The sequence below is a fragment of the Rhodococcus sp. 21391 genome (assembly GCF_016772255.1).
In the GTDB taxonomy this organism is placed as follows: domain Bacteria; phylum Actinomycetota; class Actinomycetes; order Mycobacteriales; family Mycobacteriaceae; genus Rhodococcus_F; species Rhodococcus_F opacus.
The window spans coordinates 5,970,929-6,028,034 of record NZ_CP063781.1; the positions used below are offsets into that span (position 1 = coordinate 5,970,929).

The following is a 57,106-nucleotide window of genomic DNA, read 5'->3' on the forward strand; positions in this document are numbered from 1 at the left end:
CAGTGGAACGAATCGCCGGTGCATTCTGTTCCGCCGGGTTCGACACGGTGTTTGTCTTGGTTCGCCGCGCTGCATTTCCGCACGCCGGATTCGACCGAACGGTACGGTGATGGAATCGACGCGGCGAGAGTAACGTCGTATCGATCGTGCCGCTGAGCAAGGGGCGCTCGTCGCGATGCCCGGACAATCGACGGCCGACAGTTGCGGAACCCGAACTCCTCCAGGAGTAGCCATGGTTTACGTCTCTTCACCGAGCAAGTCCGTCGAGTCACTCGGAATCGTGTTGATCGCCGTCGGAGTCGTCCTGCTCGCCCTGCTCACCCTCTACCTGGTCGGATTCGACCAGGGTGCGATCTCCCGAAGTGGCATGTACCTGCACGAATTGATGCACGACGGCCGCCATCTCCTGGGAGTTCCCTGTCACTAGTTCCACCACCACCGGAGCACGCGATGAACTCTCCAGCAGATTTCGAAGCACAGGCGAACAGGGTCGCGGAGTACGGCCCGATCCATCACGCAGAGATGGATTCGCCGTATTACCTGTCCAATTCCGCGTTCGACGCGTTGCGACACGTTCTCCACGACGTCGGCGGCCAGGCCGCCCTTCCCGTCAAGTACGAGGAGAAGGTCGAAGAGGACTGGGAGATGAGTACATACGTGACGTGCGAATGCCTCGGATGGCGCGGTGTGTGGAACTCCGAGGAGCGCCGCCGCGCCGAGAACGATCTGGGCGCAACGCTGTACTTCGGGTTGCCGTACTACGCGCGGTGGATCACGGTGGCCGCCAAGACGCTCATCAACAAGGGCCTGATCACGCCCGACGAACTCTCCGCCAAGATCGACGAGGTCCGGGCTCGGTCGGGTGGCGGGAACGCGACCGGAGGCCAGTCATGACGAAGTTCGAGATCGGCGACCGGGTCACCGTCAAGGACGCGACCTCGATGTTCCACACCCGAACCCAGGCATTCATCCGCGGGCGCACCGGAGTCGTCGTCGAGCACCGCCCGGAGTGGGTGATCCCCGAGGACGAGGCGTGGGGTCGCGTGGAAGACGGCCGGACCGAGCCGTTCTACGTCGTCCGCTTCCGGCAGACCGACCTCTGGCCCCGCTACACCGGATTCGAGATCGACACGTTGGAAACCGAGTGCTCCGAGCGCTGGCTCGAGCCGGCAGGAGAGGCGGACACATGACGCATTCGCACGACGATCACGCCCCGATCCAGGCCTCGGAGGAGGTCAGCGAGTTCGAGATCCTGGAGACCGCCATTCGGGAACTGTCCATCGAACACGGACTGTTCTCCCGGGAGGATCACCGCCGCTTCTCCGAATGGGCCGAATCGGTAGGGCCCTCGGGTGGTTCGAAATTGGTCGCGAAAGCGTGGGTCGACCCGGAATTCAAGAAGCGGCTGCTGGCCGACGGCACCGAAACCTGCAAAGAAGTGGGGATCGACTGGCGCGACCCGACCGGATCGGGCACGCCGAGCGACTACACGTACTTCTACGTGCTGGAGAACACCCCGAAGGTCCACAACGTCATCGTCTGCACGTTGTGTTCGTGCTATCCGCGGCCCGTTCTCGGTATGTCTCCGGACTGGTACCGCACCCCCAACTATCGCCGCCGGTTGGTGCGCTGGCCCCGCGAGGTAATCGCGGAGTTCGGCTTGCACTTCCCGTCGGATGTCGAAGTGCGCGTGCATGATTCGAACCAGAAATCACGGTTCATGGTGATGCCGATGCGCCCCGAGGGCACCGAGGGGTGGAGCGAGGAACAACTGGCGTCGATCGTCACCCGCGACACCATGATCGGTGTTGCCGTCCCACAGGTCGATTGGACCGCGACCACACCACCCTCGGACAACGGAGGAACCGCGCGATGATGACGGACAAGGCATACGACGTCATCCTGAACACGCTGACGCCGGAGACGACCCGCGACGACGTGACGCTGCCGGACCTCGACCGCAAGCCCGACCCGTGGGAATCGAGCATGCAGGCCACCGCGGAATGCCTGTCCTGGCGTGGCGCCTGGGACAATCTCGACAGGCGCCACACCGAGGACCAGCTGGGCGAAACCGTCTACCGCGACTTCCCCGTCCGCTCCCGGTCCGTCGTCGCCACCGCTCACGCGTTGATGGACAAGGGCGTCATCAGCCCGGACGAACTCCAGGCGAAGATGGAGGAAGTGCGGGCACGGTTCAACCGTCAGTAGCCGGCCGCACTCAGGACTCGAGTGCCGCGTCCAGCGTGATCTCGACTCCGGTGAGCGCCTTGCTCACGGGGCACGACTCCTTGGCGGCCTGAGCGGCCTTCGCGAAGCCGTCGGCGTCGAGACCGTCCACCTCGCCGCGGACCGTCAGCTTGATGCCGGTGAGCTTGAAACCCGGGTTGTCCGGTCCGAGTGAGACATCCGCCTTCACCTCGAGGCTCTGCGGGGTGCCGCCTGCCTCTGCGATGAGTGCGGACAGCTGCATCGCGTAGCAGGAGGAATGCGCCGCGGCGATCAGCTCCTCCGGGCTGGTGGTTCCCCCCGCCTCTTCGGCCGCCCGCTTGGGGAACGAGACGTCGAACGTCGCGACACCGGAACTGGTGAGTTCCACCTGGCCGCTTCCCTGTTCGAGCGATCCGTTCCAAGCGGTCCGTGCGGTACGTGTCGGCATGCCACATCCTCTCGTGGTTCTTCGGTTTACGTGTCGAACCTACTCGTACCGGGCGGCCATCCGCAGCGCGCGGGAACGCAGGGCGGCCCGCAGAGCGTCCGGTGCCAGCACTTCCGCGTCCTCCCCGAACGCCCACAGAACCCCGCGTGCGTGGGAGTCGTCGCCGAACACCACTTCCAGGCGCAGTCGATCGCCGTCGACCGACTGCTCGGATCGGACGGCATAGGCACGCTCCACCAGGTCGTCGCGACGCTCACGGTGCACGAGAACATCGGCGACCACCGGTGTCCCGCGCGCCCGGAACGCCGAACGGCGACGCTCCCAGATCGCGGCGAGGTCGATGTCGGCCGATCTCTGCGCCGGCTCGTCGAGTTCGCGGACGTCCTCGATCCGCTCGAGCCGGTACGTCCGGTCGCGGCCGGCGTCCGTCGCCACCAGATACCACCGTCCCGCCGCATGGATGAGGCCCTGCGGGTCGATGACGCGCCACACCGCATCGATGCCCCGCGACGGGTAGAGGATGCTCAGCCGCCGGCCCACGAAAACCGCCTGCTGGATCAGCCCGAGGTGATCGTCGACCGGTTCCGGATCGGACAGCCACGTTCCCTGGGTGACGAACACCCGCTCCGCCACCTTCGTCGCCGCGGCCCGGTGCGCGTCCGGCATCGCCGCCACCACCTTGCGCATCGCCGACGCGAACGCCGGCGCCATGCCCAGTGATTCCGACGTCACCGCCGAGCCGGCCGCCAGCAGGGCCTTGGCCTCGTCGACAGTCAGGCCTGTGAGGTCGGTGGTGAATCCCGGCAGCAACTCGAAGCCGCCGTCACGGCCGCGTTCGGCGTACACCGGTATCCCCGCCGTCGACAATGCGTCGATGTCCCGCAGCACGGTGCGCGGGGACACCTCGAGTTCGCGGGCCAGCGCCGACGCCGACATTCGCCCGCGGTTGCGGAGCAGGAGGACGAGCGAAAGCAGGCGGTCGGCGCGCATGGGAAAAGTCTGTCAGAAATACATGACAGAAGATGTCATGTTTTGCGGCAATAGTTGCCTCATGACGAACACGACAGATCCCCGGCCCCTGTACCGCGAAGCCCTTACCTGGACGACCGGCCTCATCGAGAAAGTCCGCGAGGACCAGCTGACGGCATCCACTCCGTGCGCCGACTTCGACGTCCGCACCCTGCTCGGCCACCTGGTCGCCACCGTGGAGCGTGCGCGCGTGATCGGTGAGGGCGGTGACCCGAGCACCGTTCCGCTCGTCGTCACCGACTACCCCGGCGACGGCTACGCGGACGCCTACCGGTCCGCCACGGATCGCATGTGGCCCGTCTGGACCGACGACAGCCGGCTCGACGCGACGGTGACGGCGCCGTGGGGCACGGTCCCCGGCCGTGCCGCCATCTGGGGCTACATCAACGAGACCCTCGTGCACGGATGGGACCTGGCCGTCGCCACCAGCCAACCCTCCGAAACCCGCCCGGAACTCGCCGAGGCCATGCTCGCCGTCGCACGGCACGCGATCCCGGCGGAGACGCGCGGCGGGCACGTGCCGTTCGCGGACGTGGTCGAGCCGCACCCCACCGCCGGTCCCACCGAGCGCCTCGCCAACTGGTCGGGACGCAAGAGCATCTGACCCCGCGCACACGAACGGGCCGCCGGTGGAAAACCACCGGCGGCCCGTTGTCGTTCGACTACTGCCTGTCTACTCCGAGTCGGCTGCGCCCGACTTGGCCAGGTCGACCGGAACCTCGTCGGGGACCGTGACCGGCTTCGTCTCGCCGCGGAACGTGAACTTCGCATCCTCGCCCGCGCCTTCGCCGTCCCAGTTCTCGACGTCGACGTACACGATCTGACCGGGGCCGACCTCGCCGAAGAGAATCTTCTCCGACAGCTGGTCCTCGATCTCGCGCTGGATGGTGCGACGCAGCGGCCGCGCACCCAGGACCGGATCGAAGCCACGCTTGGCCAGCAGCGACTTGGCCTTGTCGGTGACCTCCATCGTCATGTCCTTGTTCTTCAAGGCCACCTCGACGCGTGCCACCATCAGGTCCACCATCTGAACGATCTGCTCGGTGGTGAGCTGGTGGAAGACGACGATGTCGTCGATGCGGTTGAGGAACTCGGGACGGAAGTGCTTCTTCAGCTCGTCGTGGACCTTGAGCTTCATCCGCTCGTAGTTCGACTCGTCGCCCTTACCGGACGTGAAGCCGAGACCCACAGCCTTGGAGATGTCCGAGGTACCGAGGTTCGAGGTGAAGATGAGCACCGTGTTCTTGAAGTCCACGGTCCGGCCCTGACCGTCGGTGAGACGGCCGTCTTCGAGCACCTGCAGGAGCGTGTTGTAGATCTCCTGGTGTGCCTTCTCGATCTCGTCGAACAGCACCACGCTGAACGGCTTGCGGCGCACCTTCTCGGTGAGCTGGCCGCCCTCTTCGTAGCCGACGTAGCCGGGAGGGGCACCGAACAGCCGCGACGCGGTGAAGCGGTCGTGGAACTCACCCATGTCGATCTGGATGAGAGCGTCGTCCTCACCGAACAGGAAGTTGGCGAGCGACTTGGCCAGCTCGGTCTTACCGACACCGGACGGGCCGGCGAAGATGAACGAACCGGACGGACGCTTCGGGTCCTTCAGGCCGGCACGGGTACGACGGATGGCCTTGGCGACAGCCTTGACCGCGTCTTCCTGACCGATGATCCGCTTGTGCAGCTCCTCCTCCATGCGGAGCAGACGCGTGGTCTCCTCCTCGGTGAGCTTGAACACGGGGATACCGGTCCAGTTACCCAGGACCTCGGCGATCTGCTCGTCGTCGACCTCGGCGATGACGTCCAGGTCACCGGAACGCCACTGCTTCTCCCGCTCCGCACGCTGAGCGACGAGGGTCTTCTCCTTGTCGCGCAGGTTCGCGGCCTTCTCGAAGTCCTGCGCATCGATCGCGGACTCCTTCTCACGGCGGGCGTCGGCGATCTTGTCGTCGAACTCGCGGAGGTCCGGCGGTGCGGTCATCCGGCGGATGCGCATCCGGGCTCCGGCCTCGTCGATGAGGTCGATGGCCTTGTCCGGCAGGAAGCGGTCGTTGATGTAGCGATCGGCCAGGGTGGCCGCGGCGACGAGTGCACCGTCCGTGATGGACACGCGGTGGTGCGCCTCGTAACGGTCGCGAAGACCCTTGAGGATCTCGATGGTGTGTTCCACCGTCGGCTCGCCGACCTGCACCGGCTGGAAGCGGCGCTCGAGTGCGGCATCCTTCTCGATGTACTTGCGGTACTCGTCGAGGGTGGTGGCACCGATGGTCTGCAGCTCACCGCGGGCGAGCTTCGGCTTGAGGATCGAGGCCGCGTCGATGGCGCCCTCGGCCGCGCCTGCACCCACGAGGGTGTGCAGCTCGTCGATGAACAGGATGATGTCGCCGCGGGTGTTGATCTCCTTGAGGACCTTCTTCAGGCGCTCTTCGAAGTCACCGCGGTAACGGCTGCCGGCCACGAGCGACCCGAGGTCGAGCGTGTACAGCTGCTTGTCCTTGAGCGTCTCGGGGACCTCGCCGTTGACGATGGCCTGAGCGAGACCCTCGACGACGGCGGTCTTACCGACACCGGGCTCGCCGATCAGCACCGGGTTGTTCTTGGTACGGCGCGACAGCACCTGCATGACGCGCTCGATTTCCTTCGAGCGGCCGATGACGGGGTCGAGCTTGCCTTCGAGGGCGGCCTGGGTGAGGTTGCGACCGAACTGGTCGAGCACCAGCGACGTGGACGGGGTGCCCGCCTCGCCGCGAGTGCCGCCGGCCTCGGCCGGCTCCTTGCCCTGGTAGCCGGAGAGCAGCTGGATCACCTGCTGACGCACCCGGTTGAGGTCGGCACCGAGCTTGACCAGCACCTGCGCTGCGACGCCTTCACCCTCGCGGATGAGGCCGAGCAGGATGTGCTCCGTACCGATGTAGTTGTGTCCGAGCTGCAGTGCCTCGCGCAGGCTGAGCTCCAGGACTTTTTTGGCACGCGGGGTGAAGGGGATGTGGCCGGACGGGGCCTGCTGGCCCTGGCCGATGATCTCCTCGACCTGGCTGCGCACTCCTTCGAGGGAGATGCCCAACGACTCCAGCGACTTGGCAGCGACACCTTCGCCCTCGTGAATGAGGCCGAGCAGGATGTGCTCCGTACCGATGTAGTTGTGGTTGAGCATCCTGGCTTCTTCTTGAGCCAGGACAACAACGCGCCGTGCGCGATCGGTGAACCTCTCGAACATCGCTCTCCCTCACACTTTCCGACGTGCAGTCACGAGACCGGGTGTCTCGTCCCTGTTCGCCGCGTTTCGCTCCGGCACTACAAGCAGATCGCCAGCGCCTGCTCCGAGGGCCGAAGCCCCGAACCGACGAAGGTTCCACGACCCCAGCTATTACTCTAGTTGGCTGCCGATCGACCTGCTGCCCCTCCACCCCTTTAGATGGACGAGCAGGCCTGCTTACCCGTATTTAACGCCCCAGCTCCGGCAATAGTTTCCCGTTCGCTGTACGCCTGGAGCGAACAGGCTCCGCGATGCCGATGTGGACCACCATTTCGTAGCCGCCGGGACTGGCTCGAATGGACACTTCTTTCCAGTTGTTCACCATCCAGACGTACCTGGACGGGACCCTGCGGGTACGTCGTGACCGTGGTGTCGCAGAAATGCGACAACCTCTTGCCCGCGAAGTTCGCGACCCGTTCCCCGAAGGAAGCGAGACCTGCGTGTCCGGACAGGGTATGTCGATGAGCTGTGAGTTCGCCACCCATACCTTTCCTCCGGCGTCGGCCGCGATACCCAGCGGGTTGCTCAAGACCCCCCGGTAACCGGCGACGAGGCGGGAAAGGGCTACCCCGCGACCGGGGTGACGAAACGGCACGGCACGTCGCGCGGGTGGGCGGGATCCAGCGCGTTCAGCACGAATCCGGCGGCCCGTGCCGAACCGGCGACGGCGACGTGGTCGGAGTAGTCCTGCTCGCAACCGTCCTGGACGACGATGTTCGTGGTGTTCGGGCCCGCCTCGATGCCGCTCGTGTACGGGACGACCAGTTCGTCGTAGCGGGTGGCGATGTTCGTGTACTCGATGCCGGGGACGTAGACCCCGTCCGCCCGCATGCGGTCGATGAACGCGGACCCCTGGAACATCTCGAGGCAGGCCCCACAGACGGGGAAACCCGCCGCCACCTCGTCGTCGATGCCGAGCGCCCGCATGGACCGCCCGACGCTGATCTGATCGTTGCCGTACGTTCCGTGCCACGGCGGTGCCAGTGACACGATCTTCGAGACCTTGTCTGCGCCGCCGAAGAACTTCACGTAGTTGTTCGCCTGCAGGGTGCCCTGTGAATGTCCGACGAGATCGACTTTCGAGGCCCCCGTGCTCGACAGCACCTGATCGACGAACGTGGCGATCTGAGCGGTACCGGTGTCGATGGGAGTCATCCCGCCGATCGCATCGAGCGGCCACGGCAGTTCGGGGAAGTTGCCGTAGGTGAGGGAATACACGCAGTAGCCCTCGTTGGCGAGAAGCGGTGCGTACACCGCCCAGTTGGTCTGGCGCGCGCCTCCCGTCCCGTGGACGAGGACCACCGGTTCGGGATGCGCGTCACTCGGCACGCAGGACCAGTCGTTCGAACCCGGGGCCGAACCGCCCGGATTTCCCAATTCGAGGGGCACTCCGGCGAGGAAGGAATCCGGCACCGGATAGGTCGGCGCTGCGGACGCCACCCCGGACCACATCACGAACGCCAGGAACAGAATCCCTGAAACGGTCACGCAGCGCCGCACAGCTACCCCCCGAACTTCCCGATTAACGGATCAGTGCGGGACGGTAACAGTCCAGGTCACGTCGCGGAGCGAATCAGCGAATTCGGTCCCCAGCTAACTTTCAGTTCGCCTTGTTGTAGGCGTCGATAATTTCCGCGGAGATACGCCCGCGCGCAGAAACCTTTTTGTTGTTCTTGCGCGCCCATTCCCGGATAGCGGCGCTCTGTTCCCGATCGACCGAAACTCGGGACTTGGTGGCGGCCGGAGCCGCCACGGTCTTGCCGCGCTTGCGCGAGCTCACCTTGCGCGCGTGGGAAACCCACACGTCGAGCTGCTCGCGCAATTTCGCCGCATTCTCCGAGGAAAGGTCGATCTCGTACTGAACACCGTCGAGTCCGAACTCGACCGTCTCGTCGGCAGACGCCTCCTGATCGACATCGTCGATCAGGGTGACAGTGACCTTCTTAGCCATGGGATGAAATTCCTCTCGAATGAAGCGACGTCTCATCGTCAACGTGAGCTACGACCCGGAGGTAACCATACCCCTGTTCTTCCGATTCGGAATACGAGGAATGGATCGAATTTATCCGCGCGAATTCACCCTGGTGAATCAGCGAGTAGAAGGACGAACAATGGGAAAGAGGATTGTTTCGCGGATTCCCAATCCCGTCAAAGCCATGAGCAGACGGTCGATTCCCATTCCGGTACCGGTAGTCGGCGGCATTCCCTGCTCCATTGCGGCGAGGAATTCTTCGTCGAGGGCCATCGCCTCGTCGTCGCCGGCCGACGCGAGACGCGCCTGATCGACGAACCGCTCACGCTGGATGACCGGATCGACCAATTCCGAATAGCCCGTGGCCAACTCGAACCCGCGGATGTAGAGGTCCCACTTCTCGGTCACCCCGGCCTTGCTGCGGTGGTCACGAGTCAGCGGCGACGTCTCGACCGGGAAATCACGGACGAACGTCGGCTCGAACAACTGGTCGCCACACTGGTGCTCCCACAGTTCCTCGACGAGCTTTCCGTGCCCGTACCCCTTGTCCTTGGGGACCTCCAGGCCTACCTTCTCGGCGAGCGCCAGTAATTCCTCGACGGTGCTATACGGAGTGACCTCGACACCGATCGCCTGCGACAGCGACGGGTACATCTCGAGGGTCTTCCATTCACCACTGAAGTCGTATTCGGTGCCGTCGGCGAGAGTGACGACCTGCGAACCGAAAGCGGCCTGCGCCACTTCCTGGACGAGTTCGCGGATCATGACGGCGGAATCGTCGTACGTGCCGTACGCCTCGTACGTCTCGAGCATCGCGAATTCCGGCGAGTGCGTCGAGTCGACACCCTCGTTGCGGAAATTCCGGTTGATCTCGAAGACCTTCTCGATACCGCCGACGACGCACCGCTTCAGGAACAGTTCGGGCGCGATACGGAGGTAGAGATCGATATCGAGGGCATTGGAACGCGTGATGAAGGGACGGGCCGCCGCGCCACCCGCCACCGTCTGCAGCATCGGCGTCTCGACCTCGAGGAACCCGCGACGCTCGAGCGCGTTCCGGAGCTCACGGACGACAGCCACCCGCTTACGCGCATTCTCCCGCGCCTCGGAGCGCACGATCAGATCGGCGTAGCGCTGCCGGACCCGCGACTCCTCGTTCATCTCCTTGTGCGCTACCGGCAGCGGCCGGAGCGACTTGGACGCGATCTGCCACGAATCGGCCATGACGCTCAGCTCACCGCGACGCGAACTGATCACCTCACCGTGCACGAACACGAAGTCACCGAGGTCGACATCGGCCTTCCACGAGGCCAGAGCGTCCTCCCCGACCGCGGCGAGACTGATCATCGCCTGCAGCTGGGTGCCGTCGCCTTCCTGCAGCGTCGCGAAGCACAACTTGCCCGTGTTGCGCACGAAGATCACCCGGCCGACGACGCCGACCTGGTCACCGGTGGCCGTGTCGGGCTCGAGTTCCGGGTACTTGGCCCGGATCTCCGCCAGCGAGTGGGTGCGCGCCACCGACACCGGGTAGGCCTCGCGTCCCTCCGCGAGGATGCGCTCACGCTTCTCCTGGCGGATCCGAAGCTGCTCGGGGGTGTCGTCGACTGGCTGGGCTGCTACTTCACTCACGGGTCACCAGCCTAATCGACAGCCGACCGTGCCCCTATTTCGAGGTCAGCGTCAACCGACGGCTCGCCGTCAGTGTCATGCGACGGCTCGCCGTCAGTGTCATGCGTGAGCCGAGACGGTGGCCAGCTCCCGCACGCAGTGCTGCGTGGCGATGAGCGAGCCCAGCAGTCCCGCCGCCTTGATCGCCTTGTACCCGCCGACGAGATCGGTCGCCTTGTGCAGACCCAGCTGCTGCAGCGCCGCCGCGGCGAGACTCGACGTGTAGCCCTCGGAGCAGACGATGATCCACTCGACGTCGTGGTCCACTGCCAGCGCCAGGTGCGCCGAGCTGGTGGGATCGCAACGCCACTCGAGAACGTTGCGTTCGATCGCGAGCGCACCGGGAAGCGTTCCCTCGATCGCTCGCTGCGCCTGCGGGCGGATGTCCACCACGATCGCGCCGCGCGCCACGGCCTCGGGCAGCTCGAATGCGTACATGCGGTCGATCTGGGTGCGGGCCTCTTCGAGCATCTGGTCGATGTTCACTTCGAACCACCCTCGGGGAGATCGGTGAGCTCGGTCCGGGTACGGCGCAGCGTGCCGTGGTCGGTGACCTCGTAATAGGACATGGCCGATAGCGGCGGCGAGTAGGCGTGCACGCTCAGCGTCGGCGTCACCACCTCCGCCCCGGGTGCGTCCGGCGCCCGCACGACGTCGTGGACCCAGCCGAGCGGGAACGAGGCCTGATCGCCTGCCTCGAGAGTGCGGTGACGCAGACGGTCACCCGCCCAACGGAACTCGGACAACGCGCCGCTGAGAACGGTGAGCGCGCCGAAAGAGCCTGCGTGGTCGTGCAATTCGGTGTTCAGGTCGGGAACCCAGCTGATCAGCCAGACGTCGACGTCGTCGTCCGAGTAGAGCCGGGTCGACCAGCGCTCGTGGGTGGGCCAGCTCTGCGGGAGCAGGACGTCGTGGCGGCCGTCGAGGACCTCGGAAGCACCCTGGTCGGTGATGCGCAGCAGGTCAGCCGGGCGAAGACGGGTGGGTACAGATGCAGAAGAATACGTTGCGAGCACGAGAGAGACTCCCAGAAGTGTGAATTGGTCAAGGCGGCGTTCAGCCTCGACAACACTCCTGAGCACTCGTGCAGAGATTCACGGGGACCATTCTGACATAACTTCCGCGAAGAGGGAACCCGTCACTCGAGCGGGCTGCGACGCGCCCCTCGGCGAGCCTGATTCCGCTCGTAGACCAGGCGCAGCCCTTCGAGCGTGAGATCCGGTTCGTGCTCGTCGACGGTTTCCGTCTCGGGCATGATCAGCGGCGCGCGGTCACCGGTCGCGATCACCACCACGTCGGAACCGGAGAAGGCGGGCAGTTCCTTGCGCACGCGGCGGACCAGCCCGTCGACGAGCCCGGCGAAACCGAACACCGCACCCGACTGCATGCACTCGACGGTGTTCTTGCCGACGACGGAGCGGGGACGCACCAGTTCGACCTTGCGCAGAGCCGCCGACTGCGACGCGAGTGCGTCCGAGGAGATCTCGAGGCCCGGCGCGATGGCGCCGCCGAGGAACTCGCCCTTGGCGGACACGACGTCGACGCACGTGGACGTCCCGAAGTCGACCACGATGCACGGTGCGTCGTAGAGGTGATGCGCCGCAAGACTGTTCACGATCCGGTCGGCGCCCACCTCCTTGGGGTTGTCGACGAGCAGCGGAACACCGGTTCGCACCCCGGGTTCCACCAGCACGTGCGGGACGTGCCCCCAGTACCGCGTCAGCATCACGCGGATCTCCCGCAGCACCGACGGCACCGTCGACAGCGCGGACACACCGGTGATCTGATCGGTGTGCGCGCCGAGGAGCCCCCGGAAGATGAGGGCCAGCTCGTCGGCCGTCATCCTCGCGTCGGTGCGCATCCGCCAGTCCTGCACCAACTTCGAGTGTTCACCGGTACCGGTGAACAGTCCGAGAACGATGTTCGTGTTCCGGACGTCGACGGTGAGGAGCATGGGTTACACCAAACTGGATTCGCGCTCGGCGTCGAGCGTCGACAGCATGCGCGGGGTGATGAGACCGGAGCCCTCCGGCGCGTGCGCCGGGTCGGCACCGAGCTCGATCGGCGAGTTGGCGGCGTCGACAAACACGACGCGCGGCTCGTAGTCGCGCACCTCCTGCTCGTTCATGACACCGTAGGCGATGAGGATGACGAGGTCGCCGGGCTTGACCAGATGCGCTGCCGCACCGTTGATCCCGATGACGCCACTTCCCCGCTCGCCGGCGATCACATAGGTTTCGAGCCGCGCGCCGTTGTCGATGTCGACGATGCACACCTGCTCGCCCTCGAGAAGGTCGGCGGCGTCCATCAGATCCTGGTCGACCGTCACCGAGCCCACGTAGTGCAGGTCGGCGTGAGTGACGGTGGCGCGGTGGATCTTCGACTTCATCATGGTGCGAAACATGTTCCGGTCCTTACTCTTCTAGCGGGAAAGAAGTTCGTCTGTGGCCGCGCCCGACGGTGGTTCGGCGTCGCGTTCGAGGAAACCGGTGCCGACGGCGACACCGACGTTGTCGATCAATCGGGTGGTTCCGAGCTTGGCGGCGACGAGCAGCCGGCCGTCGCCTCGTTCGGGGGCGGGGCCGAGATCGACGCCCCGCACTTCGAGGTAGTCGACCTCCACCTCCGGGACGGAGGCCAGCACCTCGCGCGCGGTGGCCAGGATCGCCTCGGCGCCACCGGCCGCGGCGTGGGCGCCGGCGATGAGCGCCGCGGACAGTGCCGTCGCCGCGGTGCGCTGCGCCTCGTCGAGGTAGCGGTTGCGCGAGGACAGTGCCAGACCGTCGTGTTCACGCACCGTGGGCACGCCGAAGATTCGGACATCGAAGTTCAGGTCGGTCACCATCTGCCGGATCAGCGTCAGCTGCTGGTAGTCCTTCTCACCGAAATACGCGACGTTCGGCGCCGCGATCTGCAGCAGCTTGGCGACGACGGTGAGCATGCCCGCGAAGTGCGTCGGCCGAGACGCGCCCTCCAGCTCGGCACCCAGCGGTCCGGGATGGATCGTGGTCCGCGGTCCTACCGGGTACATGGTGGCTGCGGTGGGCACGAACGCCAGCTCGACTCCGGCCTCGCGCAGCAGTTCGAGATCGGCGTCGAGGGTGCGCGGGTAGGCGTCGAGGTCTTCACCGGCGCCGAACTGCAACGGGTTGACGAAGATCGAGACGATCACCACCGCGCCGGTGAGCTTGGCCTGCCGCACCAGTTCCAGGTGACCCGTGTGGAGGGCTCCCATCGTCGGCACGAGCGCGACCTGGCGGCCGACACCGCGGAGCGCCTTCGAGACCCGGGTCAGCACGTTCGGGTCGTGGTGCACGGTCAGTTCGCCGCGCTTGTATCCGCCCTGCAGATCGCTCACAGAACTCACCTCCGGTCTTCCAGGATTTCCAGCAGTTCAGGTGTCGCGCCGGCGCGTTGCGCCGACCTCAGCGACAGGGCACGGTAGCCGGCCGCGATCCGCGGATCGACCTCTTCGAGTACCCGCAGATGCGTGGCCACCGCTTCCGAATCACCCCGCGCGACCGGCCCGGTCAGTGCCGACGGTCCGCGCCGCAGGGCGTTGTCGAGCGCCGCGGAGAGCAGCGGTTGGAGGACTCGTTCGGCCAGGCCGTTCGGATCGTCGCCGATCAACTCCTGGCCGAGCAGTTCCTGGCCTTCGAGGGCGACGCGCAGCGCGGCCACGGCGTCGACGACGAGCGTCACCAGGTGGTTGCTGCCGTGCGCGAGAGCGGCGTGGTACAGCGGTCGCATGTCCTCGCGGACCCGGACGGGCTCGCCGCCGATCTCGAGGACCAGCGACTGTGCGATCGCGTAACCGATGTCGTCGGCGGCGGTGATGCCGAAACAGGCGGACGCGAGACGGACGGTGTCCTCGTCGTGCCCGGTGAACGTCATCGCGGGGTGAATCGCGAGCGGAACGACGCCCTGCTCGGTGAGGGGGTCGAGGATCCCGATGCCGTTCGCGCCGGAGGTGTGCGCCACGATCGCGCGACTCGGCACCGCACGGGTGGAGGCCAGCCCCGCGATCAGTGACGGCAGTTCGGCGTCGGGGACGGCGAGAATGAGCAGTTCGGAGCGGGCCGCGACCTCGGCCACCGGCAGAATCTCGGTCTCGGGGAGCCGGGTCCGTGCCCGGTGACGTGACGCGTCGGAGACAGCCGAGCAGGCGACGACGACGTGACCTGCCCGCTCCAACGCGGCACCGATTGCTGTACCGACCCGGCCGGCGGAGACGATTCCTACCGTCAACCTCGCAGGCGCAGGGCCATTAGTGATCCCGAAAGAGGTCACCTTCGTCCTCTCGTTCGTTCCAGTCCCGCTCGGCGGGTACCAGACGTTCCAGGGTGAGGATAGCCCGGCTCGAACGCACCCCGCCATGCGCCGGCAGAGTGATATATGCCTCACACGATGCGGGTTGATCCTCGGGCGCGTCCGGCCTTACTCGGCCCGGCGACGCCGGCCGCCGGTGCTCTGGCCGGTCCCGGATGCCGACTGCATGTTGGCCATGATCTCGGCGACGGACAGCCCGTTCGAGTGCGCACCCGACGGTTCGTCGGCCTCGGGCGCCCGACGGCGGCCCTGCCGCGCTTCGGGCTCTGCCTCTGCCTCTGCCTCTGAGTCGGGCTCGGGGACCGATTCGGGCTCGACCGGGGCGACAGGCTCCGGCTCGGGTGCCGGCCGGGTCTCGGCAACCGGCTCGGGCTCCGGTTCCGGTTCGACCTCGATCTCGGGTTCGGTGTGTCCGGCGTAGGCGGGTTCCACGATGGACGTCTCGGCGGTGACCGGATCGTCGTCCGGATTCGCGAAGTGGTGAGAAGACTGGGCGGAACCGCTCTGATGCCCGGCCCCGGCGGCATGCCCTGCTCCCGGGATGTACAGGCCCGACGCAGCAGGCTGATAGCTGCTGTACGACCCGCCTGCGAGTTCCTGCACACGAGTCGAATCCGCCCGCAGCGCGATCCGTTCGGTCGGCATCGCGCCGTCGAACAGGGCCTCGAGGTTCTTGCGGAGCGACGAGAGTTCGGCACGCAGCGCGGCGAGTTCTTCGGCGTCGGCGCGCACCTCGCTGCGCACCCGCTTCTCGACGGTGAGCTCGTATTCGCGCCGTGCCGAGATCTCCCGCTCGAGCTGCAACTCGTAGACGGTCTGCAGGTCGTTGACCTTCGCCTTGTCGAGCGCCGACTCGCGCCGGTACTTCGTCATGGCGATGGCACCGACCGTGGCAGCCCACAGCGCGGCGACCAGGCCCACTCGCAGGAGTTGGACGCTGTCGCTGAAGATCAGGAAGAGGGACGCGATCACCGCGAGGGCGAGCAACCCCGCAACGATCATCTGGCTCGCGCTGCGCTTGTTGCGGCGCGCAGACTTGAGGCGACCAGGATTCGTCATGGTGCCAGGGTACTTGGCCGCGAAGGGTGCACCGCGCATTCCATCGGACCTGCGGCGATCCTCCATGTCCTCAATGCGCCGGCTCGTCCGAGGGGTCGTCGGGGGTGCGGCAGCAGTGTTCCAGCCATAGTGCCGCGCCGACGAGGGCCAGTGCGGCGACGAGGCCCACCCACGCGCCGGGAGTGTCCGAGCCCGCGGCCCGGAGCACCGAACGCTGCGGAAGCAGGTACAGCAAGAAGCCGCCCCACACCCCGGCCGTCGCGGCACCGACGAGCGCGGACGCCTTGGCGAGCGCCGCCACCCGGGCGGCGGTGATCGGGTGCAGCTGACGCGGTCCGTCGCCCACCTGATGGTTGCTGACCCGGGATCGCACCATGAACGCGAGCACGACCTCGATCAGCGCGACCGGATACAGCGACGCCCCGGCGTACACGGGAATCGGCGGAAACGAGCCGTAGAACACACGGACCAGAATCCAGGTGGCGGCGACGGCGAGGGCGGCCAGGAACAGCAGATCCCAGATCCGGGTGGGTTTCATCGTGCCCGCCGGTTCCGGCTTCATCGCGACCGCCGGTCCAGAACGAGCTGCGTCCGGTGCACACCGGCGCGTTCCTCGTCGCCCAGAAGTGGCAGCAGCGCCTCCACCCGGGTCGTCGTCCCGTCGACCGGCAGCACGGCGTCGGGTTCGACGTCCAGCCACGGAATCAGCACGAACGCACGCTCGTGCGCTCGCGGGTGCGGCAACGTCAGTTCCGGGTCGTCGCTGCGGACGTCGTCGCACGTGACGACGTCGACGTCGAGCGTGCGCGGGCCCCACCGCTCGATCCGCACCCGGTCGGCGGCAACCTCCAGTTCCTGCCCGCGCCGCAGCCAGCCGTAACCGTCGAGAGCGGGATCGTCGACGACGAGGACCGCGTTGAGGAAGTCCTGCTGCTCGACACCGCCCCACGGCGCCGTCGAATACACCGGAGAGACCGCCACGACCGCGCCACCCAGACCGTCGAGAACGGACTGCAGATGGGCAAGGCTGTCACCGACGTTCGACCCGATCGACAACACCGCGCGACTCATGGCCGCGACCTGTGCGCGACCACCGCGACATCCGCGAAGGTCAGCGGGATCGGCGCGGACGGCTTGTGCAACACCACCTCGGTGCGCCGGACGCGAGGGTCGGTCATCACCCCGTCCGCGATCTCCGCGGCGACGGTCTCGATGAGGTCCCGTGAGGGTCCCGCGACGATCGCGGCCGCGCGCTCGGCCAGTCCGCCGTAGTCGAGGGTGTCGTCGAGGTCGTCCGATGCGGCGGCGGGGGCGAGGTCCATCCAGACGGTGATATCGACGTAGAAGTCCTGACCGTCCCGCTTCTCGTGTTCGAAGACGCCGTGATTGCCACGAACCTTCAAGCCGCGCAACTCGATTCGATCACTCACGTCCGACTGCACCCTTTGCCCAGGCCTCGGCGACCGCGATGGCGTCGAGGGAACCCTGCGCGTCGTGCACGCGCACTCCCCACGCTCCGTGGGTGGCGGCGAGCGCCGAGACGACGGCGGTCGCGATCTCCCGGCCGGCGGGCGGGCGCGGTTCCCCGTCCGCATCCGCCAGCAGCGAACCCAGGAACCGCTTGCGGGACGCGCCGATCAGGACAGGGAATCCCAGCGCGTTGAACTCGGGCAGCGCCTTCAGCAGAGCCCAGTTGTGGTCGGCGTTCTTCGCGAAACCGAGACCCGGATCCAGCACCAGGGAACCCGGATCCACCCCGGCCTTCACGGCCAGGTCGACCTGGGTCATCAGTTCGTCCCGGACCTCACGGACCACGTCCTCGTAATGGTCGGCGGTGCCGCGGTGCACGTAGTCGGCAGCCGAACGCCAGTGCATCAGAATCCACGGCACTCCGGCGTCCGCGACGACCGAGGCCATCGCCGCATCCGCACGGCCACCGGCGACGTCGTTGATGATCGACGCACCCGCCTCGATCGCGACCTCCGCGACCGACGCCCGCATCGTGTCCACGCTGACGCAGATGCCCTCGCCCACCAGGTCCGCGATCACAGGTGCGACGCGACCGGCTTCGACGTCGGGATCGACCCGCGCCGCGCCCGGCCGGGTGGACTCGCCGCCGACGTCGACGATGTCGACGCCGAGACGCTTCAGTTCCAGACCGCGCGCGAGCGCCGCGTCACGATCGAGGAAACGTCCGCCGTCGGAAAAGGAATCGGTGGTGACGTTCAGGACGCCCATCACCACGGTTCGGCCTGGCGCGGGCAACTCGATCACGGTCACTTCCGCAGAATAAGGTCCAGAGCCTCGGAACGTGAGGCCGCGCTGGACTGGAGCAGACCACGCACCGCGGAGGTGGTGGTACTCGCACCAGGCTTGCGGATCCCCCGCATCGCCATGCACAGGTGCTCGGCCTCGATGACCACGATCGCACCGCGCGGGTCGAGCTTGCGCATGACAGCGTCGGCGATCTGGCTGGTCAGACGCTCCTGCACCTGCGGACGCTTGGCGTACAGGTCGACCACGCGCGCCAGCTTCGACAGGCCGGTCACCTTGCCCGTCTTACCGGGGATGTACCCGACGTGAGCGACCCCGTGGAACGACACGAGATGGTGCTCACACGTGGAGTACAGCGGAATGTCGCGAACGAGCACCAGCTCCTGGTGCCCCTCGTCGAACGTCGTGTTCAGCACGGTGTCCGGGTCGGTGTAGAGGCCCGCGAAGACCTCGCGGTACGACCGCGCCACGCGGGCGGGCGTATCCCGGAGTCCGGGACGGTCCGGGTTTTCACCGATCGCGATCAGCAGTTCGCGCACCGCAGCTTCGGCACGCGGCTGATCGAACACCCGGCCTGTCTCGAGTGCCACGGGCTCACTACCGAGATGATTCACCGACAACCGAAACTCCTCCAGTACCGGGACCGATCGTCCCGAAGCAACAGCCTAGTGTCGGGCGGATCAGTTCGATCCGTCCGGTCCTTTCCAGGCCCTCGTCTGCGCGTCGTCGTCGCCGGTGCCACGCTGCTCGTGCGGTGGGTTCCACTGGTTCCCCGGACCCTGGTTTCCGGAGTACTGGCCCTCCGGATTCTGGTTGCCCGGATCGCGAGGCGGCCAGCCCGGAGCCGACCAACCCGCGGGGGCGCCGTAGTCCGGACGCGGCTGCGTCATCCCACCCTGCGGCCTGGCCGGTGCCGGCTGCGAGTAGCCGTTGGCGGGTGCCGGCTGCGGGTACTGCTGCTGCGGAGCCTGCTGCGACTGCTGCTGGGCGAACACCGGCTCGGGCTGCTGGGGCCACGGCTCGCCGCGCTCGACGGCGAGTTCTCGCGGCGTCTTGACCGGCGGCTTGTCGGACGGGGTCCGGTGGCCGAAGTCGTTGAACGCGGTGATGCGCGGGCGCTTCTCGACGCTGTGGAAGATCTTCTCGAGATCCTTGCGGGTGAGCGTCTCACGTTCGAGCAGCTCGGTGGCCAGGATGTCCAGCACGTCGCGGTACTCGTTGAGGATCGCCCACGCCTCGGTGTGCGCGGCCTCGATGAGGTTGCGGACCTCTTCGTCGATCTCGCGTGCGACCTCGTGGGAGTAGTCGGACTGCTGCCCCATCGATCGGCCCAGGAACGGGTCTCCGCCCTCCTGGCCGTACCGCACCGCACCCAGCTTGGCGCTCATGCCGTACTCGGTGACCATCGACCGGGCGATCTTCGTCGCCATGTCGATGTCGGAGGACGCACCGGTGGTCGGCTCGTGGAACACGAGTTCCTCGGCCGCGCGGCCACCCATCGCCATGACGAGTCGAGCGATCATCTCGGACCGCGTCATCAGGCCCTTGTCGTCCTCGGGCACCGTCATCGCGTGACCGCCGGTGCGGCCGCGGGCGAGGATGGTGACCTTGTAGACGGGCTCGATGTCGGGCATCGCCCACGCGGCGAGCGTGTGTCCACCCTCGTGGTACGCGGTGATCTTCTTCTCGTGCTCGCTGATGATGCGGCTCTTGCGGCGCGGGCCGCCGACGACACGGTCGACGGATTCCTCGAGCGCAGCCTCCGTGATGACGGTGCCGTTCTCGCGGGCGGTGAGCAGCGCGGCCTCGTTGATGACGTTGGCCAGATCGGCCCCCGACATTCCGACGGTGCGCTTGGCCAGGCCCTCGAGGTCGGCGTGCTGGTCGATCGGCTTGCCCTGCGAGTGAACCTTCAGGATGGCGCGACGACCGGCGAGGTCGGGGGCGCCGACCGGGATCTGCCGGTCGAAGCGGCCCGGACGCAGCAACGCCGGGTCCAGGATATCGGGGCGGTTGGTGGCGGCGATGAGGATGACGCCGGTGCGGTCACCGAAACCGTCCATCTCGACCAGCAACTGGTTGAGGGTCTGCTCGCGCTCGTCGTGTCCGCCACCGAGGCCCGCGCCACGCTGGCGTCCGACGGCGTCGATCTCGTCGACGAAGATGATGCAGGGGCTGTTCTGCTTGGCCTGGTCGAACATGTCGCGCACACGGGACGCACCCACACCGACGAACATCTCGACGAAGTCCGAACCGGAGATCGTGAAGAACGGGACACCGGCCTCGCCTGCCACCGCTCGGGCGAGGAGGGTCTTACCGGTTCCGGGCGGCCCGTACAGCAGCACACCGCGCGGGATCTTCGCTCCCAGCGACTGGTAGCGCATCGGGTTCTGCAGGAAGTCCTTGATCTCGTACAGCTCTTCGACGGCCTCGTCCGCACCCGCGACGTCGGCGAACGTGGTCTTCGGCATGTCCTTGTTGAGCTGCTTGGCCTTCGACTTGCCGAAGCCCATGACGCCGCCGCGACCACCGCCCTGCATGCGGCTCATCACGAAGAAGAAGATGCCGAGCAGGATCACCATCGGCAGGACGAACAGCAGGATCGATGTGAGCCAGCTCTCCTGCGTGACCGTGGTGTTGTAGCTCTGCAGGCCCTTGTCGGAGATCTCGTTGAAGATCTGCTCGGACGCCGACGCCGGATACTTCGCGAGGATCTCGGTCTTGCCGTCGGTCGCGTCGTTGCCGTCCTTCAGCCACAGGCGGACCTGCTGCTCCCGGTCGTCGATCTGCGCCTTGTCGACGTTGTTCGCGTCGAGCTGCGCGATCGCCACGGAGGTGTCGACACCCTTGAATCCGCGCGTGTCGTTGCCGAAGTAGCTGAAGGCGTAGATCACCAGCAGGATGCCGGCAACTATCGCCAGGTTTCGAAACACAGTCTTACGGTTCATACAGGTCGGCCGAGATGGCCGGTCCTTTCGAGAGTGCGGGTCTTCCGGGTGCGCCTTCCGGCTGCCAACCGGACAAACCAGGTTACCGCGAAGGCACCCCGGCGACTCCAGGTAGCAGCCAACCGCCGTTGGGAGCGGTCTCTTTCTTTCAACGCATGCGATTGCCCATCGGTTCCCTCGGACTCGATCCGGGTCCGAATGTGCGGGAGTTCACCGCGCGGGCGCGACCCTCGGCCAGCCGCCGCCCACCCGTTCGATGTGAGCGGCCAGGGCCAGGATCCTGGCCTCTCCTCCGGGCGGTGCCGCGATCTGCACGGCCAGCGGTGTGCCCGAGTGTGAGTGCGTGCCGACGGGCACACTCGCCGCAGGCCACCCGACGAGATTCCACAGCGCGCTGAGCGGGGCGTACCGCACGTTGGCCACGATGTTCGACAGCCACGACCGCTCGCTCCACGTCGTCGCCGCGAGCGGCGGCTGCGCGAGAGCAGGTGTGATCACCACGTCGTAGTTCTCGAAGAATGCGCGCAGCGAATCTTCGAGCCTGCCCACCTGCTCGGGGCGGACGAACCGGCCCAGCGCGCGCCCCACCGCGACGTGCCTGCGGGTCCGCGGCTGCAGTAGCCGCAGATCGAGCCCCTTCGCGTCGGCGGCCGTTCCCGCGGTCCAGCGGGCGAGAACGGGAAGCAGGTTGACCGGGTACGGCAACGTCGCAGGCTCGACGTCATGGCCCGAGCCGGTCAGTTCCCTGCCCGCGCGCACGGCCGCATCCCGCCACTGCGGATCGACCGTGGCCAGGAATGTCGGCGACCCTGCCGCCACCGCGATCCGCAGTGGTTCCGACGCGCCGATCCGCGCGAGTTCGGGCCGGTCGGCGAGGACGGACAGCATGAGAGCGGCGTCGTCGACGGTCGTGGCAATGGGCCCGTTCTCGGCCATCCCGAACCACGAGGTGGCGCCGAGTTCGGACGGCACCACTCCCCTGCCCGGTTTGATACCGAACACTCCGCAGTTCGCCGAGGGGATGCGGATCGACCCCAGACCGTCGGTCCCGTGGGCCAGGGGCACCATCCCCGCGGCCACGGCGGCGGCCGCTCCCCCGGACGAACCCCCGCAGGTCCGCGACGGATTCCACGGATTGCGGGTGATGTGGCCGGGCGCGTCGGTGGTTCCCCACACCGCCAGTTCGGGGAGGGTGGTCAGGCCGACGACCACCGCTCCCGCCGCCCGCAGTCGCGCGACGACCGGGTGATCGGAAACCTTCGGTTCGGCACTGGTCGCACCCGATCCCTCGCGCATCGGCAGTCCGGCCACGGAAATGACGTCCTTGATCGCGACCGGCACTCCTGCCAGCGGAAGCGTGGACAGATCCGGCCGGTGAGAGAGGGCGAGGGCGTCGGCTCGGGCCTGTTCGGCGAGGACCGTGACGAACGCCTGAATCTTCGGTTCACGCTCGTCGATGGCCGCGAGCGCGGCCTCGACATGCTCCATCGGGCTCGAGACGCCCGAGCGAACCTGCTCGGCGACGACGACGGCTGAGGTGAACGGGGAGTCCCCCATCACCCGAGTATATGGTGCAGGGAAGCAGTCGTTTCGAGTATTCGCGCTGGATACAGTAGGTCTGCGGGGTTACCATTCGCTTGTCCCTGGATGGGACTCTTCACACCGCTCCAGACAACCTCGATGTGCCCAGAGAACCCGCCCAGTAGAACCCTCGATGTGCAATGACCAGAGGAAACGGGTCGGGCAGAGACGGATCGGCCGCTGGATCGGACTCTGCCGAACGGACCGTCGGAGTCACGAACTCCGAACACGAGAGCAGCGAAGCGACAGTCGCGGCCGGACCGTCGACGGTGGTTGCTGAGCAAACCATGTCCGCACGGACCATGACCGCCGAGCAGACCGCCGCCGCCGAACAAACCGCGGCCGCCGAACAAACCGCGGCCGCCGGTCCGACCGTGACTGCCCGGCAGCCGGACACCCTCATCACCACGCCGCCGGGCAATGCGGCGCTCGACGATGTCGAGGTCGGACAGCAGGTCGACGACTTCGATCTGCTGATGGGCCTGGGCAGCGGCGCGTTCGGCCGCGTGTTCCTGGCACGGCAGCGGTCGATGCAGCGACTCGTCGCGGTGAAGATCTCGCACGACAAGGGGAACGAGCCGCAGACCCTCGCCCAGCTCGACCACAACTACATCGTGCGCGTGTTCGACCAGCGGTTGCTCGAGGACCGCCAACTGCGCCTTCTCTACATGCAGTACCTGCCGGGCGGCACCCTGCTGCGGGTTCTGCGCCGCGTACGCGTCACCCCGGAACAGGACCGGACGGGCAGCCTGCTGCTGGAAGTGGTCGACGAGGAGATGCGGGAGAAGGGCGAGATCAGGCCCACCGACTCGAGTGTGCGGGACGAGATCGCATCGCTGACCTGGCCGGAGACGATCGCGTGGCTGGGGCGGCGACTGGCGGACGCCCTCGACTACGCCGGCAAGCGCGGCGTCCTGCACCGCGACATCAAGCCCGCCAACATCCTGCTCACGGCGGAGGGGGTGCCGAAGCTCGCCGATTTCAACATCAGTTTCAGCGACACCGTCACTGGCGCGTCACCGCTGGCCTACTTCGGCGGGTCCCTGGCCTACATGTCCCCCGAGCAACTCGAGGCGTGTCACCGCGGTATGCCCGGGACGGCGGCGGACCTCGACACCCGCAGCGACATCTTCGCGCTCGGCGTGATGTTGTGGGAGTTGATGTGCGGGCGGCGTCCGTTCGAGGACGAGGACGTGTCGAGCGAGTCGCTCGTCGCACTCGAAGCGATGCTGGACCGCCGCAGCCGCGACATCGACCCGGAGTTCCTCGACCAGTTGCCCTACGACTGCCCGCCGTCGCTGCGACGGGTACTCCTGACGTGTCTGGCACCGAAGCCGGAGGACCGGTGGTCGTCCGGTGCCGAACTGGCCCAGCAATTCGACCTGTGCCTGAATCCCAGGGCCCGCGACCTCGTCGATCCGCCGCCGAACAGTTGGCGCATGCGGCTGCGCCGCTTCGCGCTCCCGATTCTGGTGATCGGTATCGCGGTGCCGAACGCTCTCGCCGGCGCCTACAACTACCACCACAACAAGATGCTGATCATCAGCAATCTGACGCCGGAGGCCCAGCACTCGTTCGAATCGATCCAATTGGTGATCAATTCGATTGCGTTCCCGCTGGGCGCGATCATGCTGCTCTACTGGTGCCGATATCCGCTGCTCGTTCCGCGTGGTCTGCGCAAGGGGAAAACGTACGACCGCCAGACACTGGCCCGGGCCCGCACCGACACCCTGCTGCTCGGCGACCGCGTCGTGCTGGTGGTGTTCGGGTTGTGGGTCATCGCGGGCATCGCCTATCCGATTTCCCTGCAACTCGCGGCGGGGAACGTTCCGCCGGGCGCGTACGTGCACTTCATCGCATCACTGATCGTGTGCGGTGCCGTGTCGGTGGCGTACCCGTTCTTCGTGGTCGCGTTCTTCGCGGTGCGCTGCATCTACCCGACCCTGCTGCCGCAGGACATCGCCAGCAGCGCCGACGCGCACAAACTGCGGGGCCTCGACCGCCGGAGCACGCTGTATCTCGCGGTGGCCGCTTCGGTTCCGCTGGCCGGCGTGGCCGGGGTGACGTTCCTGTCACCCGACGAGATCACACTGGTGATCATCGCGGTCCGCATCCTGTGCGTCGGCGGCATCTTCGCGTTCGTCGGCGTGTACTGGCTGTTCCGGCAGCTGGAGCAGGACCTGCGGGCGCTGGAGCTCGCCGTGTCGCACGAACCCGTCCGCTGACGAGCAGCGCGGAGATCAGCCGCCGTAGACGGAAGGCTCGAGGGTCCCGATGTACGGCAGGTCGCGGTACCGCTCGGCGTAGTCGAGGCCGTACCCGACGACGAATTCGTTGGGGATGTCGAAGCCCACGTTCGCGACGTTGACGTCGACCTTGATGGCGTCGGGCTTGCGCAGCAGCGTGACGACCTCGAGGGACGCCGGGTTGCGGCTCGACAGGTTGCGCATCAGCCAGGACAGCGTCAGACCGGAGTCGATGATGTCCTCGACGATCAGCACGTGCCGGCCGGCGATGTCCTTGTCGAGGTCCTTGAGGATGCGCACGACGCCGGAGGACGACGTGGACGACCCGTAGGAGCTGACGGCCATGAACTCCATCTGGGTGGGGATGGGGAGGGCCCGCGCGAAGTCGGTCATGAAGAAGATGGCGCCCTTGAGGACACCCACCAGGAGCAGATCCCCTTCCGGGGCGCCCTCCGGGTAGCGCTTGGCGATCTCCTCGGCCAGTTCGACGGTACGTCGACGAATCTCGTCCTCGGAGATCAGTACCGATGCGATGTCGCCTTCGTACACGCGATCAAACCCTTCGTCGGTCGTCCAATCCGACGTTCAGCCTGCCACGTCGTCGGCGGACCACCAACCTCGCGTCCGGTGTTCCGCCCCCGATCGCCACCTGTCCCTGTCCCCGCCACCGTGCGACGAGGTCGTCCACGGCCCGCAGTTGCGTGTCTCCGAGACCGCGCGCACCGGCCGCGAGTAGCCAGCTGCGCAGTACCCGCCTGCGGACGGGTGGCGCCGACAGAACGAGCACGGCCGCGTCGATTTCGCCGTCCACCACGACTTTCGCTTCGGTCTCGGCGGCCATCGCGTCGAGGACCGCCCCTTCCTCGCGCAGGTGTTCCCCGGTGCGGGCGAGGGCCCCGGCGACGCCGCCGCCCAGGACGTCCTCGAGCAGCGGGAGCACCTCGGTGCGCAGCCGCACCCGCACGAAGTCGGGCGAGGCGTTGTGCGGATCCTCGTGCGGGCTGAGTCCCAGTTCCACGCAGGCCTGCCGGGTCACCGCGCGGCGCACGTCCAGCAGCGGTCTACCCCACGGGCTGTCGTACGGGCTCATCCCCCAGATGGATCGACCACCCGAACCCCGCGACAACCCCAGCAACACTGTTTCGGCCTGGTCGTCGAGGGTGTGTCCCAGCAGCACCGGGCGGGTTCCGCGCGCCGAGTCGAGGGCGCGGTAACGGGCCTGCCGGGCCGCCGCCTCGAGCCCGCCCGACCCGGTCACATCGACGGAGAGCACCTCGGCGGACGCGCAGCCGAGCGCTCGGGCACGGGCCGCGGCCTCGTCGGCCACGTCGGCCGACCCCGGCTGCAGCCGATGATCGACGACGAGGGCACGCACCGAACGCGCCTCCGCGACGGCCGCCGCGGTCAGCGCCAGTGAGTCGGCGCCACCCGACAACGCGACCGCGATCTCACCGTCCGGGGCGTGCGCGGCGATCCAGCGCCGCACGGCGTGACGAACCTCGAGGATCGCCGGCTCCTCGGGAAGCAGCGTCACCGGCTCAGCCCTTCTCGAATCAGCCCAGTACCCGGGACACCCAGGCGTCCGGCGCGTCGATCTCCGCGAGCCGGGGCAACGTGTCGGGGCCGGTCCACACGACGTTGAACCGGTCCATCCCGACCTTGTCCACGACGGCGTCGACGAACGCCTTGCCGCGCACGTATTGCGCCATCTTGGCGTCCATTCCGAGCAGCGCCCGGATGAGACGCTGCACCGGGTTGCTCTTGCGTCGGCGACGCTGATCGAACGCCGCCCGGATCGCTGCCACCGACGGCACGACTGCGGGGCCGACGGCGTCCATCACGTGGTCCGCATGTCCCTCGAGGAGGGTGCCGAGTACCAGCAGACGGTCGAGGGCCTCACGCTGCGGCTCCGCCTGGGTGGCGCGCAGCAGCCCGACGATGCCTCCCGGTGCGCCCGACTCGTCCGGCTCCGTGCGCCCACGGGCGCGCAGCGCGGAGGACAACCGGCCGACCATGTCGGTGACCGACTCGTCCTCGGCGGATCCGAGCGTCTCCACCGACGCCTGCATGTACCCGGTGAGCCACGGTGAGGACGAGAACTGCACCCGGTGCGTCACCTCGTGGAGGCACACCCAGAGCCGGAAGTCGCTGGGCCGCACCCGCAACGTCCGCTCGACCGACACCACGTTGGGAGCCACCAGCAGCAGGGTTCCGTTGTCGCCGGTGAACGGGTCGTACTGGCCGAGGATCGCCGACGACAGGTACGCGAGCATCGCCCCGGCCTGAAGGCCCGCCGGTTTGCCGACCAGCATGCCGGGAGCGGCGTCGCCGCCGGTGAGTTGCGACATCGAATGCGCGGCAGCGTGGATCCACCCGGCCCGGTCGAGGATCTGGGCGGTCGGCACCGGAAGTCCGTCGGCGAGACCGGTGACTTCCCGGACGGGCAGTTCCGCGCGCATCGACGCGTCGGCCAGTTCCGCGACCACGGTTTCGGCCGTGTACCGCGACGTCACCGGTCCGCTGCGCGCGAGTTTCACCCCCGTCCTGGCTGCGAGCTTCCAGTCGACGGCACCACTGAAGGCATTTCCCTCGGCGGCCATCACTGGCACCCGCACGTGCGGAGCGCAGCCGCAAGTGCGTCGAGTGCGGGACGGCTGACCTCCGGAGGGCGGTCGTTCGACATCAGCGCGAACGTCAGCACCCGCCCGTTCTGGTCCACCACGTAGCCGGCGAGCGCGCTGGCCGTGGACAGAGTGCCGGTCTTCGCCCGCACCCAACCGGCACCCGTGCGGTTCCCCGACGCGTAGCGGTCCGACAGGCTGCCCGTCGCACCGGCCACCGGCAGGTAGTCGAGCATGGGCCGCAGGGCGGGATTGCCGTCGCCCGCGGCCGCCGTGAGGACCTGGTCGAGCGTGTGCGGCGCGATGCGGTCGTCGACGGACAACCCGCTCGCGTCGTGCAGGGTGAACCCCGACAGATCGAATCCTGCCGCGGTCAGCGTCTGGCCGATGGTCGCGACGGCGCCCTCGAACGATGCTTCCGCGCCGGCATTCATGGCAACCTCCCGCCCGATCGCTTCGGCAAGCACATTGTCCGAGTGTTCCATCATCTGCCGCAACCGGTCGCGCAGCGGCGCCGACTGCACACTCGCCACGGTAGCCGCACCGGGCGCCGCGACCCCCGACGTGACCGCCGACGGGGCGATGCCGAGCGCACCGGCGAGCGTCCGCCCGGCGTCGAGCGCGGGTGTCGAACTGCGCGGCGACTCGTCCACGAGCGGGTCGGCCCGTCCACCGTCGAGCATGATCGGTTCGGTGGGGGTGATGAATCCGGCGCCGACGTCCGTCGGGAACCATCCCTGCGCCATGGTGTCGCCCGAGTAGATGCTGGTGTCGACCACGATGCTCGTCACCTGGATGCCCGCGTTCCGGACCTGATCGACCAGCTGCGAGATGTGCGCCGCACCCGGGTAGTAGCCGTTCTCCCCGACCGGCTTCGCGGTGAGAGTGGGATCACCACCGGCGACGAGGACGATCTCGCCGGGAGTCGCGCCCTGCACCACCTTCGTCGTCACCCGACGGTCGGACGGCAGCGCCAGCAGCGCGGATCCCGCGGTGAGGACCTTGGTGGTCGACGCCGGGGTCATCGGGGTCTGCGGGTTGACGCTCCACAGGACCTGACCGGTGACCGCGTCGGCGACCGTTCCGCTGAACTTGCCGAGGTCGGGGTTCGCGGCGGCCGGACCGACCGCGGCGGCGATCCCCTGCGCCGTCGGCATCGGCGCGTCGTCCGGCACCGGCGTGACCTGCGGGGCCGCCGTGATCGGTGCAGGTTCAGGCGCAATCGTCAGTTCACCGCGGCCCGCCGACGCGTTGTGCGCGGTCACCGCGACCACCAGAACAGCCGCCATCGCGAGCACCACGACGACGACCGACGCGAACAGAATTCGCATGTTCCGACGGTGGCGTCCCGCCAACGAGCCCATCTTCTTCTTTCCCTGGCCCGGCAACGCGCCTCCGTCTTCACTGTGATTCGTGGGTGGTCAGACAACCAACCTTATCCTCGACCCGATATCCTCTCCCCGAATCATCATCGACACGACAGCGAGGAATCGGCGTGGAGTTCGACGTCACCATCGAGATCCCCAAGGGTCAGCGAAACAAGTACGAGGTCGACCACGTGACCGGTCGCGTGAAGCTGGACCGCTACCTCTACACCGCGTTCGGCTACCCGGCCGACTACGGCTTCATCGAGAACACCCTCGGCGAGGACGGCGATCCGCTGGACGCGCTGGTCCTGCTCCCCGAGTCCGTGTTCCCCGGCGTCATCGTCGAGGCACGTCCCGTCGGCATGTTCAAGATGGTCGACGAGGCCGGCGGCGACGACAAGGTGCTGTGTGTGCCGGCCGGCGACCCGCGGTGGGACCACATCCAGGACATCGGCGACGTCCCGCAGTTCGAGCTGGACGCCATCAAGCACTTCTTCGTCCACTACAAGGACCTCGAGCCGGGCAAGCACGTCGAGGCAGCCGACTGGGTCGGGCTCGCCGAGGCGAAGGCCGAGGTCGAGGCTTCGCTCAAGCGTCTGAAGGACAACGGCGGGCACTGAGCCGGCGGCGAATCGTCTGGCACTGAGCCGGCGGCGAATCGTCTGGCACTGAGCCGGCGGCGAATCGTCTGGCACTGAGCCGGCGGCGAATCGTCTGGCACTGAGCCGGCGGCGAATCGTCTGGCACTGAGCCGGCGGCGAATCGTCTGGCACTGAACCTCTCGACGTTCACGGTAACGGCGTCCATCCCCCGCGGGGGTGGGCGCCGTTGTCGTCTCACTCCTCCGCTTCTCCCCGCGCTGCGGCCTGGAGTCCGGACTCGCTGCGGAGCGGTACTTCCTTCCACAGCACGGTGAGGACGAAGGCGACGACGGCGAGCATCGACACGCTGAGGAAGACCGATCCGATGGCGTCGGCGAATCCTTCGCGGAAGGGCAGGGCCAGCACATCGTCGAGTTTCCCGATCACCGAACTGTCCGTGAGGACTCCGCTGACGCCGGCGTGGTCGGGGCTGAGCATTCCCTGGCCCATGCCGGCCTCGGCGGGGTCGTTGCTCTGCGCGGCGGCGACCACGGCTCGACGGAAGTCGGATGTGCCTGCGGCGGCCGTCACCCGCTCGCCGATGGCCGGGGTGAGGCGGGAGAAGAGGATCGACAGGAAGATCGCGACGCCGGCGGTGCCGCCGATCTGCCGGAAGAACGTGGCCGCTCCGGTCGACACTCCCATGTCCTGTGGGGGCAGCGCGTTCTGAATGGCGAGGGTGAGGGGCTGCATCAGGTTTCCGAGACCGAGTCCGAGGATCAGCATGAACACCATCACGACGGGCATCGGGGTGTCGGCGGCCAGCGTGTGCAGCAGGTACGCGCCGACTGCGATCAGGGCGGTACCCAGGATCGGGAAGTATCGGTACCGTCCGGTCCGCGAGATCATCTGACCGCTGACCACCGAGCCGGCCATGAGTCCGAGGACCATCGGCAGGATCTGGAACCCGGCGAGGGTGGGGCTCGAGCCCTTCACCACCTGCAGGTACTGGGGTAGCAGGGTGATGCCGCCGAACATGACGGCGCCCACGACGAGGCTGATCACGACGCCGAGCGCGAAAGTGCTGTTGCGGAAGAAGCGCATCGGGATGAGTGCGTCATCCTTCATCGCCAGTTCCACCGCCACGAAGGCGAGCACGCCGATGACGCCGATCACGTAACACGCCAACGACTTCGAACTTCCCCATCCCCAGCTGTGCCCCTGTTCGGCGACGACGAGCAACGGCACCACGCCGACCGCGAGGGCGATCGCACCCCACCAGTCGATCCGCCGGCTTCCGCTCGGTCGTCGCGGCAGGTGCAGCACCCGGGAGACGACCGTGAGCGCGACGAGTCCCACCGGCACGTTGACGAGGAAAACCCAACGCCAGCCGTCGATTCCGAGGAGCTCGTCCTGTCCGGCGAACACTCCGCCGAGGACCGGCCCGAGGACGCTGGACGTGCCGAACACGGCCAGGAAGTAGCCCTGGTACTTGGCCCGTTCACGCGGGGAGACGATGTCGCCGATGATGGTGAGCGCCAACGAGAACAGACCACCGGCGCCGAGTCCCTGGACCGCACGGAAGGCCGCGAGCATGTACATCGACGTCGAGAACGTGCACAGGACCGAGCCGATCACGAACACCGTGATCGCGAACATGAAGAACGGCTTGCGGCCGTAGATGTCGGACAGTTTGCCGTAGAGCGGCGTCGCCAGGGTGGCGGTGACGAGGTATGCGGTGGTTGCCCACGCCTGCAGCGAGTATCCGTCGAGGTCGTCGGCGATGGTGCGGATCGCCGTCGCCACGATCGTCTGGTCGAGCGCGGCGAGGAACATGCCGAGCATCAACCCACTGAGTACAGCCAGGATCTGCCGGTGGGTGTAAGCCACCGGCGTTTCGACCGAATTCGACACTGTTTCCTCGCTGCGCCGTCGTTTACTTGTAGTCGGCAAGTATGCGAGCGCAGCGAGGTTTCGGGCAACTGATGGACTGAGCTTTACCTGCGGATAAGGCTCTGCGACCGACTATTCGCCCGTGAATTCAGGGGCGCGCTTCTCGAAGACGGCAGTGATCGCCTCGGTCAGGTCCTGCGACGGCAGGAACGCGGCGTTCCATGCGGCGACGTAGCGCAGGCTGTCGTCGACGGCGGCCGCGCGGGAGTGGTCGAGGACGTCCTTGATGCCGTGGACGACGAGCGGCGGGTTCGCCGCGATCTCGGCCGCGGTCTCGTGCGCGGCGACGAGGACGGCGTCGGCGTCCGCGAAGACGCCGTTGACGAGACCGATCTTCTCGGCGCGCCCGGAGTCGATGTCCTTGCCGGTGAGCGCGAGTTCCCGCAGATGACCGTCGCCGATGATGGCGGGCAGTCTGGCGAAGCTGCCCATGTCGGCGACGATCGCGACCTTGACCTCACGGATGCTGAACTTCGCGTCGGTGCTGGCGTACCGGATGTCGCACGCGGAGATCAGGTCGACGCCACCGCCGATGCACCAGCCCTGGATGGCCGCGACCACCGGTTTGCGGCAGTCGGCGACCGCGTTGATGCCGGACTGCATCCGCTTGATCATGTCGTGGAACGCGGTACGCGGGCCGGCCTGCGCCTTGTCGGCGAGGACGGAACCGAAGCTGCCGCTCATGGCGGGCAGGTCGAGACCGAAGGAGAAGTTCTTGCCGGAGCCGGCGATCACCACGGCCCGCACGTCCGGATCGGTGTCGAGTTCACCGAAGATCTCGGGGAGCTCGCTCCAGAAATCCGGGCCCATCGCGTTGCCCTTTCCGGGTCCGATGAGCGTCACCTGCGCGACGTGATCCCTGCGCTCGACGGTGAACGCATTCCAGGTCTTCTGTTCGGTCATTACTCAAGAGTAACCACCGCTCTTCGACGTCACGCGAAATACCCTGGAGGTCTCTGCACCGTCTTGTGAACGGACAGCCGCCATGACGCACCGGACGATCCCGGCCGGCGACGCCGTAGTCGTCGGCGCCGGAATGGGGGGACTACTTGCCGCGGCGGCTCTCGCCGGAACGTTCCGGAGCGTCGTCGTCCTCGACCGCGACATCCTGCCCGACACGGCGACCGCGCGCAGGTGCGTGCCGCAGGCCCGGCACGTGCACGCCCTTCTCGCCGGCGGGCAGGCCGCAATGGAGGACCTCCTCCCGGGGTTCGTGTCCGAGCTCCTGGCCCTCGGCGCCACCGCGGGCGACGCGCTGGGCGACATCCGGTGGATCGTCGACGGACACCGGATGGCCCGCGAGATCAGTGGGTCCCCGGCATTCTCGCGAGCAGACCGCTCGTCGAGTGGCAGATGCGCAGGCGGGTTGAGGCGCTGCCGAATGTGCGAATACTGGACCGTTCCGACGTCACGGGTCTCACCGTCGACGGCGGGCGGGTGACCGCCGTGACCGTGCAGCACCGCGGCGGCGTCCCGCCGGAGGTCGTCGGGACCGATCTCGTCGTGGACTCGTCCGGCCGCAGTTCGCAGACTGTCGCCCGGCTCGGCGAGCTGGGTTTCGCGCCGCCGGCCGAGTCGCAGCTGGCCGTGGACGTCAGCTACGCGACGAGGCACTTCCGGCTCGACCCGCCGCATCTGGACGGGGATTCCGGCATCGGGATGGCGCCGGGACCGTCCAGTCCGCGCAGCGGTTTCATGGGCGTGCAGGAGAACGGCACCTGGATCGTCACTCTCGCCGGGTACGGGGACGATGTGCCGCCGCTGGATCCGGACGGCTTCCTCGACTTCGTGAAGTCGTTCCCCGCCCCGGACATGTACGAGGCACTGCGCACGGCCGAGCCGGTGGACGACGGGGTGCGTTACCGGATCCCGACGACCGTCCGGCGGCACTATTCCGCGGACGATCTGCCGTCGAATTATCTGCCGTTCGCGGACGCCATCTGCTCGTTCAACCCGATCTACGGCCAGGGCATGAGCGTCGCCGCGGTGGAGGCGACGATCCTGCGGGACTGCCTGCGGTCGGGGCGCGCGCATCTCGCTCACCGGTTCCTCCGCGGGGCGAACCGGTGTATCGATGCCGCGTGGACGCTCACCGTCGACAACGACCTCCGGATCCCGGCGGTACCCGGTCGGCGGTCGGCGCGGGTGCGGTTGGTCAATGCGTACACGTCCCGGCTCGATCGGGCGGCGTCCGTCGACCCGGCCGTGGGGTCCGCGTTCCTCCGGGTGACGCATCTTCTCGACCGTCCGGGGACGCTGCTCCGGCCGGCGACGGTGTTGCGGGTTCTGCTTGCGTCCCGCTGACGGACGACCGCGAGATTACCTGTATGTTGACGTCACAGATACCTGGAGGATCTGCGCCGCCACGAGAGGAAATCCGTGCTCGACATCGCCTGGAACCCGACGCTGAACGCGCTGACCCGCAACGCCTGGCGACTGTCCTTCGGCGGCGGAATCGCACCGGTCCAGCGAACCCCGTCGACGCGCATCCACGAGGCGCCCCATCAGGACCTGTACCGGTTCGACAGCACCGAGACCGACGGCGGCCGACCCGTCCTCCTCGTGCCCCCGCTCGCGGCGCCCGCACACTGCTTCGACCTCCGGCCGGGCCAGAGCCTGGCCGCGCACCTCGTCGGTTCGGGCAAGGCGGCGTATCTCGTCGACTACGGCACGATGGGTTACTCCGACCGCGGCCTGGGGTTCGAGGACTGGATCGACGACTTCATCCCGGCGGCGGTCGACCGCGTGTCCCGACTCCACGACGGTGCACCCGTCGACCTGATCGGCTGGAGCCTCGGGGGAACGATGTCGCTGCTCACGGCCGCGGGCCGGAACTATCTGCCGATCGGTTCGGTGACGGCGATCGGCACGCCGATCGACTACGAGTCGGTGACCATGATCGCGCCGCTGCGGATGGTCGGCCGGTTCACCGGCGACCGCCCCCTCACCACCGCGACGCGGGCGATGGGCGGACTGCCCGCGCCGCTGGTCCAGGCGAGCTACCGTTTCACGGCACTTCAGCGCGAGCTCACCAAGCCGTGGTTCATCGCCAGGAACCTGCACGACACCGAGACCCTGGCACGCATGGAGTCCATAGACCGGTTCATGGCCGACATGCCGGGTTATCCCGCGCGGTTCTTCCGCCAGGTCTGCACCGAGCTGATCCTCGGGAACGCGCTCGCCGCGGGGAGTTTCCAGACCCGGAACGGCGCGATCGCGCTGGCCGATCTCGCGGTGCCGGTTCTCGCGATCGGTGGCACCGAGGACGTCATCGCGCCGATCCTGTCGGTCCGGGCGGCGACGGACGTGCTCACCGGTTCTCCGTCGGTGCGGTTCGAGTCCGCGCCGGGCAGCCACCTCGGGCTCGTCGCGGGCCCGAAGGCCAAGGACTCCACGTGGGCCCACATCGACGGCTTCCTCGACGGGGTCGTCGCGCGGACCGCCTGAGATCAGGTCAGTCCGGCCCTGGCGACGGCGCCCGCGAACAGCGCGGTGACCGCGGCGCCCATCGTCGACTGATCCACTTCCTCGGGGTCGACGGAGTGTTCGAGCACGAGGCCGGAGATGAGGGCCATCAGCGAGATGGCCGTGGTGCGGACGTCGAACGTGTCGTCGACCCCCCACTCCCGCGCGCGCTCGCCGATCAATTCGACGAGCCTTCCGCGCAATTGCCGCCGCTCCCGCAGGTAGGCCTGGGCGATCTGCGGGTCGCGTGCGGCGAGCACACCGAATTCGAGCACCAGCAGTGACCAGCCCGGTTCGCGGACCATCCACGACGCGACGGCCTCGCCCCCTTTGCCCGCGGCGTCCGAGGGGTTCATGCCGGCGATCTCGGCGAGGACCCGTCCCGCCAGTTCGAGTGAGCGCGCCGCGAAGAGTTCGGCGAACAGGTCCTGCTTCGAGTCGAAGTTCGAATAGACCGCCCCCTTGGTGAACCCCGCCCGGCGGGCCACCTCGGCTAGCCGGGCCGCGCTGAAGCCCCGTTCCGCGAATTCCTCCGCCGCCGCGTCGAGGAGGCGCTGACGCACAACATCACGACCGGGACGCGTCGTGGGCGCCCATTCGGTGTGACGACTGTCCCGTTGACGATCTTCAGTCACGATACCTAGGGTATTCAATACCCACGGTATCGACAAGGATCGAGGACGTCCGATGACCATGACCGACAGCGAATCCCCCACCCCGGCTCCCGTGCACCACGACAGTCCGGTGTCGAAGTACGGCGCGCCCAAGGTGATGGTCGCGCTGGTCTTCGGCGTTCTGCTCCTCCAACTCGGCTTCATCCTCAGCTACGTGGCCGCGTTCCATCAGCCCACGCCCCGCGACATCGAGATCGGTGTCGTCGCAGCGGAGGGACTGCCCGCAGGCACGGACCAGCAGGTCGCCGACCGGCTCGACGCGATCGACGGCAGGCCGCTGCGCGCCCGTGTCGTCTCGGACACCGCGGAAGCCCGGCGGCTCCTCCACGACCGCGAGATCCAGGGCGCGTTCGTCATGAACCCCGTCGGCCCCGACACCCTGATCACCGCGAGCGCGGGCGGCAGCTCCATCTCCAGCGCGCTCGAATCGGTCTTCACCCAGGTGGAGAACAGTCAGGGTCGCCAGTTCACGGTCCGCGACGAAATTCCGGTCGGCGCGCACGACAACCGTGGACTCTCCGGCTTCTATCTGGCGGTCGGCTGGGTGGTCGGCGGATACCTGCTCGCGGCGGCGATCGGCCTGTTCATCGGCGCCCCGCGGACCTTGCGTCAGGCGTCCGCGCACACGGCTGTCCTGTTCGGGTACGCCGTGCTGTCCGGCGCCCTCGGCGCCCTGATCACCACTCACGTGCTCGGCACGTTCGCAGGACACTGGTTCCCGCTGTGGCTACTCGGAACAGGCGTCGTCTTCGGCACCGCCGTGTTCACGCTGGGGTTGCGCGCCTCGGTCGGCATCCTCGCCGTCCCCCTCGCGATCGCCGTCTTCGTCATTCTGGGCAATCCCAGCGCCGGCGGGGCGTTCGGTTCGAACGTCATCCCCGCCTTCTACGCGGCCATCGGACGCTGGATCACCCCGGGCGCCGGCACCGAGGGAATTCGCAGCATCGTGTACTTCGACGACGTGGGGCTGGGACAGCCCGCGCTCGCCCTCGCGCTCTACTCGGCGGTCGGGCTCGGACTGCTGTTCGGGTTCACCGCCCGGCGCCTCCGGAAGCCGGAATCGACTACGCCCCGTTCCGATGTCGTGTCGGACGACGCTTCTTGATGTCGTACCGGGGGAATGGACCTACTCTTGGTTCATGCCGACGCCCCTGCACCCCCACGCCGCGCATGTCGCCGAGACGCTGATCGCGCGAGGGCACCATGGGGTGATCGTGACCCAGCCCGACTCCACCCACTCCGCGGCCGAGGCGGCGGAGTCTCTGGGGGTCGATATCGGGGCCATCACCAAGTCGCTGGTGTTCCTCCTGGACGACGACCCGATCCTGCTCCTCGTGTCGGGGGCGCACGAGGTGGATCTGGCGAACACGGGCAAACGACTGCAGGGAAATCTGACCCGGGCGCCCCTCGACATGGTTCGGATCGCCACCGGCCAGCCGATCGGGGGTATCGCGCCGCTCGGACATCCCACGAACCTTCCGACGTATGTCGACAACGCCCTGTCGCGGTACGCGGAACTGTGGGCGGCCGCCGGGCACCCGGACACGGTCTTCCGCACGTCGTTCTCGGAGTTGGTGCGGATCACCGCGGGCCTGGCGATCGACGTCGACTGAATCCCGGGCTGTTCACGCCCCTATAGTTGACGTCAGATCTCGTGAACGAGAATGACACAGTGCCCGCACGGGCCGACCCGGAGAATGATTTGTCCGACAGAGCCGAGAACGCCGAAACCGTCGATGGTTCGGACCTCCCCCGCGACCATCGACTCGCCCCCGGAATCTGCGCCGAGGATTACCGCGCAGCCCTGCGTCGTCACCCGGCGGGCGTCACCATCGTGACCCTCGATTCGGGGTCCGGCCCGGTCGGCTTCACGGCGTCCTCGTTCTCCTCGGTCTCACTGGACCCGCCGTTAGTGTCGTTCAACATCGCGAACACGTCGTCCAGCATCGATGCACTTCATTCCGCGGATTCGCTGGTGATCCACCTGCTCGGGGAACACCAGCAGCACCTAGCTCAGCGATTCTCCCGAAGCGCCGACCAGCGGTTCGCCGACGAGTCGCTCTGGGCGCGACTCGACACCGGCGAACCGGTCCTCCACGGAACTCCCAGCTGGTTGCGGGTCATCGTGGACCAGCTGATTCCCGTCGGCGATCACACGCTCGTCATCGGCCTCGTCACCCGCGTCCATGCCGAGGCAGACGACGATTCCGCCTCGGCTCCCCTGCTGTACCACGAGGGCCGGTACTACCGGCCCACTCCGCTCGGTTCAGCGAACAACGGCAACTGACCTGGTCACGATGCCAGTACCCGCTCGCGGAGGGGGAGGTCGAAACGACGCAGTGCTTCGTCGACGGCGGCGGCGGAGGTGACGAGACCTCGCTCCTCCAGCCACGGGAGCGTGCCGTCGACGAGCTGCGCCAGAACCCTGGGCAGCGACAGCGGCAGCACGGTCACACCGTCGGCGACGCCGGCCGCCTGGATGTCGGCGATGAGCCCGGCGAGGCCGACCGGAGTTCCGATGTACTGCAACGACACCGGAGCACGCGGTGCATCCAGTGCGCTGTCGAGGAGGGCCAGCTCCTTGCGCGCGGCGCGGGCCTCTCCGGCGATGAGGACCTCGAGGTCCACCAGGACGGTGACGCTGTCGGGGTCGCGACCGTCGGCGACGAGTTCGGCGCGGATCCGCGCGCGTTCCTGCTGCGCCTCACGCAGATCGGACGCCCGGATCCGGACGACGTTCGGCGGGAACGACGTGAGGTCGAGCTGATCCGTCGAGTCGGCGGTCAGGTCCACCCAGTAGTCCGCGCCGTTGATCGGCCGCGTGCCCGGGGCACCCTCGGCCGCCGGGTGGTGGCCGGAGCCGGTCAGTTCGACGGCGACGCGAAGGGGACGGGATACGAAGGCATTGTCTCGAGACATAGGGGTTCCTCGGGAATGACGTGTGAATGAAACGGAGCTGGAAGAACGGTCAGCTCGAACACATACCCGAGGCGGTTCGGCACAGATCGACATGCCGACGGCACCAGTGAGCAATCATTGTGCTCCCAGCCTGCGATGCCATGCGGTCATACTAGCGCGTCTCGCGAAAAACGCGTCTCCGGCACCGGATTCCACTGGCCGCTCTCCTTGGCGTAGGTCCAGCTCCTGCGCCCCGCCACCAGCGTGCGCACCGCGTCGACCAGCCGATCCACGTCCTCGGAGCAGCTTCCGAGACCCACACTCACCCGCACGGCGCCGTCGGGCCGGCCGAGGCGTCCCAGCAGCGGATGGGCGCAGAACCGCCCGTCGCGAACTCCGATTCCGTGTTCGGCGGAGAGGTAGGCGGCGATCTCTCCGGGTTCGAACCCGTCGATCGTGAACGTCACGATCCCCACGGTGTCGGGGGCGTCCGACCACAGCCGCAGGAACTCCAGGCCGTCGACGGAGCCGAGGCCGTCGAGGAGGCGGCGGGTGAGCGCCGCCTCGTGTTCGGCCACCGTGCCGAAGTCCAGCTCGGACAGCGCATCGCACGCGGCGGCGAGCGCCGCCGCGCCGAGCACGTTGGGGGTTCCCGCCTCGTGCCGGGCAGGGGCGGGCGCCCACTGGGTGGATTCGACGGTCACGTTCCGGACCGCGCCGCCGCCTGCGAGGTAGGGCTCGGCGGCGTCCAGCCAGTCCCGGCGGCCGACCAGCACGCCGGCGCCGAAGGGTGCATACAGCTTGTGCCCGGAGAAGGCGAGGTAGTCGACGCCCCACTCCTCGACGTCGATGCGGCGGTGCGGCGCGAGCTGAGCGGCGTCGACGAGAATCCTTGCGCCGCAACGATGCGCCACCTCGGCGAGGGCTGCGATCGGCAGCACCTCGCCCGTCACGTTGGACGCTCCCGTCACCGCGAGCAGGGCGGTGGGCTTGGAGCACAGTTCGGCGACGAGCAGGCGGACGGTCTCGTCCAGCGTGTCCGCCGCCCGCACGACGCGAGAGTTCTTCCACGGCAGCAGGTTCGCGTGGTGCTCGATGTCGAGGACCACGGTGCTGCCGGGGACGCAGCCGGCGAGCAGATTCAGCGAGTCGGTCGTGTTCCGGGTGAAGACCACCACCTGGTCGTCGCCCGCTCCGACGAACCGGGCCACCGAGTCGCGCGCCTTCTCGTAGCACTCGGTCGACACCCGCGACGCGTAGCCGGCGCCGCGATGCACGCTGGAGTACGTCGGAAGCAGCGCCCCGATTCGATCGGTCACCTGCGCCAACGCCGGCGCGCTGGCGGCGTAGTCGAAGTTGACGTAGGCGCAGTCCCCACCTTGAACGAGCGGAACCCGCAGGTCGGAGCCAGAAACCTGGGCCAGGGGGGCAACACACACGTCAGCGGTCAATACAGCAGTCATCACGACATCCCTCGTAGTCAGGGACTCGTCGCAGGGTCAGTGCCCTCTCGGAGTCCGCGCTTGCCGGGTCCGGTATGGACCTCAGCCTGGTCGTCACCCGGAGCACCCCGCCGCGGTGGAGGGTTGCCGACCAGCAAGCCGGGGCTTGACGCTGGTACTCGTGACCTGTTTCGAAGATTGCAGGATCGACGCGCAGTTGTCAACCCGAAATCCGGGAGCGTCCGGGATCCGGGGCGAGAACTCGCGTCAGTTGGGGGTCACCCCGAGGAGCGGGGCGAGCTGATTGGCAATCGGGTTGAGGTCCAACTTGTTCGGATCCTTCTTGGGGGTGGAGTCCCACGGCTGTACGGTGGCGGGGTCTCCGAACACGATCCGGTTCGCGCTCCGGACACCGGTGAGACTGCCCTGCGGAGCTTCGCAGGATGCGGCGGTGTTCTGCGGGAAGTCCTGCTGCGTGTCGTCGAAGTTCGGGTCGTTCCGCTTCATCTCCTGGAGGATCGCCTGGGTACCCTCGTAGCCGACGGTGCACGACGGCGGATTGTTGGTCTCTGCCACCAGGCCCAGGTGAACGGTTCCGTCGTCGGGCGCAATGGTCGAAGACGCGGCCGCCACACCGGGCAGATACACGAACAGCGTCTGCAGGGCGGTGGCCTGCACCGAGATCGCCTTCGCCGTGGCGGACAGGTTGGCAAGGTTCGTCGTGGCACCCGGCCCGGCCTCCGAGACGAGTTGCCCTAGTTGATCGCTCGCCGGATTTCCGTTGTCGATCAGCCGCCGGACGTCCGGGTCGCTGCTGCGCAGCCGATCCGCGAGCGAGTCCAGGCCGGCACTGAAATCCTTGATCGCCGACGACTGTTCGGACTGCGTTCCCAAGACGGTGCGGCCGTCGCGCACCAAAGCCACTGTCCGATCGAGCGATTCGGCGCCCGACGCCGACAGCCCGGACAACGAATCCGCGAGCGACCGAAGGTCTTCGCCCTTGCCGTCGAACGCCGTGCCGAGTTCCGTCACGACGGTGTGGAGCGCGTCGATCGGCACGGATTCCGTCAATCCCTGTGTGCTGGCGAGCAATTCTTCGACGGGAACCGGCGTCGACGTGTCGGCGGCGGCGATACGGGATCCGTCCGTCAGGTACGGCCCGCGATCGGTGGCGGGCTGAAGGTCGACGTACTGCTCGCCGATCGCCGACCTGTTGGCCACGACGGCTTTCGCGGAGGCGGGAATGCCGGGCGCGCTCGTGTCGATCCTCAGTTCGACGACGACGCCGTCCGCGGTCAGGGACATGCCCCCGACGCGGCCGACCGGCACGCCGCGGTACGTGACTTCCGCGTTGGTGAAGATGCCGCCCGACGTCTCCGATTCGAGGTGCACGGTGTATTCGCCGAACCCGAGGAGATTGCCCAGGCGCACGTAGTTGGCACCCACGTAGACGAGGCCCATGAGGGCCACGAGAACGAAGCCGATCAGCTGCCACCGGACGAGCGGCGACCTCACCGTCCACCCTCGATGTCGCGTCGCCCGAACGCCGTCCCCGCTGCGGCGAGCCGGCACCGGTTCGCGAAACGACTGTTGATGGCGGCGGCAGACACAGACACTCCGATGACAGAGGGATACATGAGACAAGCGGTCACATATATATCTAATCCGGTCGTCGTAGCAGCGCAAACTCCGAGCCACCCTCGGTGGCGCACGTCACTTGCAGGTCTTGACTGAATTTTCAGTTTGGAATATCTTCGGTACCCACCAGGACGTGATGACAGTCACCTCCGCCCCGGAATGTGAGGTCCGCAGTGTCCACGAATCTCGACCCGACGACGCCCCTCGACGACACCGCCCCCTCCCCGCCGGAGGACCGCTTCGGACACGTCGAGACGATCGGCGTGGAATACATCCCCGAATCGGAACGCGATTCGCGACCGCTCAACATGCTCGCCGTGTTCTTCGGCGGCAACCTGGCGTTCTCGGTGATCGTGTTCGGCTGGCTCCCCATCACGTTCGGACTCGGGTTCGGCAGCGCGATCGCGGCCAGCGCGGTCGGCATCGGGCTCGGCACGCTCCTCATCGCCCCCTTGTCGCTCCTGGGCCCGCGCACCGGCACGAACAACACCGTGTCGAGTGGTGCGCACTTCGGGGTGAGCGGACGGATGATCGGCTCGGGGCTCACATTGCTCTTCGCCCTCGCGTACGCCGCGATCGCGGTCTGGACCTCGGGTGACGCGCTGATCGCCGCCGCCCACCGCCTACTCGGTACACCGGTCGACAACGGCATGCTCGCCCTCGGCTACGGCATCATCGCCGCCGAGATCGTAGCCGTCGCCCTGTTCGGGCACGGCACGGTGGTCGCGCTCCAAAAGTTCGTGCTGCCCGTCGTCGCCGCGCTGCTCCTGCTCGGTGTGTTCGCGTTCGGTGGTCGCTTCGTCGGCGGGGCGAGCAGCGGCGACTATCTCCTCGGCGGATTCTGGCCCACCTGGATTCTGGCCGTGGTCCTTTCGGTCGGCGGGCCGCTGTCGTATGCCCCGACGCTCGGCGACTACAGCAGGCGGATCTCCCGGGTGCGGTTCGGCGACCGTTCGATCGTCGCGGCCACCATGGCAGGCATCTTCTTCGGGCTGTTCCTGACCGCGGCTTTCGGATCGTTCACCGCGTCGACCTTCACCACGCTGAGCGACTCCTACGTTGCCGACCTGGTAGCGGAGGCGCCCGGTTGGTACGTGCTGCCGATCGTCCTCGTCGCCCTCGCGGGAGGACTCGGGCAGGGCGTCCTCAACGTCTACGCCAGCGGCCTCGATCTGGAAGCGCTGATCCCCCGGTTGCGCCGAGTCCACACCACGCTGATCACGTCGGCGCTCGCTGTTGCCCTGCTCTACATCGGCGTGTTCGTCGTCGATGCCGTCGATTCGATCACCGCGATGACCCTGGTGCTCAACGGTTTCGCCGCGCCGTGGGTGGCCATCAACGTCGCCGGCTTCCTCGTTGCGAGGCGAGGGCAGTACGACGCGGTCGACCTCCAGGTCTTCAACCTGGGCCGCAAGGGCGGGCGCTACTGGTTCACCGGCGGCTGGAATCTGCGCGCCGTCATCCCGTGGGCGGCCGGATCCGTGTTCGGCGTCCTCGCCGTCGACACGTCGCTGTACTCCGGGCCCCTTGCCGACATTGCGCACGGTGTCGATGTCAGTCTTGTCGGATCGTCGGCCATCGCCGTGGCCGGCTACCTCGTCGCGCTGCGACTGTGGCCCGAACACGTGGCCCCGGTCGAGGCGCCGACGTCCTAGGACGGCACGAACCGAAGGAGATTCACCGATGAGCGAGCGACGCGATGCAATTCTGAAGGCCAGCGCGACGGCCATTGCCCAACGAGGTATCCGCGGGCTTCGCGTCAACGATGTCGCGGAGGTCGCGGGCGTGTCGCCGGGACTGCTGTACTACCACTTCAAGGATCGCATCGGCCTCCTCGAGGCCGCCCTGAACTACATCAACGACCGTGCCCGCGCGTACCGCAGCGAGGGTGAGGGATCCGGCGACTCCGCTCGCGACCGGCTCACCCGCTCCCTCCTCGGCGAGATCCAGGACCGCCCCGAGGTCGTGGAGAACTCGTTGGCCTGGAACGAGTTACGCGCCTCCGCGGTGTACGAGGAGGCGCTGCGGGAGCCCCTCGCACGGACCACCGCGGCGTGGGTGTCGGAGATCGCCGACGCGATCACGCAGGCGCAGGTCACCGGCGAGATCTCCCGCTCGCTCGACCCCCAGGCCACCGCGGTCACGATGACCGCCCTCGTCGAGGGCCTGTCCGGGCGGTGGCTCTGCAAGGAGATCTCCACCGAGGACGCCCGCTCCCATCTGCTCGGCGCGATCGACGTCGTGATGTCCGAGCCCGCCCCCCACACTCCCGACACTCCCGTCACATCCAGACCGAAGGAATAACGATGACCATTCGCACGATCACCGCACTGCCCGCACCGTCCTCACCGGCGCGCTTCACCGAATCCGCCCGCACGCCGCTGCGGGTCGGGCTGGTGCAGCACCGCTGGCGTCCCGATGCGGACGCACTGCGCACCGAATTGACCGACGCGATCGGTGAGGCCGCCGCACTCGGCGCCGAGGTGGTGTTCCTGCCGGAACTCACGTTGTCGAAGTACCCCGCCGACACCCGCGGGACCGGGACCCCCGGCCGCGACGCCGAGAACCTCACGACCGGACCCACGTACAGTTTCGCGGCCGCCGCCGCTGCCCGGCACGGCGTCTGCGTCCACGCTTCCCTCTACGAACGAGCCGACGGCCCGGACGGTCTCGGTTTCAACACCGCCATCCTCGTCGCCCCGTCCGGCGAATTGCTCTCCCGCACCCGCAAGCTCCACATCCCCGTCAGCGCCGGCTACTACGAGGACACCTACTTCCGCGGCGGTCCCGCCGACGACGCCTACCCCGTCTACCGCCCGGCCGAACTGGGCGGTGCCGCACTCGGTTTGCCGACGTGCTGGGACGAGTGGTTCCCCGAAGTCGCGCGGATGTATTCGCTCGGCGGCGCCGAGATCCTCGTCTACCCCACGGCGATCGGGTCGGAGCCGAGCGCCCCGTCCTTCGACACCCAGCCGATCTGGCAGCACGTGATCGTCGGAAACGGCATCACCAATGGCACATTCATGGTGGTCCCGAACCGCTGCGGCAACGAGGGCGGCATCGACTTCTACGGTTCCTCGTTCATCTCCGACCCATACGGCCGCGTGCTCGTGTCGGCTCCCCGCGACGAGGAAGCGGTCCTGGTGGCCGATCTCGACCTCGATCAGCGGAAGGACTGGCTCGATCTCTTCCCGTTCCTGACCACCCGCAGACCGGACACCTACACCCGGCTGACGGATTCCGTGGACCACGAGCACCCCTACGGACTTCCGACGACGGTATCGGCCTCGGAGACCCGGTCATGACCTGGCGGATGCCGAGCGAGACCGAACCGCAGGAACGGGTGTGGATGGCGTTCCCGCCCCTCGGGGCCTCGATGACCGCGACCGCGGACGACGCGCACGAGGCGCGAACCGCGTGGACGGCAGTCGCCCACACGATCGCCGAATTCGAACCGGTCACCATGGTCGTCGATCCGGCGGATCGGGACGTCGCCCGGCAGTACCTGTCCGCGGACATCGATGTGGTCGAGGCTCCCCTCGACGACGCCTGGATGCGCGACATCGGACCCACGTTCGTCCTCGACGAGGACGACCGACTCGGTGCCGTCGACTGGACGTTCAACGGCTGGGGACAACAGGAGTGGGCGACCTGGGATCGCGACCGGTCGATCGGCGCGGCCGTCACCCGGTGGTCCGGTGCGCGGCCGGTCCCGTCGACGATGGTCAACGAGGGCGGCGGGATCCAGGTCGACGGTCGCGGAACCGTGCTCGTCACCGAGACCGTGCAACTGGACCCGCTGCGCAACCCCGGCCTGGACGCGGCGGGAGTCGAGGCGGAACTCGCGCGCACGATCGGCGCCGAGCACGTCGTCTGGCTCCCCCGCGGCCTCACGCGAGATTCCGAGAAGTTCGGCACCAAGGGGCACGTCGACATCGTCGCGGCGCTGCCCGCACCCGGGGTGGCCCTCGTGCACTCCCAGCGCGACCGATCCCACCCCGACCACGAAGTGTCCGCCGAGATCCTGAAAGTTCTGTCCGACAGCCGTGACCGTTCCGGTGCGCCGTGGCGGATCGTCGAGGTACCGGCCCCGACGGTCCTGCATGACGAGGAGGGCTGGGTCGACTACAGCTACATCAATCATCTCGTCGTCAACGGCGGCGTCATCGCGTGTGGCTTCGACGACCCTCACGATGCCCTCGCCCGCGACATCCTGTCGAGCGTCTACCCCGGTCGCCGCGTCGTCACGGTCGATGCCCGGCAGATCTTCGCGCGGGGCGGCGGCATCCACTGCATCACCCAGCACCAGCCTCGCGGGCGGATCTAGCGGGCACTGTTCTCGCGGTCCACTTCCGCGAGCCGCCTCGCCAGGAATCGCCGGGTCGGTTCGTTCGCCGCCAGGCCGATCGCGGCGCGGTACTCCGCACTCGCCTCCGCGGGCCTGCCCGCTCGGCGCAGCAGGTCGGCGCGGGTCGCGTGCACGGTGTGCGTCCGCGCCAGCCTCGGCTCCCCGGCGAGCGCGTCCAACTCTGCGAGGCCGGCGTCGGGGCCGTCGCGGAAGCTCACTGCGACAGCACGATTGAGACGAACAGCGGGCGAGCCACCGTACGTGCCGAGTTCGTCGTATCCCGCGACGACGGCGTTCCAATCGGTGGCTGCCCAGTTCGGCGCCGTCGCGTGGGCGGCCGCGATCGTGGCCTGCGCGCCGTACGGACCCCCTCCCCTGCGCCGTGCGGCCCGCAGGCACACGACACCTTCCTCGATCTTCGCCCGGTCCCAGCGCCGACGGTCCTGCTCCTCGAGGGGGATGAGATCACCCACGACGTCAGTTCGCTGAGCGCGCCTGCTGTCGTGAAACAGCATGAGCGCCATCAGCGCCCACGCCTCACCCTCGTCCGGCATCAGCTCGCACAGCAACCGGCCGAGCCGCAGCGCCTCCTCGCAGAGTTCGTCCCGGATCGCGGTGTCGCCGGACGTCGCCGAATAGCCCTCGGTGAACACCAGATAAATGCAGGCGAGCACTTGCGGGGTGCGCTCGGGCAGCAGATGGTCGGGCGGGACCAGGAACGGGATACCGGCCGTCCGGATCTTCGACTTCGCACGGCTGAGCCGTTGGGACACGGTCGGTTCCGGGGCGAGGAACAACCGGGCGATCTCCGCGGGCCTCAACCCGGCCACCAGGCGGAGAGTCAATGCGACCTGCGACTCCGGGGACAGCGCGGGATGGCAGCACGTGAACATGAGCCGCAACTGATCGTCACGCACCGGCCACACCTCTTCCTCGTCCGGAGGGGGAACGAGCCGCGCCGCATCGTGCTCCTTGTCGCCGCGCAACGACTCCCGGCGCAGCCGGTCCAGTGCCCGGTTGCGGGCGACGGTCGTGATCCAGGCTCCAGGGTTCTTCGGCAGGCCCGCCTCCGGCCAGCTGCGGATCGCCTCGGCGAACGCCTCCTGCACCGCGTCTTCCGCGAGGGACAGGTCGCCGACCATCCGTGCCACGGTGGCCAGCGCCCGACCGGACTCCTCCCGGAAGACGCGGCTCAGCGTGTCGCCGTCCATTACTCGGCGTAGTCGACGATCTGCCGGAGTTCGATGCAGCCCTTCGGCGTCACCGGAATCTTCGCCGACAACGCGATCGCACTCTCCCGGTCGTCGGCTGCGAGCACGTACAGGCCGTTCGCGACCTCGGCTGTCTCGGCGAAGGGGCCGTCGGTGAGAAGAAGTTCCCCGTCCCGAACGCGGATCGTCGTCGCGGAGTCCGGCGGATAGAGGGCTCCTCCGCCACGCACCGCGGACCCGGCGAGCCGACCGAACTTCTCGTGCTCGGCCATTCCCTCGTCCCACTGGGGTGTGCCCGGCGCCACCGCCGCCGCCACCGGTTCGCGCAGCAGCGCCATCCAGCAACCTTTCTGATCGGTCACGGGCATCCACTCGAACATCGGCCACAACTCGATGATCGCCTCGGGAATGTGCCGCGCGACATTGAGCACCTCGTCCAAGTCCGGTCCCTCGAGAACGTAGAAACCGCCGACCACCTCCGCGGTCTCCGCGAACGGACCGTCCGTGATCAGCGCGCGGCCGTCCTCGTTCCGGATGGTCGCCGCCTCCGCGCTCGGGTACAGGGCACCACCTCCGACGATCGCGGAGCCCGCTCTCTCCGCGAACGCCTCGTGGCGTGCAACGGCCGCCGCGAACTCCGGACTGTCCGGTGCCCATTCGGTGGCGTTCTTCTCGTCCGCCAGCAATGCCAGGTAGTACATGAGGTCATCCTTCCTCGAAAAGAAGGAACTCGGGTGCTCCTTCTGACCAGACGACGAAGTAGCGGGGCGAACTTCGACACGTGCGGCGAGAGAACCGGCACCTGCGGGTGAAGAATGGACGACGAAGCCCTACCGACCACCAACTGTTCACCATCTGGCCACTTGATCGTGAGATAACGAGCCGTACGCATCACCACCCTCAGAGAAGGAATTCTGGATTGTCTCTCCAGTCGCCGACGGATTCGGACCTGTCGCTCCGTATACCCCGGGAATTCCTCCGCCGTGAATTCGCACCGGCGCCGCGCACTCTCGTCGACATCCTGTTCGCGACGGCCGAGGCGAACCCCGAAGCCCCGGCGATCGACGACGGCTCGACGTCGCTCACCTACCAGGAACTGCTCGAGGAGATCCGGCAGACCGCGGAGGTCCTGGCCGAATCAGGAGTCGGGGCCGGCGATCGCGTCGGAATCCGAATGCCATCCGGGTCCTGCTCGCTCTACGTCGCGATCCTCGCGACGCTCGCCGTCGGCGCCGCCTACGTGCCGGTCGACGCGGACGACCCCGAGGAACGCGCCGAACTCGTGTTCGGCGAGGCGCAGGTCCGGTGCGTGATGACCGGCACCGGGATCACCGCGGGTACCGCCCCCGACAGGGCCGAGTCGCCGAGCGCCCGTCCGCCGACCGTCGACGACGACGCCTGGATCATCTTCACCTCCGGTTCCACCGGCACCCCCAAGGGTGTCGCGGTGAACCATCGCAATGCGGCGGCGTTCGTGGATGCCGAAGCCCGGATGTTCCTTCAGGAAGACCCGATCCGGCCCGGCGATCGGGTGCTGGCCGGACTGTCGGTCGCGTTCGACGCGTCCTGCGAGGAGATGTGGCTCGCGTGGCGTCACGGCGCCTGCCTCGTTCCCGCGCCCCGGTCCCTGGTGCGCAGCGGCATGGACCTCGGCCCGTGGCTCGTCGCGCGCGATGTCAGCATCGTCTCGACGGTGCCGACCCTCGCGTCGCTGTGGCCCGCCGAGGCCCTCGAGGCCGTGCGCCTGCTGATCTTCGGCGGCGAGGCTTGCCCACCGGAGCTGGCGGAGCGTCTCGCCGTCGACGGACGCGAGGTGTGGAACACGTACGGGCCCACCGAGGCGACCGTCGTGGCGTGCGGCGCCCTGATGGACGGCAAGAGTCCGGTCAGTATCGGCCTCCCGCTCGACGGCTGGGACCTCGCGGTGGTCGACGCAACCGGTGAACCCGTCCCCGAGGGCGACGTGGGCGAACTGGTCATCGGCGGTGTCGGTCTGGCCCGGTACCTCGACCCGCAGAAGGACGCCGAAAAGTACGCACCGATGCCGACACTCGGCTGGGATCGCGCGTATCGCAGTGGCGACCTCGTCCGCCTCGACCGCCGCGGACTCCTGTTCCAGGGCCGCGCAGACGATCAGGTGAAACTCGGTGGCAGGCGGATCGAACTGGGCGAGGTCGACAACGCCCTGCAGAACCTTCCCGGGGTCGGCGGCGCCGCCGCGGCCGTGCGCAGGACCGGAGCCGGTCACCAGATCCTCGTCGGCTATCTGGCCAGCACCAACCCCGACTTCGACCTCAAGGCGGCGCACACCGCGCTCACCGAGCAACTGCCGGCGGCGCTGGTCCCCCGGTTGGTCCTGGTCGACGAACTGCCCACCCGCACGTCCGGCAAGGTCGACCGGAACGCCCTGCCCTGGCCCCCGCCAGGTATCGACGACGCCGCGGAGAAACTGGGTCTCGAAGGCACGCAGGCCTGGGTCGCGGGGCTGTGGACGGCGATTCTCGGCGCCGAGATCACGGGCCCCGACGACGACTTCTTCGAGCTCGGCGGCGGATCCCTCTCGGCGGCCCAGCTGGTCACGGCACTGCGCGAACGGTTCCCCGAAGTGACGGTCGCGCAACTCTACGACCATCCGCGGCTCGGTTCGCTCGCGGAATACCTCGACGAGCTGGCGCCGATCGACGCCGCCGAACCCCGCATCGTCACACCGACTCCGCGTCGGAGCCAGCTCGCGCAGATCGCGGCCACGGTTCCGCTCACCACGCTCACTGGCCTGCAGTGGGTCACGTGGCTGGCCATCGCGAACAACGCCTTCTCGTGGTTCACGACGGTGTCGTGGGCGCCCACGGTGTCGTGGTGGTGGATTCTGCTCGCGTTCTTCGCGTTCATCAGCCCAGTCGGCCGGATGGCGATCTCCGTGATCGGCTCACGGATCCTGCTGCGCGGACTCGAGCCGGGAACGTATCCCCGAGGCGGCAGCGAACACCTGCGACTGTGGGTGGCGCTGCGCCTGACCGAGGCCAGCGGCGCCGCGAACCTGTCTGGCGCGCCGTGGATGCTCTACTACGCGCGGGCGCTCGGCGCCACGGTCGGCAAGGGCGTAGACCTGCACACGCTGCCGCCGGTCACCGGCATGCTCGAGCTCGGCGACGGTTGCTCCATCGAACCCGAGGTCGACCTGTCCGGGCACTGGGTGGACGGCGACGTCGTCCACATCGGTGCGATCAAGATCGGTCCGGGTGCGTCGGTGGGCGCCCGGTCCACGCTGATTCCCGGCGCCACCATCGGGCGAAACGCCGAAGTCGAGGCAGGTTCCGCCGTGTTCGGACGCGTCAAGGCCAATCAGCACTGGGCCGGTTCACCGGCGGTCAAGGTCGGCAAGGCCGTCCACCCGTGGCCCGAGGAGACCCCGCGCCGCGCGGCGTACTGGGTTCCCGCGTTCGGCGTGACGTCGATGCTCATCGCCGGACTGCCGATCTTCGCCCTCGTCGCCGGCATCGTGGTCATCGGCTGGTGGATCCGCGACGCCGGCACGATCGGATCCGCCGTACTCCAGTCGCTGGTGGTCCTTCCCGTCGCGACGCTCGTCAGCCTCGCCGTATTCGCCCTCCTCACGGTCGTGTCCGTCCGGCTGCTGTCCATCGGGCTGCGTGAGGGTTACCACCCGGTCCGCAGTCGCATCGGCTGGCAGGTGTGGGCCACCGAACGACTCATGGACTCCGCCCGCACGTTCCTGTTCCCGCTGTATGCGAGCCTCCTGACGCCGGGATGGCTGCGGTTGCTCGGCGCCCGGATCGGCAAGAACGTCGAAGCGTCGACCGTCCTCATGCTGCCGAAGTTCACCACCGTGGCGGATGGCGCATTCCTCGCCGACGACACGATGATCGCGAGTTACGAACTCGGCGGCGGCTGGATGCACATCGAACACGCGAAGGTCGGCAAGCGCGCCTTCCTCGGCAACTCCGGGATGACCGGTCCGGGTCGGCGCGTGCCCAAGAACGGTCTCGTCGCTGTGCTCTCGGCCACGCCGTCGAAGGCGAAATCCGGTTCCTCCTGGCTGGGCAGTCCCCCGGTCCGTCTCCGCAGGGCGCCCGGCGACACCGACGCCTCCCGCACGTTCCGTCCCCCGGTCCGGCTCAAGATCGCCCGCGCGGTCGTGGAGACGTGCCGCCTCATCCCGGTGACGGTGACGTTCGGAATCGGCCTCGGTGTGCTGTTCGCGCTGCAGGTGATGGCTCACCACATCGGCTTCTGGCTCGCAGCGCTGGCCAGCGGTGTCGTCCTCCTCGTCGCGGGCGCGGTCGCCGGGCTGATCTCCGTGATCGCGAAGTGGCTGGTGGTGGGTCGGATCGGGAAGATCGAACACCCGCTGTGGAGTTCGTTCGTGTGGCGGAACGAGGTGTCGGACGCCTTCGTGGAGACCGTCGCCGCACCCTGGTTCGCCCGTGCCGCCACGGGCACCGCCGTCCTCAACGTCTGGTTGCGGGGTCTCGGAGCCACCATCGGCAAGGGTGTGTGGTGTGAAACCTATTGGCTCCCCGAGGCGGATCTCGTGACGTTGGGCGACGGCGCGACCGTGGAACGGGGGTGTGTCGTGCAGACTCACCTGTTCCATGATCGGATCATGTCCATGGACACCGTCATCCTCGGAGCCGGCGCCACCCTCGGCCCGCACTGTGTCGCGTTGCCCGCCGCCCGGATCGGCGAAGGCGCCACGGTCGGCCCGGCCTCACTCGTCATGCGCGGCGACACCGTGCCGCCGTCCACGCGGTGGCAGGGAAACCCGATCGCCCCTTGGGCGGCCACGTGAAGTCCGACAAGGGGATCGACGAGCCGGTCGACCCGTACCTCCCCCAGAACGGAAACCGCGGATACCGGGTGTCCCGGTACGAACTCGACCTCACCTACAAGGTTCACAGCAACCGGCTGGCAGGCAAGGCCACGATCACCGCGGTCACCACGGAGGCCCGCTCCCGGTTCGCCCTGGATCTGGCGTCCAACCTGCACGTCACGAAGGTCGCGGCCAACGGTTCCCGCAACACGAAGTGGTTGCACCGGAACGGCAAGCTGATCGTCACGCCCGCGCAGGCGATCCCCGCGGGCGGCGCCCTCGTGCTCACAGTCCAATACGGGGGTTCGCCGAAACCGATCCGCAGTGTGTGGGGTGAGGTCGGCTGGGAGGAGCTGTCCGAGGGCGCGCTCGTCGCCAGTCAGCCCAACGGGGCGGCGTCCTGGTTCCCGTGCGACGACCACCCGAGTTCGAAGGCGAGTTACCGCATCGCGATCACGACCGATTCGCCGTATTTCACGGTGGCCAACGGTGCGCTGGTCAGCAAGCAGACCCGGGCCAGCCAGACGACGTGGGTGTACGAGCAGACCGAGCCGATGGCGAGCTACCTGGCCACCATCCAGATCGGACCGTACGAACGCCGGAGCCTCGGTTCCGGCGGTGTGCCCATGTTCGCCGTCCATCCGCCGCGGCTGCGTCCGACGTTCGACGTGGACTTCGGCCGGCAGCCTCAGATGATGGACGTGTTCTCCCGGTTGTTCGGCCCCTACCCGTTCGCGGATTACACGGTGGTCGTGACGGACGACGAGTTGGAGATCCCGCTCGAGGCGCAGGGACTGTCGATTTTCGGCGCCAACCATTGCACCGGCCGGCGCTGGTCCGAACGTCTGGTGGCGCACGAACTGGCCCATCAGTGGTTCGGCAACAGCCTGACGCTCGGCCAGTGGCGGGACATCTGGCTGCACGAAGGCTTCGCCTGTTACGCGGAGTGGATCTGGTCGGAGAATTCCGGTGGACATTCCGCGCATCAGCTCGCCTTGCAGGCACATCAGGGCCTGGCCCGCAAACCACAGGATCTGGTGATCGCCGATCCGGGACCGCAGCTGATGTTCGACGACCGCGTCTACAAGCGCGGCGCTCTCACACTCCACGCCTTGCGACGCACGCTCGGCGACGACAAGTTCTTCGGGTTGCTGCGGCAGTGGACGCTGGCCCATCGCCACTCCACCGTCACGAGCGAGCAGTTCACCGACCTGGCCACCCACTACACCGACGAGCCGCTGCGCCGGCTGTGGGATTCCTGGCTCGGCGAGAAGACTCTGCCGCCGATGTGAGCTGCGCTCACTCCGGGTGCGGCAGGTGCGCGCGCCACTTCGTGAGGGCGAGCGCGAGACAGCCCGCGGCCGCGACCGCGCCGAAGACGAATATTCTCGGGTACGTCACCGCCGGGAACGTCTCGGACAGGTAGGCCATCACGGCGGGCGTCCCGAATCCCAGGTACGTGAGCGAGTAGAAGACGGCGGTCAGTCCGGCCAGGTCGTCCGGTCCCGCGATCCGCTGAATCTCCTGCAGTCCCGACACCATGGCCATGCCGTATCCGCAGCCGAGCACGACGGCGGCGGCGAGCGCGAGCGGAACGGTCAGCGCCGACGCGGCGATGGCGGCGACGCCCATTCCGGCGAGGACGACGACGAGTGACACCACGACGGCACGCGCGTTGCGGGGGGTGTCGATCTTGCGGCCGAGTGCCTGGATCGCGAATCCCGCCCCGAGGCCGACCATGCACATGAGCGCCGAGAACGCGAGCGGCAGCCCACCGGTGTTCCCGGACATCAGCGACGGCAGCACCGCGTAGGCGGCGGCCGCCGTACCGAACACCCAGGGTGCGAGCGGTGCGATCACGAACAGGAATCGCTTGTGGGCGGCGGACGGGATCGCGAGGTCGCGGGCGAGCGAGACTCGTTCGGACACCGGCTGGGCTGCCCGTGTCTCGGGGGCCCGCCACAGGGCGACGGCAGCGGCGACGGCGATCGCGCTGTGCACGACGTAGGACAGGACACTCGGCAGTGGCGCCCACTGCGCGAGGACGCCGGCGACGCCCGCGCCGAGGCCGAATCCGCCGGTCAGACTCATCGCTGCCCGTCGCGCACCGGCACCGTCCGTGGCCGCGGGATCCCACGGCGCGGAGGACAGTTGCTTCACCCAGCTGCCGCCGACGGCCATGCCGAGGCCGAGCGCGATACCGCACAGGACGCGGCCGACGATGAGCATCGCCGCGGAATCGGCGCCGAGGGCCAGGAGCGTGGAACCGGCGATCGTCAGGAACGGTGCCGGGAGCAGGATCGGCCGCCGTCCCAGCCGGTCGGAGAGTGGTCCGCCGAGGAGCAGGGCGGGCACGATCCCGACAACGTAGGCGAACAGGAACAGATCGACCGTGACCGGCGAGAAGCCGTGATCGGCGCGGTACATGCCGAGCAGCGGCGTGAATTCGTTGCCGCCCCACGCGACCGCGAACATGGTCGCGGCCACCAGCAGCCAGGCGCGCGGCGACGCGAGGGCCTCCGGCACCTCCATCGGGGATTCGCGGACGACGGTCATCGCGCAACTCCTCTCGGGTTGAGGGCGTGGACCTGGCGCATGTGGACGAGCACCGCGGCGTCGAACCCGGCGGCGTCCCCCGCTTCGACGAGTTCGGTCAGCTGCTCGTGGTCGGCGATGATCCTGGGCAGCTGTCCCGGGTCACGGGTGATCGAGTGTGCCGTCATGCGGCGCTGACGCTCGCGGATGCTGGAGTAGAACGTCGCGAGCAGCGGATTCTCGCCCGCCTCGACGATCATCCGATGGAAGTCGGCGTCGGCGGCGCTGAAGGCGGCGACGTCGCCGCGCTCGGCGATCTCCCGCTGCTCCACGAGGTTCTCGCGCAGGCGGGCGATGAGGAGTTCGCGGGCGTGGGGCTGGTCGGCCAGCACCCGGACGCTGTGCGTCTCGACGAGCTGGCGAGCGTCGACCACGTGTTCCGCCTCGCCGTCCGCGACGGGCACGATGAGCGCGCCCCGCTTCGGGTACAGCCGCATCCAGCCCTCGGACTCGAGCCGGAGAAAGGCTTCGCGCACCGGGGTACGGCTGAGCCCCATGCGTCCGGCGATCTCGCCCTCGCTGATCAGCTCACCGCCGGGAAGACCGCCCGACAGGATGAGCTCCTTGACCTCGCGATAGGCCTGCTCCGCGGCGGAATACAACATAGACACAAGATGTATTTATACTCCGGAGCCGGGTGCGGGTCTATGCGCGGACAGCCACTGTGAGCTCTATCTCCACGGGGGCGCCGGACGGCAGGGCGTACACGCCGATCGCGCTGCGCACCGGCAGCGCGTCGAGTCCCAGGCATTCGACCAGCACGTCGGACGCGCCGTCGGCCACCGCGGACAGTTCGCGGAAGTCCGGGGTACACGCGACGAAGACGCTCATGCGAAGGCACCGGGAGATGGCCGCCGTTCCGCCGACAGCCGCGGCGACGGCGGCGATCGCGTTTCTCGCCGCGACCCCGGCCGCCTCCCGGGCCCGCGGGATGTCCAGGTCGCGTCCGACGATGCCGGTAACCGTCAGCACCCCGTCGCGGCGTGGCGTCATGCCGGCGCTGTACGCGATCCCGTCGTGCACGACGGCCGGAATGTAGCGGCCCTGTGGCCGTGGGGCGGCGGCGAGGGGTTCCTGCTCAGACACCGAGTGCTATTCCTTCCTGGCGGGGGTCGGCGGCGCCGGACAGCAGGCCACGCGCTGCGTCGAGGGTGATGATCTGCGCGCTTCCACCGGCGGCCCACGGACCCTGCAGTGCGACGTCGTGACCCAGGCGCTCCAACTCGGTGCGCACCTCCTCCGGAATGCGGGACTCGCAGCGCAGTTCCGCCGGGCGACCGACCACATCGGCGTCACTGCCGGGGAAGACGGTGAAGCGGGGTGCCGCGACGGCCTCCGCGGGGTCGAGCCCGTGATCGAGCAGGTGCGAGATCAGTTGCATGTTCCATTGCACCTGCCCGTCCCCGCCCGGGGTGTTTCCGACGTGCAGGAGATTCCCGGACGTATCGGTGATCACCCACGCGTTGAGGGTGTGCAGCGGTTTACGCCGCGGCGCCGCGGCGTTGGGATGCCCCGGGATCAGATAGGCGCCGCGGCCGTATCGGTTGTTCAGCACCACTCCGGTGCCGGGGACGGTCATCTTGGCGCCGAACGTGAAGGCGAGCGAGTGGATGAAGCTGACGGCGCGTCCGTCGCAGTCCACCGCGACGGTCGAGGTGGTGTCTCCGGCGCTGACGCTGAAGGCGCCCGACGACGCCCGACGGCCGTCCAGCCGGTCCTTCGCCGCTCCGATCGCGGCCGGCTCGAGCACGGCCTTCCACCCGTCGTTGCCGGCACCGCACGTCGCGAACCGATCCTCGAAGGCCAGACGGGCTGCTCTCGCCATGCGATCGACGGCCGGAGCGGTGAGCCACGGGGAGAAGCCGACGACGCCGTCGTTCAGCGCCGCCTGTTGGAGCACCATCCATCCGGGGGTGGGCAGGGGTGTTTGGTGAACGACAGCACCGGCGTAGTTCCCGCTGATCGCGGCCTCCGGTCGCACGTCGGCGCCTGCCGCCCACTCGTCCCCGCCGAACGGCGCCCCACCGGCGCCGAGCGCCTCGACAGCCTGCCGAGCGAACGAACCGGTGTAGAAACCGTGCACGTCGCGCGCGAGCGCACGAATGGACCGGGCGAGGTCGCGCTGCGGCAGCAGCTCCCCGACCTGTGGCAACCGTCCGCCGGGGAGATACACCGCGCGCAGTCCGGGGTCGGCGGCGATCGCGGTCTGCGCTTCTCGAACGTCGTCGCGAGTCTTGGCCGAGCAGGGAAGCCCCTTCTCCGCTGCGCGCACCGCCGGCGCCCAGAGGTCCGTCAGCGAGCGCGTGGCGCCACCCGCGTGCAACGCGCCGAGGGCGGCCGGCGCCCCGGGAACCGCCACCGCCAGTGCCCCGTCGAGGGGAATCGACCGCAGCCCCCGTTCGGTGTAGAAGTCCACGTCACCGCCGTCGGGTCCGAAGCCGCTGCCCCCGACCGTCCACACCGATCCGTC

57 protein-coding genes and 1 riboswitch (1 of these 58 only partly in view) are annotated in these 57,106 nt (G+C 68.0%); of the genes, 20 read left to right on the top strand and 37 right to left on the bottom strand.

Annotated elements, in window-relative coordinates:
- Positions 1-232 precede the first annotated feature (232 nt).
- The 5 genes from GO592_RS27535 to GO592_RS27555 are packed head-to-tail and all read left to right on the top strand — an operon-like array spanning position 233 to position 2,208.
- Positions 233-427: a CbtB domain-containing protein gene (locus GO592_RS27535; protein WP_005244942.1), complete on the top strand. Its 195-nt coding sequence runs from the start codon at positions 233-235 to the stop codon at positions 425-427.
- Between the two features lie 23 nt (positions 428-450).
- A complete protein-coding gene (locus GO592_RS45935) occupies positions 451-894 on the top strand; it encodes an SH3-like domain-containing protein (protein ID WP_005262168.1) in 444 nt (147 codons plus the stop codon).
- Positions 891-1,190 (top strand): SH3-like domain-containing protein, encoded by a 300-nt coding sequence (locus tag GO592_RS45940; protein WP_005262167.1) that lies wholly within the window; start codon positions 891-893, stop codon positions 1,188-1,190. Before GO592_RS45935 ends, GO592_RS45940 begins: the two co-directional genes overlap by 4 nt.
- Positions 1,187-1,876 (top strand): thiocyanate hydrolase subunit gamma, encoded by a 690-nt coding sequence (scnC, locus tag GO592_RS27550; RefSeq protein WP_005244945.1) that lies wholly within the window; start codon positions 1,187-1,189, stop codon positions 1,874-1,876. Before GO592_RS45940 ends, scnC begins: the two co-directional genes overlap by 4 nt.
- The gene (locus GO592_RS27555) at positions 1,873-2,208 is read left to right on the top strand and encodes an SH3-like domain-containing protein (RefSeq protein WP_005262166.1); all 336 of its coding nucleotides are present in this window, start codon (positions 1,873-1,875) and stop codon (positions 2,206-2,208) included. The genes scnC and GO592_RS27555 overlap by 4 nt, the downstream gene beginning before the upstream one ends.
- Before the next feature lie 10 nt (positions 2,209-2,218).
- On the opposite strand, the gene GO592_RS27560 is transcribed toward GO592_RS27555, so the two are convergent.
- Both GO592_RS27560 and GO592_RS27565 read right to left on the bottom strand, forming a co-directional pair.
- Positions 2,219-2,656 carry an OsmC family protein gene (locus GO592_RS27560; RefSeq protein WP_005244949.1) on the bottom strand — a complete coding sequence of 146 codons (438 nt, stop codon included), beginning with the start codon at positions 2,654-2,656 and terminating at the stop codon, positions 2,219-2,221.
- A 39-nt stretch (positions 2,657-2,695) separates the two neighbouring features.
- On the bottom strand, positions 2,696-3,646 hold the full coding sequence (locus GO592_RS27565) for a helix-turn-helix transcriptional regulator (RefSeq protein ID WP_007301510.1): 951 nt from the start codon (positions 3,644-3,646) through the stop codon (positions 2,696-2,698).
- Positions 3,647-3,707: 61 nt separating this feature from the next.
- Here GO592_RS27565 and GO592_RS27570 point away from each other — a divergent pair, with 61 nt between their 5' ends.
- A complete protein-coding gene (locus tag GO592_RS27570; RefSeq protein ID WP_007301509.1) occupies positions 3,708-4,289 on the top strand; it encodes a TIGR03086 family metal-binding protein in 582 nt (193 codons plus the stop codon).
- 69 nt (positions 4,290-4,358) lie between these two features.
- Here the strand turns inward: GO592_RS27570 and GO592_RS27575 are convergent, their stop codons facing one another.
- The 18 genes from GO592_RS27575 to GO592_RS27660 form a co-directional block, all read right to left on the bottom strand.
- Positions 4,359-6,896, bottom strand: a complete 2,538-nt coding sequence (locus GO592_RS27575; protein ID WP_005244954.1) for an ATP-dependent Clp protease ATP-binding subunit — start codon at positions 6,894-6,896, stop codon at positions 4,359-4,361.
- Between the two features lie 603 nt (positions 6,897-7,499).
- Complete coding sequence (locus GO592_RS27580) at positions 7,500-8,435, bottom strand: esterase/lipase family protein (protein ID WP_007301508.1); 936 nt, start codon at positions 8,433-8,435, stop codon at positions 7,500-7,502.
- A gap of 100 nt (positions 8,436-8,535) precedes the next feature.
- Positions 8,536-8,886, bottom strand: coding sequence for a histone-like nucleoid-structuring protein Lsr2 (locus tag GO592_RS27585; RefSeq protein WP_005262159.1), 351 nt, complete (start codon positions 8,884-8,886; stop codon positions 8,536-8,538).
- Between the two features lie 138 nt (positions 8,887-9,024).
- A complete protein-coding gene (lysS, locus tag GO592_RS27590; protein ID WP_005262157.1) occupies positions 9,025-10,536 on the bottom strand; it encodes a lysine--tRNA ligase in 1,512 nt (503 codons plus the stop codon).
- 99 nt (positions 10,537-10,635) lie between these two features.
- Complete coding sequence (locus GO592_RS27595; RefSeq protein WP_007301507.1) at positions 10,636-11,061, bottom strand: rhodanese-like domain-containing protein; 426 nt, start codon at positions 11,059-11,061, stop codon at positions 10,636-10,638.
- Positions 11,058-11,591 (bottom strand): cysteine dioxygenase, encoded by a 534-nt coding sequence (locus GO592_RS27600; protein ID WP_005574778.1) that lies wholly within the window; start codon positions 11,589-11,591, stop codon positions 11,058-11,060. The genes GO592_RS27595 and GO592_RS27600 overlap by 4 nt, the downstream gene beginning before the upstream one ends.
- Positions 11,592-11,713: 122 nt before the next feature.
- Positions 11,714-12,529: a type III pantothenate kinase gene (locus tag GO592_RS27605; protein WP_005244962.1), complete on the bottom strand. Its 816-nt coding sequence runs from the start codon at positions 12,527-12,529 to the stop codon at positions 11,714-11,716.
- 3 nt (positions 12,530-12,532) lie between these two features.
- Positions 12,533-12,979, bottom strand: coding sequence for an aspartate 1-decarboxylase (gene panD, locus GO592_RS27610; RefSeq protein ID WP_005262154.1), 447 nt, complete (start codon positions 12,977-12,979; stop codon positions 12,533-12,535).
- An 18-nt stretch (positions 12,980-12,997) separates the two neighbouring features.
- Positions 12,998-13,933 carry a pantoate--beta-alanine ligase gene (gene panC, locus GO592_RS27615; RefSeq protein ID WP_007301506.1) on the bottom strand — a complete coding sequence of 312 codons (936 nt, stop codon included), beginning with the start codon at positions 13,931-13,933 and terminating at the stop codon, positions 12,998-13,000.
- 5 nt (positions 13,934-13,938) lie between these two features.
- Positions 13,939-14,865 carry a Rossmann-like and DUF2520 domain-containing protein gene (locus tag GO592_RS27620; protein ID WP_037242324.1) on the bottom strand — a complete coding sequence of 309 codons (927 nt, stop codon included), beginning with the start codon at positions 14,863-14,865 and terminating at the stop codon, positions 13,939-13,941.
- Positions 14,866-15,012: 147 nt separating this feature from the next.
- Entirely contained in the window at positions 15,013-15,963 is a 951-nt protein-coding gene (locus GO592_RS27625; RefSeq protein ID WP_193385515.1) for a DUF6779 domain-containing protein, read from the bottom strand.
- A gap of 70 nt (positions 15,964-16,033) precedes the next feature.
- Complete coding sequence (locus GO592_RS27630) at positions 16,034-16,501, bottom strand: DUF3180 domain-containing protein (RefSeq protein ID WP_182624050.1); 468 nt, start codon at positions 16,499-16,501, stop codon at positions 16,034-16,036.
- A gap of 20 nt (positions 16,502-16,521) precedes the next feature.
- Positions 16,522-17,034, bottom strand: a complete 513-nt coding sequence (folK, locus tag GO592_RS27635; protein ID WP_007301503.1) for a 2-amino-4-hydroxy-6-hydroxymethyldihydropteridine diphosphokinase — start codon at positions 17,032-17,034, stop codon at positions 16,522-16,524.
- Positions 17,031-17,393, bottom strand: coding sequence for a dihydroneopterin aldolase (gene folB, locus GO592_RS27640; RefSeq protein ID WP_005262144.1), 363 nt, complete (start codon positions 17,391-17,393; stop codon positions 17,031-17,033). The genes folK and folB overlap by 4 nt, the downstream gene beginning before the upstream one ends.
- A complete protein-coding gene (folP, locus tag GO592_RS27645) occupies positions 17,386-18,243 on the bottom strand; it encodes a dihydropteroate synthase (RefSeq protein ID WP_007301502.1) in 858 nt (285 codons plus the stop codon). Before folP ends, folB begins: the two co-directional genes overlap by 8 nt.
- Positions 18,240-18,857, bottom strand: coding sequence for a GTP cyclohydrolase I FolE (folE, locus tag GO592_RS27650; RefSeq protein ID WP_025431746.1), 618 nt, complete (start codon positions 18,855-18,857; stop codon positions 18,240-18,242). Before folE ends, folP begins: the two co-directional genes overlap by 4 nt.
- A gap of 60 nt (positions 18,858-18,917) precedes the next feature.
- Positions 18,918-21,185, bottom strand: a complete 2,268-nt coding sequence (ftsH, locus tag GO592_RS27655) for an ATP-dependent zinc metalloprotease FtsH (RefSeq protein WP_007301501.1) — start codon at positions 21,183-21,185, stop codon at positions 18,918-18,920.
- A gap of 210 nt (positions 21,186-21,395) precedes the next feature.
- Positions 21,396-22,742, bottom strand: coding sequence for an amidase (locus tag GO592_RS27660; RefSeq protein WP_007301500.1), 1,347 nt, complete (start codon positions 22,740-22,742; stop codon positions 21,396-21,398).
- A gap of 164 nt (positions 22,743-22,906) precedes the next feature.
- Here GO592_RS27660 and GO592_RS27665 point away from each other — a divergent pair, with 164 nt between their 5' ends.
- Entirely contained in the window at positions 22,907-24,991 is a 2,085-nt protein-coding gene (locus GO592_RS27665) for a serine/threonine-protein kinase (protein WP_007301499.1), read from the top strand.
- Between the two features lie 15 nt (positions 24,992-25,006).
- Here GO592_RS27665 and hpt read toward each other — a convergent pair whose 3' ends face one another.
- From hpt to dacB, 4 genes are read right to left on the bottom strand one after another with little or no spacing between them, the layout of a single operon-like run.
- Positions 25,007-25,561 carry a hypoxanthine phosphoribosyltransferase gene (gene hpt / locus GO592_RS27670; RefSeq protein WP_005244976.1) on the bottom strand — a complete coding sequence of 185 codons (555 nt, stop codon included), beginning with the start codon at positions 25,559-25,561 and terminating at the stop codon, positions 25,007-25,009.
- A 4-nt stretch (positions 25,562-25,565) separates the two neighbouring features.
- Positions 25,566-26,546, bottom strand: a complete 981-nt coding sequence (gene tilS, locus GO592_RS27675; RefSeq protein WP_007301498.1) for a tRNA lysidine(34) synthetase TilS — start codon at positions 26,544-26,546, stop codon at positions 25,566-25,568.
- Positions 26,547-26,565: 19 nt separating this feature from the next.
- Positions 26,566-27,612 carry a zinc-dependent metalloprotease gene (locus tag GO592_RS27680; RefSeq protein WP_005262128.1) on the bottom strand — a complete coding sequence of 349 codons (1,047 nt, stop codon included), beginning with the start codon at positions 27,610-27,612 and terminating at the stop codon, positions 26,566-26,568.
- The gene (gene dacB / locus GO592_RS27685) at positions 27,612-28,997 is read right to left on the bottom strand and encodes a D-alanyl-D-alanine carboxypeptidase/D-alanyl-D-alanine endopeptidase (RefSeq protein ID WP_007301497.1); all 1,386 of its coding nucleotides are present in this window, start codon (positions 28,995-28,997) and stop codon (positions 27,612-27,614) included. Before dacB ends, GO592_RS27680 begins: the two co-directional genes overlap by 1 nt.
- A gap of 131 nt (positions 28,998-29,128) precedes the next feature.
- Here dacB and GO592_RS27690 point away from each other — a divergent pair, with 131 nt between their 5' ends.
- Positions 29,129-29,620, top strand: a complete 492-nt coding sequence (locus tag GO592_RS27690; RefSeq protein ID WP_005244982.1) for an inorganic diphosphatase — start codon at positions 29,129-29,131, stop codon at positions 29,618-29,620.
- Between the two features lie 216 nt (positions 29,621-29,836).
- On the opposite strand, the gene GO592_RS27695 is transcribed toward GO592_RS27690, so the two are convergent.
- Both GO592_RS27695 and GO592_RS27700 read right to left on the bottom strand, forming a co-directional pair.
- Positions 29,837-31,534 (bottom strand): MDR family MFS transporter, encoded by a 1,698-nt coding sequence (locus GO592_RS27695; RefSeq protein ID WP_157234355.1) that lies wholly within the window; start codon positions 31,532-31,534, stop codon positions 29,837-29,839.
- Positions 31,535-31,606: 72 nt separating this feature from the next.
- On the bottom strand, positions 31,607-32,437 hold the full coding sequence (locus tag GO592_RS27700; RefSeq protein WP_007301495.1) for a crotonase/enoyl-CoA hydratase family protein: 831 nt from the start codon (positions 32,435-32,437) through the stop codon (positions 31,607-31,609).
- Between the two features lie 82 nt (positions 32,438-32,519).
- Between GO592_RS27700 and GO592_RS44720 the strand changes: the two genes are divergently transcribed.
- From GO592_RS44720 to GO592_RS27710, 3 genes are all read left to right on the top strand, one after another.
- The gene (locus GO592_RS44720; RefSeq protein ID WP_237720660.1) at positions 32,520-32,975 is read left to right on the top strand and encodes an NAD(P)-binding protein; all 456 of its coding nucleotides are present in this window, start codon (positions 32,520-32,522) and stop codon (positions 32,973-32,975) included.
- Positions 32,918-33,838: a hypothetical protein gene (locus tag GO592_RS27705; protein WP_237720659.1), complete on the top strand. Its 921-nt coding sequence runs from the start codon at positions 32,918-32,920 to the stop codon at positions 33,836-33,838. The genes GO592_RS44720 and GO592_RS27705 overlap by 58 nt, the downstream gene beginning before the upstream one ends.
- Positions 33,839-33,913: 75 nt before the next feature.
- Positions 33,914-34,981: an alpha/beta fold hydrolase gene (locus tag GO592_RS27710; RefSeq protein ID WP_007301494.1), complete on the top strand. Its 1,068-nt coding sequence runs from the start codon at positions 33,914-33,916 to the stop codon at positions 34,979-34,981.
- Positions 34,982-34,983: 2 nt separating this feature from the next.
- Here GO592_RS27710 and GO592_RS27715 read toward each other — a convergent pair whose 3' ends face one another.
- A complete protein-coding gene (locus tag GO592_RS27715; protein WP_371737023.1) occupies positions 34,984-35,694 on the bottom strand; it encodes a TetR/AcrR family transcriptional regulator in 711 nt (236 codons plus the stop codon).
- On the opposite strand from GO592_RS27715, the gene GO592_RS27720 reads away from it, so the two are divergent.
- From GO592_RS27720 to GO592_RS27730, 3 genes are all read left to right on the top strand, one after another.
- Entirely contained in the window at positions 35,687-36,778 is a 1,092-nt protein-coding gene (locus GO592_RS27720; protein WP_007301492.1) for a membrane protein, read from the top strand. The two genes, GO592_RS27715 and GO592_RS27720, sit on opposite strands and share 8 nt — an antisense overlap.
- Positions 36,779-36,812: 34 nt before the next feature.
- The gene (locus tag GO592_RS27725) at positions 36,813-37,286 is read left to right on the top strand and encodes a YbaK/EbsC family protein (protein ID WP_007301491.1); all 474 of its coding nucleotides are present in this window, start codon (positions 36,813-36,815) and stop codon (positions 37,284-37,286) included.
- A gap of 164 nt (positions 37,287-37,450) precedes the next feature.
- On the top strand, positions 37,451-37,960 hold the full coding sequence (locus tag GO592_RS27730) for a flavin reductase family protein (RefSeq protein WP_337460066.1): 510 nt from the start codon (positions 37,451-37,453) through the stop codon (positions 37,958-37,960).
- 5 nt (positions 37,961-37,965) lie between these two features.
- On the opposite strand, the gene GO592_RS27735 is transcribed toward GO592_RS27730, so the two are convergent.
- From GO592_RS27735 to GO592_RS27745, 4 genes are all read right to left on the bottom strand, one after another.
- Positions 37,966-38,592, bottom strand: coding sequence for a hypothetical protein (locus GO592_RS27735; protein WP_007301490.1), 627 nt, complete (start codon positions 38,590-38,592; stop codon positions 37,966-37,968).
- 49 nt (positions 38,593-38,641) lie between these two features.
- Positions 38,642-38,734 (bottom strand): putative leader peptide, encoded by a 93-nt coding sequence (locus GO592_RS46610; RefSeq protein ID WP_368680942.1) that lies wholly within the window; start codon positions 38,732-38,734, stop codon positions 38,642-38,644.
- A 4-nt stretch (positions 38,735-38,738) separates the two neighbouring features.
- Positions 38,739-40,034, bottom strand: coding sequence for an aminotransferase class V-fold PLP-dependent enzyme (locus tag GO592_RS27740; protein ID WP_039953097.1), 1,296 nt, complete (start codon positions 40,032-40,034; stop codon positions 38,739-38,741).
- A 51-nt stretch (positions 40,035-40,085) separates the two neighbouring features.
- A riboswitch (SAM riboswitch) is annotated at positions 40,086-40,200 on the bottom strand.
- 80 nt (positions 40,201-40,280) lie between these two features.
- On the bottom strand, positions 40,281-41,528 hold the full coding sequence (locus tag GO592_RS27745; protein WP_007301488.1) for an MCE family protein: 1,248 nt from the start codon (positions 41,526-41,528) through the stop codon (positions 40,281-40,283).
- 296 nt (positions 41,529-41,824) lie between these two features.
- Between GO592_RS27745 and GO592_RS27750 the strand changes: the two genes are divergently transcribed.
- From GO592_RS27750 to GO592_RS27765, 4 genes are read left to right on the top strand one after another with little or no spacing between them, the layout of a single operon-like run.
- Positions 41,825-43,306, top strand: a complete 1,482-nt coding sequence (locus GO592_RS27750; RefSeq protein ID WP_007301487.1) for a purine-cytosine permease family protein — start codon at positions 41,825-41,827, stop codon at positions 43,304-43,306.
- A gap of 28 nt (positions 43,307-43,334) precedes the next feature.
- On the top strand, positions 43,335-43,955 hold the full coding sequence (locus GO592_RS27755) for a TetR/AcrR family transcriptional regulator (protein ID WP_007301486.1): 621 nt from the start codon (positions 43,335-43,337) through the stop codon (positions 43,953-43,955).
- A 2-nt stretch (positions 43,956-43,957) separates the two neighbouring features.
- Positions 43,958-44,956 (top strand): nitrilase-related carbon-nitrogen hydrolase, encoded by a 999-nt coding sequence (locus GO592_RS27760; protein ID WP_007301485.1) that lies wholly within the window; start codon positions 43,958-43,960, stop codon positions 44,954-44,956.
- A complete protein-coding gene (locus GO592_RS27765; protein ID WP_007301484.1) occupies positions 44,953-45,978 on the top strand; it encodes an agmatine deiminase family protein in 1,026 nt (341 codons plus the stop codon). The genes GO592_RS27760 and GO592_RS27765 overlap by 4 nt, the downstream gene beginning before the upstream one ends.
- On the opposite strand, the gene GO592_RS27770 is transcribed toward GO592_RS27765, so the two are convergent.
- Together GO592_RS27770 and GO592_RS27775 are read right to left on the bottom strand one after the other, a co-directional pair.
- Positions 45,975-47,210 carry an RNA polymerase sigma factor gene (locus GO592_RS27770; RefSeq protein WP_007301483.1) on the bottom strand — a complete coding sequence of 412 codons (1,236 nt, stop codon included), beginning with the start codon at positions 47,208-47,210 and terminating at the stop codon, positions 45,975-45,977. The two genes, GO592_RS27765 and GO592_RS27770, sit on opposite strands and share 4 nt — an antisense overlap.
- The gene (locus GO592_RS27775) at positions 47,210-47,911 is read right to left on the bottom strand and encodes a YciI family protein (RefSeq protein WP_007301482.1); all 702 of its coding nucleotides are present in this window, start codon (positions 47,909-47,911) and stop codon (positions 47,210-47,212) included. The genes GO592_RS27770 and GO592_RS27775 overlap by 1 nt, the downstream gene beginning before the upstream one ends.
- Before the next feature lie 218 nt (positions 47,912-48,129).
- On the opposite strand from GO592_RS27775, the gene GO592_RS27780 reads away from it, so the two are divergent.
- Both GO592_RS27780 and GO592_RS27785 read left to right on the top strand, forming a co-directional pair.
- Positions 48,130-52,020: a Pls/PosA family non-ribosomal peptide synthetase gene (locus tag GO592_RS27780; protein ID WP_007301481.1), complete on the top strand. Its 3,891-nt coding sequence runs from the start codon at positions 48,130-48,132 to the stop codon at positions 52,018-52,020.
- Positions 52,017-53,333: a M1 family metallopeptidase gene (locus GO592_RS27785; protein WP_193385514.1), complete on the top strand. Its 1,317-nt coding sequence runs from the start codon at positions 52,017-52,019 to the stop codon at positions 53,331-53,333. The genes GO592_RS27780 and GO592_RS27785 overlap by 4 nt, the downstream gene beginning before the upstream one ends.
- 7 nt (positions 53,334-53,340) lie before the next feature.
- Here GO592_RS27785 and GO592_RS27790 read toward each other — a convergent pair whose 3' ends face one another.
- The 4 genes in view from GO592_RS27790 to GO592_RS27805 are tightly spaced (at most 40 nt apart) and all read right to left on the bottom strand, a layout consistent with a single transcriptional unit that may run on beyond the window.
- The gene (locus GO592_RS27790; RefSeq protein ID WP_007301479.1) at positions 53,341-54,597 is read right to left on the bottom strand and encodes an MFS transporter; all 1,257 of its coding nucleotides are present in this window, start codon (positions 54,595-54,597) and stop codon (positions 53,341-53,343) included.
- Positions 54,594-55,241, bottom strand: a complete 648-nt coding sequence (locus GO592_RS27795; protein WP_007301478.1) for a GntR family transcriptional regulator — start codon at positions 55,239-55,241, stop codon at positions 54,594-54,596. Before GO592_RS27795 ends, GO592_RS27790 begins: the two co-directional genes overlap by 4 nt.
- 40 nt (positions 55,242-55,281) lie before the next feature.
- The gene (locus GO592_RS27800; protein WP_007301477.1) at positions 55,282-55,722 is read right to left on the bottom strand and encodes a RidA family protein; all 441 of its coding nucleotides are present in this window, start codon (positions 55,720-55,722) and stop codon (positions 55,282-55,284) included.
- Positions 55,715-57,106: the 3' portion of a gamma-glutamyltransferase family protein gene (locus GO592_RS27805; RefSeq protein WP_007301476.1), read on the bottom strand. It continues 201 nt past the right edge of the window; only the last 1,392 of its 1,593 coding nucleotides appear in the window; its start codon lies off the right edge, out of view; it ends in the stop codon at positions 55,715-55,717. Before GO592_RS27805 ends, GO592_RS27800 begins: the two co-directional genes overlap by 8 nt.

Bases quoted from the DNA above. Each gene is read 5' to 3' on its own strand.
- GO592_RS27535 (WP_005244942.1), top strand. From the start codon at position 233: ATGGTTTACGTCTCTTCACCGAGCAAGTCCGTCGAGTCACTCGGAATC.
- GO592_RS45935 (WP_005262168.1), top strand. From the start codon at position 451: ATGAACTCTCCAGCAGATTTCGAAGCACAGGCGAACAGGGTCGCGGAG.
- GO592_RS45940 (WP_005262167.1), top strand. From the start codon at position 891: ATGACGAAGTTCGAGATCGGCGACCGGGTCACCGTCAAGGACGCGACC.
- scnC (WP_005244945.1), top strand. From the start codon at position 1,187: ATGACGCATTCGCACGACGATCACGCCCCGATCCAGGCCTCGGAGGAG.
- GO592_RS27555 (WP_005262166.1), top strand. From the start codon at position 1,873: ATGATGACGGACAAGGCATACGACGTCATCCTGAACACGCTGACGCCG.
- GO592_RS27560 (WP_005244949.1), bottom strand. From the start codon at position 2,656: ATGCCGACACGTACCGCACGGACCGCTTGGAACGGATCGCTCGAACAG.
- GO592_RS27565 (WP_007301510.1), bottom strand. From the start codon at position 3,646: ATGCGCGCCGACCGCCTGCTTTCGCTCGTCCTCCTGCTCCGCAACCGC.
- GO592_RS27570 (WP_007301509.1), top strand. From the start codon at position 3,708: ATGACGAACACGACAGATCCCCGGCCCCTGTACCGCGAAGCCCTTACC.
- GO592_RS27575 (WP_005244954.1), bottom strand. From the start codon at position 6,896: ATGTTCGAGAGGTTCACCGATCGCGCACGGCGCGTTGTTGTCCTGGCT.
- GO592_RS27585 (WP_005262159.1), bottom strand. From the start codon at position 8,886: ATGGCTAAGAAGGTCACTGTCACCCTGATCGACGATGTCGATCAGGAG.
- GO592_RS27605 (WP_005244962.1), bottom strand. From the start codon at position 12,529: ATGCTCCTCACCGTCGACGTCCGGAACACGAACATCGTTCTCGGACTG.
- panD (WP_005262154.1), bottom strand. From the start codon at position 12,979: ATGTTTCGCACCATGATGAAGTCGAAGATCCACCGCGCCACCGTCACT.
- GO592_RS27625 (WP_193385515.1), bottom strand. From the start codon at position 15,963: ATGACGAATCCTGGTCGCCTCAAGTCTGCGCGCCGCAACAAGCGCAGC.
- GO592_RS27630 (WP_182624050.1), bottom strand. From the start codon at position 16,501: ATGAAACCCACCCGGATCTGGGATCTGCTGTTCCTGGCCGCCCTCGCC.
- folK (WP_007301503.1), bottom strand. From the start codon at position 17,034: ATGAGTCGCGCGGTGTTGTCGATCGGGTCGAACGTCGGTGACAGCCTT.
- ftsH (WP_007301501.1), bottom strand. From the start codon at position 21,185: ATGAACCGTAAGACTGTGTTTCGAAACCTGGCGATAGTTGCCGGCATC.
- GO592_RS27660 (WP_007301500.1), bottom strand. From the start codon at position 22,742: ATGGGGGACTCCCCGTTCACCTCAGCCGTCGTCGTCGCCGAGCAGGTT.
- GO592_RS27665 (WP_007301499.1), top strand. From the start codon at position 22,907: ATGACCAGAGGAAACGGGTCGGGCAGAGACGGATCGGCCGCTGGATCG.
- GO592_RS27680 (WP_005262128.1), bottom strand. From the start codon at position 27,612: ATGGCCGCCGAGGGAAATGCCTTCAGTGGTGCCGTCGACTGGAAGCTC.
- dacB (WP_007301497.1), bottom strand. From the start codon at position 28,997: ATGGGCTCGTTGGCGGGACGCCACCGTCGGAACATGCGAATTCTGTTC.
- GO592_RS27700 (WP_007301495.1), bottom strand. From the start codon at position 32,437: ATGACCGAACAGAAGACCTGGAATGCGTTCACCGTCGAGCGCAGGGAT.
- GO592_RS44720 (WP_237720660.1), top strand. From the start codon at position 32,520: ATGACGCACCGGACGATCCCGGCCGGCGACGCCGTAGTCGTCGGCGCC.
- GO592_RS27720 (WP_007301492.1), top strand. From the start codon at position 35,687: ATGACCATGACCGACAGCGAATCCCCCACCCCGGCTCCCGTGCACCAC.
- GO592_RS27715 (WP_371737023.1), bottom strand. From the start codon at position 35,694: ATGGTCATCGGACGTCCTCGATCCTTGTCGATACCGTGGGTATTGAAT.
- GO592_RS27725 (WP_007301491.1), top strand. From the start codon at position 36,813: ATGCCGACGCCCCTGCACCCCCACGCCGCGCATGTCGCCGAGACGCTG.
- GO592_RS27735 (WP_007301490.1), bottom strand. From the start codon at position 38,592: ATGTCTCGAGACAATGCCTTCGTATCCCGTCCCCTTCGCGTCGCCGTC.
- GO592_RS46610 (WP_368680942.1), bottom strand. From the start codon at position 38,734: ATGGCATCGCAGGCTGGGAGCACAATGATTGCTCACTGGTGCCGTCGG.
- GO592_RS27740 (WP_039953097.1), bottom strand. From the start codon at position 40,034: ATGACTGCTGTATTGACCGCTGACGTGTGTGTTGCCCCCCTGGCCCAG.
- GO592_RS27755 (WP_007301486.1), top strand. From the start codon at position 43,335: ATGAGCGAGCGACGCGATGCAATTCTGAAGGCCAGCGCGACGGCCATT.
- GO592_RS27760 (WP_007301485.1), top strand. From the start codon at position 43,958: ATGACCATTCGCACGATCACCGCACTGCCCGCACCGTCCTCACCGGCG.
- GO592_RS27765 (WP_007301484.1), top strand. From the start codon at position 44,953: ATGACCTGGCGGATGCCGAGCGAGACCGAACCGCAGGAACGGGTGTGG.
- GO592_RS27770 (WP_007301483.1), bottom strand. From the start codon at position 47,210: ATGGACGGCGACACGCTGAGCCGCGTCTTCCGGGAGGAGTCCGGTCGG.
- GO592_RS27775 (WP_007301482.1), bottom strand. From the start codon at position 47,911: ATGTACTACCTGGCATTGCTGGCGGACGAGAAGAACGCCACCGAATGG.
- GO592_RS27790 (WP_007301479.1), bottom strand. From the start codon at position 54,597: ATGACCGTCGTCCGCGAATCCCCGATGGAGGTGCCGGAGGCCCTCGCG.
- GO592_RS27795 (WP_007301478.1), bottom strand. From the start codon at position 55,241: ATGTTGTATTCCGCCGCGGAGCAGGCCTATCGCGAGGTCAAGGAGCTC.